Here is a 54,922-nt window from a genome sequence, read left to right as displayed (position 1 = left end):
GCGCGCGTGTAGTTGTTCGCAGCCATCACCGACTTGACCACCTCAACGGGGCTCGCCGTCGGGATTGGATAGTGCTTGCCCTCGTACTGTTCGATCAGAAGGACGAGCGCGTCAAAGTGCGCAGCTTCCTCAGAGCCTTCTTCGGGTTCGTCTTCGAAATATGGCCGAACTTCCTTCAGTGCGGCGTTGTACTCGGCCTCACTCTGAAGCGTCCGAAACCCTTTCAAATCCAACATGTCGACTTCCTTTCACGTCAGAGTTCTTTGACGTCGATCGCATCGTACTGGGCGTGCGTCCCGACAAACAGGACGAAAATCCGCTTGGACCGAAATGCGACCAGTCCCACAATGCGGTACTTGTTGCCGCCGACGTCGAAGATAACCTTGTTGCCGGCCACCAGATCAGCTGAGTTAAATGTCTTCTTTAACTCGCTAAAATTACTCCAGCTCGCCTTCGATGCGGTAGTATACCATTCCGTCATTGCGGCTCGCGCGGCCTCTCGTGGGACGCCTTTCGGCAAGCTATTCCAAAAGCTGACCAGCGCAGATTTAGCGATAACGTTCACTTGAGCCCCTATTTAACGAATTCCCAATTTGGAAACAAGCACAAAGTTTCCAATTTGGGAATTTTGTTGCGAGTCATTCTTTGATAAGATCCAGTCAACGCTGAAAGCAGATCTCGGGCAGCACTGTCTGACATACCTTCGAGCGCGGGTCCAACTTGGAAAACCCGCCATCCCTTTGGCCGCCAGCGATCAAGTTCACTTATGGGGCTTGGTCGCCTTCACCATCTTTGGTACCTTCCGCGAAACCTCTTCAAGCGTCGTCATAACCCGGTTCACCTGCGAGAGCGTGGACGTCAGCTCAGGAGCATATCGGACAATGAGATACTCTTGAGCTGAGGAGAGCGTTGCCACGTGCGCCAGCGTGCGCTTGCGCAAGACAAGTCCTGCGGCCCCCGCTCTTCGGGCCGGCTCGCCAAGGTCATGTTGGAAGTTGTGGATCGGCTCGTCATCGAGGCCTTTCGCCTGAAGAAGAGCATCGAGATAAAGCTCGATGGCATGAAGAGCCAGCAGCCTTTGCGGAAGATGGTTAGGACCGGATGGGTTCTCACCCAGCTTGACGGCGGCGGCTTTGTATTGCGTCGCCAGGTCCAAAACGTCTCGCATGCCCGTTGATTTGCCGAGGTCCATGTTGCTAGATCTCCCCCTCAGAGTGAAACTGCGGGCGGGTTCCGACCGCGTCGGCAGTCGTTCGTGACGGTACTGATCGTCTCGCGCACCGTTGATCCGGATGAGGTCCTTCAACAGGGTTCGCAGCTCTGGCCAGGGGGCTTCCTCGAGTTTGAGGTCCGGGTCATGCGTAACGATCAGGCAGTGAAGCTTTGCGACTTCGATCACCGAGGAGACCGGTGCAATCAACAGCACCCGCCCCACTCCCGATCACGCATTCGCCACCCTCCGCCCGGCCGATGCCGTCGAGATCCCGCCGGCGACAAAGCTCGCTAGGGCCGGATGACGAGCGCTCCTGGATTGTTTTGACGGGAAGTAACCGCTTTGCCCCGCCAGACCCGGACGTCCGGCCGCTCGACACCGATAGCGGCTACCACGGCCCGTTGCCTCCACCCCTATTCGAAGAGGTGAAGCGTCGCTTTGCCGGGCTCGCGCGCAGCCAAAGACATCAGGCGACCCCACGTGGTTCCTAAATGCGATTTGTTCCTGCAAGCAAAATGGCGCATCGCATGGCGTTCCGGAAAATACGGGAACCCATCCGGCAACCATCGGTTCGACCGCGCCTTGCGCCGGAATATTGATGCCGTAGAAATGACCGACTTTCTAGACCGCCGTAGCTAACTTCAATCCTGTAAGGCCCAGTCGGCCACCTCCCAGCGCATCTGGCCACGGTCGGCGACGACACGGCCGAGCCCTGGGAAGGGCATGTGCGTGGCGGCGATGAGTGCGCCCTCCGAAGCGGCGCGAGGGAAAAAGCGGTCGCGCATTGCCTTGGCCGCTGCCCGGTCCTGCTCGAACAGGAAGAACACGTCGGTCGCCCCCGGATGCACGACCGGAAAGATCATGTCCGAGACCATGATGAGGCTCTTTCCGTCATCTTCGACCCGCACGCCGATATGGCCGGGTGTATGGCCGGTCAGGTCGACAATTGAGACGCCGCGCACAATTTCGCGTTCTCCGTCAATCGCCTGGAGTTTCGGGTAGAGGCGCACCACCTCCTCCGCCATCTTAAAGCTGGTTTGCAGATAGTCGGGCGCGCCGCTGCGCTTGGCCGGGTCGGTCCAATGGGTGACGTCGCGACGATCGATGTAGAGCTCCGCCTTTGGGTAGTTGTTCTTGCCTCCGGCGATCAGACCGCCCATGTGGTCCTGATGCATATGCGTTACGATCACCGCGTCGATCTGGTCAAGCTGCAGGCCAAGCGCACCAAGCGCCTGCGGCAGTTTGCCGGTCTGACCAATCGAGCCCGCTGCACCGGCATCGATCAGGATGCGGCGCTCGCCATCATCGATGAGATACTGGTTGAAGAGGAACCGCACCCCGCTCGGCCGGGCGGTGAACTGAGCGACTGCCGCCTCCTCCACCTGGGCCGGCGCGCGTCCCGGAAAATAGTCGAAGGGCATATCGGCGTACCCGTCTGTCAGCGCCGTCACCGTGAAGCGACCGATGCGGATCTGCGCCAGCGGCGTAATGCTGACCGGCGTGTTGGGGGTATTCTGCGCGGCGGCAGGGGCCGGTGCGCCACTGATCAGTCCTCCCCCGAGGAGGCCGAGAGGAAGAGCGCTTGCAAAGGCACGACGTGAAAGTTGAGGCATGACGTCTTTCTCCTGATCATTGGCAATACGGGGAGCCGGCCGGCGTCCGCTGGATCGACGCAAAAGCTAGGATATCCGAAAGCAATAGGGTATCCTGCCAATTCTGGAACTTTCCTCTCAGTTTCCGGAAGGATACGATGGATCGGTTTGAAGCGATGTCGGTGCTGCTGGCGGTGGTGGACGCTGGCAGCCTCTCGGCTGGATCGCGGCGATTGCATGCACCGCTCGCCACGGTCAGCCGCAGGGTCGCGGATCTTGAGAAACACCTTGGCGTGCGCCTGGTCGTGCGCACCCGCCGCGGCCTCTCCTTGACGGATGAGGGGCGCAGCTTCGTCGCCGCGTCACGTCGTATTCTGGAGGAGCTGGACGCGGCGGAGCGGCAGGCCAGCGGCGATGATGGCGCGCTGCGTGGAGGGCTGCACGTGACCGCACCGATTGCCTTCGGCGAGCGCCATCTGCTGCCAATAGCTCTGGAGTTCCTGAAGGAGCAACCCGATATCAACCTGCGTCTGACCCTCGCCGATCGTCAGCTAAGTCTGGCGGACGAGCACGTCGATGTGGCCCTGCGGATCGGACACTTGGCGGACAGCGCGCTTATCGCAACGCGCGTCGGCGCCGTCCGACGGGTGATCTGCGCGAGCCCCGACTATCTTGCCCGCCGAGGCGCTCCGCTTCAGCCGGAAGACCTCAGCCACCATGATGGCATAAGCTTTCAGGGCTTTGCGACCGCGCCGGAATGGCGCTACCGCCGGGACGGCGCGGCCTTTGCCATCGAGCCGCGCCCCAAATTCGCGGTCAATACGACGGAGGCTGCCATTCAGGCTGCAATAGCCGGTATCGGCATTATCCGCGTGCTGTCTTACCAGATCTCCGATCAGTTGCGCTCCGGCGCTCTGCACGAATTGCTGACGGACTTTGCACCGGAACCGCTACCTGTGAACGTTATCCATGGACCAGCCGATCCCCTGCCGCTGAAGGTGCGGTGCTTCCTCGACTGGATCGTCCCAAGCCTACGTGCTCAGCTGGCTTACTAGCGTCCCGCTTCAGGCGCACCCCGTTGATAGCAGTGAGGCGCACCGGTGCGAATGCTGCAAGATGCGGCTGTCCTTCCCTAAGTGCCTAACATGTCTATGCTCCGCAGCGCATCCTCAATATCTCCTTCGGCCTAGGTTAGGCCGCTTGGAAAACGTATGTGAGCGCTGAGAGGGGCCGTCATTTCTTTGGCGAAGACGTCTGGCGTGTGATCGTTCGGTCAAAAGCTCACGCGCGCGCCAATCTTCCCGCCGCCCGAGCGCGAACCATCGCCCTCGACGTTAAACAGCAGTGAGAAGTCGATATTCCAGTTGTCGTGGTTGGAGAGAGTGAGCCCGGCGGAGATCCTCCCGAACAGGCCTTCGCCATCAAGCGAGGCAAAGCCGATATCCGCGCCGATCGACGGTGATAGCGTTAGTCCGTTTTTGAGCCCCAGCGTTCTCTCGACATCGAACCCGACGCTGAAGCGGGCTTGTTCCTCTATGAAGCCCTTGAGATCGATTGTTTCGCCAAGGGAATTGGAGACGGAATAGTCCTCTGTCTGCAAGACACGCTCCGCCGAAGGCGGACGCTCTTTCTGGCGACGCGCCCCGATCCAATCTTCGATTACGGTTTCAAGGCGGCCAGGAGGGCTTTTGCCGTTTCGCCAGATGAGGCGGGATTCTGGCCGGTGATGAGCCGGCCATCGACGACCGTGTGGACGCCCCAGTCTTTAACCTTCGAGAAAACGGCGCCGAGACCGAGCAACTCATCTTCTACCAGGAAGGGCACGACCTCCGTCAAACCGACGGCCGCTTCCTCGGAATTCGTAAAGCCCGTGACCTTTCGCCCATTTACGAAAGGTGTGCCGTCCGGGTTCTTGACGCGGTGCAGAACGCCGGGTGCGTGGCATACAAGGGCAATCGTCTTGCCCGCCACAATGAAGGCTTCGAGCAGCTTGATCGAGTTTCCGTCCTCGGCGAGATCCCACATCGGACCGTGACCGCCGGGATAGAAGACGGTGTCGAAGTCCCCTTGGTTGACGCTGTCGAGGCGAACCGTCTCGGCGAGCTGGGCCTTGGCTTCCCGGTCTGCCTTGAAACGCCGAGTGAGGTCGGTCTCAAACATCGGTTCATCGCTCTTCGGGTCGAGCGGCGGTTGGCCGCCCTTGGGTGATGCAAGGGTGATTTCGGCTCCGGCATCCCTAAAGACGTAATAGGGAGCCGCCAGCTCTTCGAGCCAGAACCCTGTCTTCTTGCCGGTGTTACCGAGGGTGTCGTGCGAAGTGAGGACCATTAGGACTTTCATGGATCATATCCTTTACACTGGAGGCGTAGATTTGAAGTCCGATCAGCCGCGTCGGCTTCTCGATGCACTGATATTGGCATCGCAATGATATTTGGGAGATCTAGGTCTCACAATCCAGCTTTCCATCTCGATGATGGACGAAGGAGCGAGAACTTCAACGCGTTGATGGGCGGCGATAAATCGCCGCCCAGGTGGCCGAAAGGCCGGTGCGCTCTTCAGGTCTGACCGTTGCGGGCGTCGACCGGCAGGTTGGCTGCAGTGCCATCCGCACGCGCCAGGACGAAATTGTCGAAGTTGGCGATCGAGGCGCAGGAATGGTTGGGGAACACGCGCACGCGACTGCCGAGCGGCAGGGGGCGCCCGGAATGGGGGACGAACCCGTGTTCCTCGGACAGTCGCTCGAGCGTCCACAGGCCGGTTTCGCCATCGCCTTCGGCGCTGACGACGGTGCCGAACCCTGCGCCACCCATGCCATGTGCGCCGCGATCGGAGCTCATGGACTTCGAACCAGCGTCGATGATGAAGTGCGCGTCGTTCGACGCGACGACCCGGGCGACGACTGAAAGCGCGAGGTCGTCGGCGGTACAGATGCCAAGCCGAAGGGCGGTGCCGTCCAGAAAGACGTAGTTTCCGGGACGGATGCAATCGACTTCCCGGGGCAGCGGTGCACCGACGCAAGTCGGCGTTGCGCCGACGGAAATGCAATCGACGGCAATTCCGCGTTGCCGAAGCCTCTCGGCGAGACCGAAGAGGGCCTCGGCCTCGTCGTCGGCGATCTTGGCCAGGGCATGGGGCTCCGGAGCCCCGTAGGCATGTCCGGCGTGCGAAAGCAGTCCGGCAAATCGCAAACCAGGGGTGCCGGCGATGCTTGCGCACAGTTCAGGCGCTGCCGGGTCATCGGGTTTGAGGCCGACGCGGCCGAGGCCAACGTCGACCTTGAGGAACACGCCGATCTCGATGCCGTGCCGGCTGGCGGCCTGCGACAACGCATGGACACCTGTTTGGCTCGCCGCAATCGTGCGCAGTTCCACGCTCCGCGCCTTGACCGCAGGCAGAAGGCGATCGAGCGACGCCGCGTGGACGATGGGATAGGCCAGGATGATCGACGCAATCCCGGCTTCGGCAAAGATAAGCGCTTCGCTGGGCTTGGAGGCGGTGATGCCGCGCGCACCTGCGGCAAGCTGCTGCCGGGCGATGTGGAGGCTCTTGTGCGTCTTCACATGCGGAAACATCGCCACGCCGGCTGCATCGGCGCGCTGCTGCATGGCCTTGATATTGCGGGTGAGCCGTTTCTCGTCGACCTCGATATAGGGTGTCGGTCGGTCGGCGGCCGCTGGACGCAGGAACATTGCGGCCGTGGTCCCGCTTGTGCTGTCGCGGATATCTGTCGACGCCATGCCGGCAGCGCTCGCAGCCGGTTGCGTCACTTCGAAAGTGCTCATGTTGGGATACTCTGATCTGGAACGGGGTATAGCGGCTATGTCAGGCGGTTGCGACCTGGCGCACGTAGTGGGTCGATGAGATCTGCCGCATCGGCAGTTCGCGAGGCACGAAGTCCGGCGCACGCACCGCACTCGGAATTTCGTCGGACATCGGCTGGCGCCCTTCCGGACGGCGCGTCGGATCGGCAATCGGCACGGTCGATAGCAGCTTGCGGGTATAGGGGTGCTGCGGATTGCTAAACACCGAGCGGCGATCGCCGATCTCGACGATTTCGCCGAGATACATGACCGCAACGCGGTGAGCGATGCGCTCGACCACCGCCATATCGTGGCTGATGAACAGAAGAGCGATCTGCATCTCGCGCTGCAGGTCCATGAGTAGGTTGATCACCTGCGCCTGGATCGTCACGTCGAGCGAAGCGACTGCTTCGTCGGCGACGATGAGACGCGGGTTGAGCGCAAGCGCCCGGGCGATACAGATGCGCTGGCGCTGCCCGCCGGAAAATGCATGCGGATAGCGCTCGAGATGCTCAGGCGAAAGCTCGACCTTTGCCAGAAGTTCGGCAGCGCGGGCGCGCATGTCCCCGGTCGAACCAAGCTTGTGGACCCGCATCGGATCCATCAGCGATTGCTCGATCGTCATGCGCGGGTTGAGCGAAGAAAACGGATCCTGGAAGACCATCTGCGCTTCGCGCCGAAATCGCGCGAGGACAGGGCGCGGCGCGCCGATCAGTTCGGTTCCATCAAAGCGGATGGAGCCAGAGCGCGGTCGATCGAGCTGCATGAGCGAGCGGGCGACCGTCGACTTGCCGCAGCCGGATTCACCGACCAGCGCCAGGGTCTCACCGGGAAAAATGTCGAAGGAGACGTTCTCCACCGCATGTACCCGGCCGGAGACGTGGCCGAACAGCCCGGCCTTGAGATCGAAGCGCGTCACCAGGTTTCGCACCTCGACGAGTGGGCGAGGGGATTGCGTCATAGGAGCCGGCGCGTTCATTCTGTCGCCTCCGCGGGCTGCCGCTCCGGTTCGAACACCAGCAGCGGAAATTTCTCCGGCGCATCCTTGTCGGCCATGCTGCCGAGGCGCGGCACGGCGGAAATCAGGGCGCGTGTATAGGCATGCTTCGGCTTGGCGAAGATGTCGTAAACCGATCCCGTCTCGACGATTTCACCCTTGAGCATCACACAGACCCGGTCTGCGACTTCCGCGACGACGCCCATGTCGTGGGTAATGAACAGCACCGACATGCCGATTTCGTGCTGCAGGGCGCGAACCAGATCGAGGATCTGCGCCTGAATGGTCACGTCGAGCGCGGTCGTCGGCTCGTCGAGGATCATCAGCGACGGGCGGCAGGCGAGCGCAATAGCGATCATGACGCGCTGGCGCATGCCGCCGGAGAGCTGGTGAGGATACTGGTCGAGCCTGCGTTCCGCATCGGGCACACGTACCAGCTTGAGGGTGTTGAGCGCGATCTGGCGCGCTTCCTTCGGTGTCTTGTTCTGGTGATGGATCACCGCTTCGGCAATCTGGTCGCCGACGGTAAAGACCGGGTTCAGGCTCGACATCGGGTCCTGGAACACGATCGAGATGTCCGCGCCACGAAGGGCTTCGACCCGCTTTTCCGACAATGTCGCGAGGTCGGCGACCTTGCCGTCCTTCAAGCGCATCAGCACCCGCCCGCCGGTAATCGCCGCGCCATCATACTCGGTTAAACGCATGATCGTCATGGCGGTCACCGATTTGCCGGATCCAGACTCGCCGACCAGAGCAACTGTCTCGCCGCGCGCGATGCGGAAGGAGACGCCCCGCACCGCGCGCAGCTGTGAGCGGGTGCCGGCCGCGAAGGAAACCTCAAGGTCTTCCACGGATAGGATGACATCCTCGGGCAGTTCAGGGGGCGCGGATTTAGACAGGAACATCAGCACATGGACCCGATTTCGAGGGGACGTTGCCCTATCAGGTCTCGCAACGGGGTTGCATCCTGTCAATATGCTCGGGTGGCGGAGAACTCCCTGCGAGGCAGGCCGTCAGTGCCCGGGCGGCACGCAACCGGCTTTTGTCCGTGCCGCAAAACCGAGTAAAATCAATGTGTCCCGAATGTGGCAATCGAAACTATGCGCTTTCTGCATCGTGTCGCCTGTCTTCGCATATGGCCTCGGTGGGGCGATTTGGGGTATGACGGTGCCTCAGGCGGCGTCGATGCCGACATCGAATCCGTTCTTGTACTGTGGCAATGCCGCACACTGCTTGAGATGCTGCCACAACCCATCGCTGTCGGCGCTACCAGGGCCGGCGCGCCTGAAGATGCGGATCTCCATGTCGAGCGACATCTGTTGTCCGCCGATCTGGACGAGGCGGCCTTGGCGCAGGGCTTCCGCCACACAGATCTGCGGCAGCCAGGCGACGCCACGCCCGGCGACGGCCATGTGCTTCAGGCCATCGGCGAGGCCCGACTGGTAGACGATGCTGAGATTGAGCGGCCGGCGCCAGCGCGACTGGATCAAGGTCGCCAGCTTGCCGATGTAGCCGTCGCTCCAGGAATAGGCGAGATAGGGGATCTCCGTGCTTTCGGGCCCGTCGATGTCGAACAGCGGTCGGCCGCTCTCGTCGGCTCCCGACACCAGGATCAGCCTGTCCTTGCCGATCTGCAACGATTCGAACGGCCCGCCTTCCAGCACCGGCGGTCCATCGGGATGCACATAGGTGATGGCGAAATCGCATTGGCCCGAACACAGATGGTCGATGCTTTCGAGGAAGTCGGCGGCGTGCATGCTGGTGCGCAGCGGCAGGCGCGAGATCAGCGGCGAGCCGATCCATTTCGGGAAGAAGTACATCGCCAGCGTATGCAGCGAGGTGAAGGTGAGCATGGCCGAGCTTTCGCCGGCGACATTGCGGCAATCGGTGCGCAGCCTGTAGGCTTCGCGCACGAGCCGCTGGCAACCCGGCAGGAACATCGTGCCTGCCCTTGTCAACTGTACCGGATAGGTGCTGCGGTCGATCAGGTCGGCGCCGATCCAGTTCTCGAGCGATTTGATGCGCCGGCTGAAGGCCGGTTGGGAGATGTTGCGCGCCGTCGCTGCCGTCGAGAAATTTCTGGTCGCGGCAATTTCCAGAAAATCTTCAAGCCATTGCAGTTCCATGCCGGCCCTCATGCGTGATTTGCATAGTCTATCCTAATTACACATTGGACAGACCTGCAAGCGCTCTTCTAGCCTCCCCTATAACGAGAAGAAAACTTCCGCCTCCACCAAATGGGAACAACGATGAAACGCACCTTAGCCCTAGCTCTGTGCTTGGGGCTCGGCATCGCGGCTGCGCCCGCTATGGCCGAGACCAAGAACCCCGGCACTTTCGTCTTCATGTGGACCGACGACATCCAGTCGTTCGATCCGGCCTATATCGCCAACACGCCGAGCTCTTACGGCGCTCTCAACATCTACAGTCGGTTGTTGAACTTCAACGGCTCGAAGATCTCCGAGTTCGTGCCGTCGCTCTCGACCGAAGTACCGTCGCTCGAAAACGGCCTCATCAAGCAGGCGGCCGATGGCTCGGTGAGCTATACCTTCCCGATCCGCAAAGGCGTTTCAGCCCACAAGGTCGGGATCAAGGGCGCCGACGGCAAAGTCACCTGGGAATACTACGACAAGCTGACTGACGCCCAGAAGGCGACGATCGAGCCGGGTTACGGCCAGATCACGCCCGAAGACGTACGCTACTCGTTGCTGCGCGCCATTCTTCAAGGCCAGTCGTGGATGTCGAACGCGATCACCGAGGTGATCACAGCCGGCAAATATACCGACATCGCCAAGTGGGTTGAGGCCGAAGGCGAGGTGAAATCCATCAACGACGCCAGCCCCGAGATCCTGCGCAAGGTCTATGACCAACTCGCGTCGCAGATCGTCGTCGATGGCGATAATGTCACGCTCAAGCTGCCCAAGTCGTTTCCGGCCACGCTTGGGGTGATCGCGCTGCCCTTCGGCACTTCGGTCGTCGACAAAGAATGGGTTGCATCGGTCGGCGGCTGGGATGGCTCGGGCGACACCTGGAAGGCCCACTACCGTCCGGAACTCGGCGCCAATCCGCTGTTTGCGGAAGAAAATGGCACCGGGCCGTTCATGCTCGAGGAATGGGACCGAACCGACCGGCGCATCACGTTGAAGCGCTTCGACAATTACTTCATGGGCCCCGCCAAGCTTGAGCGCGTGGTCATGCGCACGGTGCCGGAATGGACGACGCGGCGCCTGCAGCTTCTGTCCGGTGACGCCGATTTCGTCACGGCACCCGTCGAGTTCATCGATGAACTCAGCAAGACTGAAGGCGTCAAGGTCATTGACGGCCTGCAGAAAGTGTTCTCGCGCGGCATCTTCTTCGCCTGGCCGCTCGACGACAACGACAATCCGGCGATCGGCAGCGGCAAGCTCGACGGCGCCGGCATTCCGCCGGACTTCTTCGCCGACATCGACGTGCGCAAGGGTTTCAACTACGCCCAGAACTACGACGCGCTGCTCACCCAGGTGCTGCTCAACAAGACCGTGCAGTCTCGTGGGCCGACGGTTCGCGGCATCATGGGTTACCGCCCGGATTCACCTGTCTACAGCTACGATCCCGCCAAGGCCGAAGAACACTTCAAGAAGGCATTTGACGGCAAGCTCTGGGATACCGGCTTTGCCTTCACCGCCTATGTGACCGAAGGCAACCCGCAGCTGACGGCGGCACTCTCGGCGCTGCAGCAGGGGCTGTCGCGCATCAATCCGAAGTTCAAGATGCAGATCCAGGCTCTGCCGTGGGCGTCCGTTTCGGACAAGCTCAACAACCGCGAAAAGCCGGCAGCACCCTTGACGGTGATGGGTTGGGGTCCTGACTATTCCGATCCGGGTGGTCCGCTCGGTGCCGCCAGCTATTACCTCTCGCCCACGGGTCTCGTCGGCGGCATGGTCGGCCAAGGTTATCGCGACCTGATGGCGGAGAAGTTCAAGCCGCTCCTGGATGAAGCCTGGGCATCGGTCGATCCGGCGGTTCGCGAGCCGATCTACGCCAAGCTGCAGGAGATGTCGTACGAATACGCCACCACCCAGTTCCTCTGGGAAGATTTCGGCTACGTCGTCACCCGCAGCAACATCGACGGCTATGTCGACAACATGATCCTCTACGGCGCCTGGGACTTTTACCCGGTCACCAAGGCCAACGACTGATTGGCGAACGGCATGTCGGGCGGCAAGACCGCCCGGCATGCCTTTTCTCTTTTCCCTGAAATCGGAACGTGTGAACCGTGCTGAATTACGCACTCAGACGACTGATGATGCTGCCGATCGTCCTCTTCGCGCTGTCGTTGATGATCTTCGCGCTGCAGATGTCGCTTTCGCCAACCCAGAGACTGGCGGCCTATGCGCCGTCGCCCGATTATCTCAAGGGTGGTCAGGAGAGCATCCGCCGGATGATCGAGCAGTACGGGCTCAACGATCCCTTCTACATTCAGTACGGCCGCTGGATTGGCGGCGTTCTCAGCGGCAATCTCGGCTGGTCCGAGACCGCGCGCCAGCCGGTGTCGACGGCGCTGATGTCGCTGTTTCCGGCGACGCTGGAGCTGGTCGTGCTGGCCTTCGTGCCCTGTCTGCTACTCGCCGTCTACCTCGGCTCGCGCGCCGGCATCTATCTCAACCGCTGGCCGGACCATGTCATCCGCATCTTCACCATTCTCGGCTGGTCTTTTCCGGTTTACGTCTTCGGCCTCTTGATGCTGCTGATCTTCTATTCGGCGCTTGACTGGTTTCCGCCCGGCCGGCTCAGCCAGTGGGCGCAAACCGTGGTCAGCTCCGGCGATTTCGTGCGCTACACCGGCGCCAATACTATCGACGCGCTGCTCAACGGCAACCTGGCGATCTTCGGCGATGCACTTCGTCACCTTGCGGCGCCCGTCATCACGCTGACCTATGTCAACGTCGCCAGCATGACGCGGGTGATGCGCACCTCGATGCTGGAAACGCTGCGCCAGGACTACGTACGCACCGCCCGCGCCAAGGGCCTGCCGCGCCGCGTCGTCGAATTGCATCACGCCAGGCGCAACGCGCTTCTGCCGCTTGCAACCATCGCCGGCATGGAACTCGCCGTGATGATGGGTGGCGTGGTCATCACCGAGACCATCTTTGACTACGCCGGGCTCGGCCAGTTCGCCGCCAAGACCGCTGCCAATCTCGACTTTCCCGCAGTTCTCGGCTTCGGCCTCTATTTCGCGGTCGTCCTGGTGCTGATGAACCTGGTCGTCGATCTCATCTATCCGTTGCTTGACCCGAGGGTGAAGACGCAATGAAGTTTCTTCGTTACCTCGCACGAAATCCGGTGTCGCTGTTTGGTGTCGTGATCCTCCTCGCCTTCGTGCTGATCGCCGTCTTCGCGCCCGTTCTGGCGCCGCCGCAAAGCTTCCAGCTCTCGCCCTACGACACGCCGCGCGAGGGTTTCCTGGCGACGCCGCAACCGCCTTCGCCGGAGGCGGTGTTTGGCACGACCCAGGGCCAGTACGACATCTTCTATGGCGTCGTCTGGGGTACGCGCACGGCATTCAAGATCGGGCTGGGGGTCGTGGCGATCTCCGTGCTGATCGGCACGGTCGTCGGCGCTGTCGCGGCCTATTACGGCGGCGTCGTCGAGGAAGTGCTGATGCGCATCGTCGACGTGTTCATGGCCGTGCCCTTCCTGATCGCCGCCATGGTGCTGACGGCGTTGCTCGGCAAAGGCATCGTGCCCATTACGATCGCGCTGACGACGTTCGGCTGGATGAGTTATGCCCGTATCGTTCGAAGCGAGATCCTGAGGATCCGCGAGATGGATTACATCCACGCAGCCAGGAGCTACGGCGCCAGCGATCTCAGGCTGATCGTCCTGCATATCCTGCCCAACGCCATGTTTCCGGTGCTGGTTCTCGCGACGATGGCGACCGGTTCCATGGTGCTGTCGGCCTCAGCGCTCAGCTTCCTCGGCGTTGGCACCGAAGAAGGTTATGCCGACTGGGGCCAGTTCATCGCCTATTCGCGCAACTGGATCGTCGGTCAGCCCGGCAATCCCTTCCAGTTCTGGTACACGCTGGCCTTCCCCGGCGCGGCCGTCTTCCTCTTCGTACTGTCGTGGAACCTGGTCGGCGATGCGCTACGCGACATGCTCGACCCACGCCACGCCCATTGAGACCCAATCCCTTACGACCAAGGAGCATTTTCCATGTCCTCTCTGTCTGCTGCTTCCATCGAGCTGTTCGAGGATCTGATCCGGTACGAGGTCGAGGACAAGGCGATCCCGTCGATCTCCTACGCCCTCGTCGACCGAGACGGTGTGCTTGCCGAAGGCCATGTCCAGCGCCATGACCGCCATTTCGACATGGGCAAGGACACGTGCTTCCGTATCGGCTCGATCACCAAGACCTTCACCTCGCTGGCGATCATGCAACTGGTCGAAAAGGGCCTTGTCGATATCGATGTCGACGTCTCGACCTACCTGCCCGGATTTAAGCCGGTGAACCCGTTCGCTGGCGCCGAGGGCGGGCCTCACGGCTCGGTCATCAGCCTGCGCAAGCTGATGACCCATACGGCCGGGCTCGTGCGCGAACCCAAGAGTGGCCACTACCTCGACGCGACCCGTCCTCCGCTGGAAGACACGGTCGACGAGCTCGCCAGCTCGACCTTGAAGCAGGATCCGAGCCTCGGGGTGATGCATTACTCCAACGCCGGCATCGCCGTCGTCGGTCGGGTGATCGAGGTCGTCACCGGGCAGAGCTATTCCGACTATGTCGCTGCCAACATTCTGAAACCGCTCGGCATGGACAGTTCCTCCTGCGGCATGGCGCCGGGCATTCGCGAGCGGCTTGCGCCGGCCGACATGTGGACGCTCGACGGCGATACGCCGGCGCCGGTGTTCAGCCTTGGCGGCTCGCCGGCCGGCAACATCTTTTCCACCACGGGGGATATGGCACGCTACGCCCAGTGCCTGCTGCGCGGCGGCTTTGACGCTGCCGGCAATTCGATCATCTCGCCGGCGTCGCTGCGTGAGATGTGGACACCGTTCGGCAAACGTCCGGCCGGCCACGACAAGACGCTCAACGGGTATGGCCTGTGCTTCGGTGCCGGCGACGTCGACGGCTGGACCTCGGTCGGCCATGGTGGCGCCGTCTATGGTTATGCTTCGCAGATGATGCTGTTGCCTGCCGCCGGCGTAGGCGTGCTGATCTTTGCGACCCTTGATTTCGCCAACCAGATCGCCTCGCGGCTCGGCGTCGACGGCGTGCGCATCGTTCTTGCCGAGCGCAAGATGGGCAAGATGCCCGAGCGGACACAGCGTCCGCCGGAGATCCCCGAAGCGCAGTTCAAGACCCTGCCGGGCTATTACCGCAACGACGCCACGCAGGAGATCGTCGAGGTCAAATCCAAGGACGGCAAGATCTACCTTATGGGCGAGGGCGTTCCGCACCGGATCCGTCCCGTTGCCGGCAACGATTTCGTCATCGACGGTCGCATCTACGGGCGCGGCGCGGACTATGCCCATATGAACCTCTCCTTCCCGGCAGCCGGCAAGCTCGTCTGGCGGGATACAAGCTGGACACGCATTGAGACGCCTGAGGACGAGACCGTGCCCGACGCCATTGCGCCGCATCTCGGCGAATATGGGCCGGACTTCAACATCACCTACCTGACCTACAGCCATGGCGGCCTGAAGTGCCTGATCGAGTACTTCTGCACGCACACATGCGAACCGGTCGAGGAGGGACGCTTCCGCATGCATGGGCGGCTTTACGAAGACGAGATCCTCGAACTTGATGCCGTCGACGACAACGGCAAGCGCGGCATCCGCGTCGGGCCGATGTTCCTGGCGCGACGCAGCCCGTCCCAGGCCGAAGCGGCGTGACCATGACCGCTCCAATCAAGATGGAGTCACCTCTTGGCGCCCGCATGTCCATCGGCGGGCGCGAGGTCGACTATTATTGCGGCACGTCGTACTTCTGCCTGCATGGCCACTCCGAGGTGATCGAGGCAGCCTGCGAAGCGACCAGGCGCTACGGCATGGGGCCGGGGACGCTCGCCCATATGCAGGTCTATGCCGATTTGCAGGAGCGGTTGCGCGACTGGTTCGGCACAGACGAGGTCGTCTACATGATTTCCGGCTACACCAGCCCCATGGTGTTGCTGCAGGGGCTGCGCGACGAATTCGATGTCATCTTCATGGATTACGCAACGCATTACAGCACCCGTGACGCGATCCCGACGCTCGGCAAGCGGGTTCACGAATTTCGGCATGCCGATCCGGAGGATCTTGCTGCGCAACTGTCGTTGCATGTGAAGGCGGGCGAGCGGCCGGCGGTGCTGACCGACGGCGTCTTTCCGTCATCCGGACGGTTGGCGCCACTTGGGGATTACCGGCAGGCCATGGCCCCCTATGATGGTGCGCTGCTCTGCATCGACGATTCCCACGGTGTCGGCGTTCTTGGTGAGACCGGCCGCGGATCGCTGCAGCACGCGGGGCTCGAAGGCGAGGGCAACTATCTCGCCGGCACGATGAGCAAGGCGTTCGGCGCGCTCGGCGGCATCGTTCCCGGTAGTGCGGATCTGGCCGCCAAGATCGCGGGCAATGCCATGATCATGCGTGGTGCCTCGCCGGCGCCACCGGGTCTTGCAGCCGCTGCAGCCGCATCGTTGCGCGTTCTGCAGGCGACACCGGAAAAGCGCGCCAACCTCGTTCGCAACGTCAAGCATATGCGCAGCGGGTTGCGGACCCTCGGGTTCGACGTTGCCGACACGCCGGTACCGATCGTCACCATCAAGGGCGTCACCGACCTCGAACAGCTGCGCGATCGTCTGGCGGAGCGCGACATCATCGTCAGGGTGCAGCAGCCTGGTGGTTATTCCGACGCGTCAGATGTTGCGACCATGCGGCTTGCGGTGTTTTCCGAGCACACGGCCGATCAGATCGAACGGCTCCTGCAGTCGATGGGCGAACTTCTCTAGACCTGCGTGTGGAGTTCTCACCGACGTTGGCGTCGGCGAGAACTCCGCGCTAGCGACCGTGCACGCACGCCTGCTCGTGAGGGAGTTATTCATAACCGATTGAAATCTCGGGAGTTAGGCGATTCTTGCATGGAGTTTTGCCCAAATTGAATTGGCCTGTGGCGGCGAGCTGCACCAATGTTCCGTTAAACGACATGCAAATCGCCGATCACCGGTCAGACGTGCCTCGCCGATGACCAAGTCTGCCAAAGTGGCCGCTGAAGCCCCCGCGGTTGGCGGCGCCCATCGCGTTGGTTGGCCTTCGCGATCCCTGCCTGAAACGACCGCATCTATCCCGCTCTTCCCGATTTGACCGATAGAGGAACCCACCCATGAAAGTTTTCATCTCCGCTGACATCGAAGGCACCGCAGGCATCGCGCAATGGGACGAAGCCGAGCGCACCCATTCCGACTGGACCGAATTTCGCGCCCTGATGACCGCCGAGGTGGTCGCTGCCTGCGAGGGCGCGCGTGCCGCCGGTGCGACGGAAGTCGTGGTGAAAGACGCCCATGACAGCGGTCGCAACCTCATCCTCGACCGCCTGCCGGACTATGTCCGCATTGTGCGCGGCTGGTCCGGCCATCCGGATGCGATGATGTTCGGCCTCGATGCCGGCTTCGCGGCCGCGCTCTATACGGGCTATCACTCCAAAGCGGGCAGCGAGGCAAATCCGCTCGCCCATACCTCCACGATGCGCATCTCGCGCCTGCTTTTGAACGGAGAGGTCGCCTCGGAATTTACCGTCAACTCGCTCTGTGCCGCCGGTTACGGTGTACCGTCGGTCTTCCTTGCCGGCGATGCCGGTATTTGCTCTGAGGCGCGGGCGATGGTGCCGGGGCTGAAGTCCGTGGAAACGCTGGAGGGTAAAGGTCGTTCGACGACGTCGATCTCGCCTGCTTGGTCGCGCCGGCTTATTCGTGAAGGCGTGGCAGAAGCGCTGTCCGGCGATTTCGCTCAGGTGCTGCCGTCCAGGGCCGAGCGCTACGAAGTGGTGATCGAGTTCAACAATCCGACGGATGCCTATCGTGCCGGCTGGTATCCCGGTGCATATGCGCACGGTCCTCGCGCCGTCGCCTTCAAGCATGCGGATTTTGCGGAGATCCTGCGAGCGCTGGTCTTCCTGAAAGCCTGATCAAGGGCGGGCTCACGTGCCTGGACGTCGCGGGATAGAGCCACTGGCCTTGATAAGGTAGCAACGCGCCAAAACGGGCGCTTTCCGACCGTCACGCCGCCCTCGGTGGACGAAGCTGGCTCAACCTTGTTGCCTGGCTAGCAGCGCGTTGCCTCCAACAAAGGTGGACGCACGGCCGGGGTTGACGGGATGACGGTGGGACGTATCCGAAACAGGAGTGAACATCGCTTCCTGGTCGATCTTCAAGCTGATCTGCGCAGTGGTGCATATCGGCCAAGTCCGGCCAGGCGCAAGCTCATTCCAAAGGCCGGGAAACCGGGGCAATTCCGACCCTTGGGCATCCCCACCATCAGAGACCGCGTCGTACAAGGCGCGGCCAGAATCCTTTTGGAGCCGATCTTCGAGGCGCAATTCTGGCATGTCTCTTATGGGTTTCGACCCGGCAGAAACACCCACGGCGCCTTGGAGTACATTCGTCGGGCAGCCTTGCCGCAGAAGCGGGACAAGGACACTCGGCGAAACCGGTTGCCATATCCTTGGGTTATTGAGGGGGACATCAAAGGATGCTTCGACAATATCAATCATCATCAGCTGCTCGAGCGGATGCGCAAGCGCATCGGTGATCGACGAGTGGTGAGATTGGTCGGATTATTCCTCAAGGCCGGTGTTTTGACTGAGGATCAGTTCCTCCGGACGGACGCCGGTATCCCTCAGGGCGGGATCATCTCACCTTTGCTCGCAAACATCGCCCTTAGCGCGATCGAGGTGCGATATGAAAGGTGGACCTATCACCGCAAAAAGACCCAAGCCCGTCGCAAAAGCAACGGCGTGGCGGCAGCGGCGAGCGCCCGGGACAGCGGTCGATTTGATAACTGAGTACAGATCTTCACCAAACACCTGCCGCAGCCGGACCTTCAGGTAGGTGGGATGAGTAGGCGAGTGGTGGTCCGATCGATGCTGGGCGTCAGTCCAAGCGCCTACCAGGACGCCTGCGAGGCGATGGGGCCGGAAAATGTGGCTGCGACAATGGCCTGTATTCTCGAAAGGGCAGGGCACATCAACTCGGCCGGCGGATATCTGCGCAATCTGACGGACAAGGCGCGGCGAGGGGAGTTTTCGCTCGGGCCGGTGTTGATGGCTCTGTTGCGGGCGAATCCAGTGGTTGCTCGAAGCGCCTAGCGAACGGCTCTTTGGGGGTGGCAGTGGCTTGAAACTTCTCGCTACCCCGGCGAATGTCGTAGTCGCTTGCGTTACCGTCAATAGAGTCATATATTTCGCACAATAAATGAGTTGCTGGATATGGCGGAATGATCATGCCTCAGGTTCTGAAATCTTTAGAGCACAGCGGTCCCTTGGTGCTGTCCTATATGGATCGCTCGGGAAAGATCGCTGTGGAACGGGTCGCAACCGGCTTCGGCATGTCTAAGAGCCAGTTGGCCGAGACGGCGGGGCTAGCCCGCGAAACACTGTATAGAAGTGAACGTAGCCTGGGCGCGAAAACGCAGAGCCGTCTTCGGGAAATGCTGGAGATTATCAGTCGTGTCTCAGATTGGGCCGGTGGTAAGGAGCAGGCAATGGCTTGGTACCGGGCCCAACCTCTACCAGCTTTTGGCGGGCGTACGCCCGAGGCTCTCGTAAAAGACGGCAAGGCCGCGGCGGTGCGAGATTACCTCGATCATATGGCCCTAGGGGGCTTCGCTTGAGGTTTGTGGGCAATTGTTACCGTGCGCACGATCCACGCTGGGCTTTCAAACCGGTTTCAGGAGATGGCGCGGCTATAAGAGGCGCGCGGTTCAACCCAAAAGGCGTGCCAGCTCTCTATCTCGCCCTTAGTGTGATGACGGCGGTAAAGGAAGCCAATCAAGGGTTTGCCCATCGCATCGACCCTTGTGTACTTTGTTCCTACGATGTCGACTGTGATGACATTACGGATCTTGCTTCTGAAGTTGGTCGGGCCTCGAATTCCGTTTCGGTGGAGGAAATGGCCTGCAGTTGGGCCACCACGCTTTCCGAAGGAAGGAGACCCCCATCCTGGTCGATATACGATCGACTCAAGGCGAGGGGCACGGCAGGCATCATAGTACCCAGCTTTGCGCCCGGCGCCGAAGAGGGAGATCGAAATCTGGTGCTTTGGAACTGGGGCCCCAACCTGCCGCATAAAGTGCAGGTACACGACCCAAGTGGTCGGCTTCCGAAGGATCAACTGTCCTGGGATTAGGCGCATCGGCGCAATTAACGCGTTCAGGCCCTTTACGACTGCGTCTTGATCTTGCAGCCATATTACGCCCGCTCTACCGTGCTTACAGCAAAGGTAAGCAACCAAGATCCGGAATTTTGGTCCGGTGCGATAGACGCGAGAGCTCGCATGCTTTTCGTTGACGCCGGAACCGTCTACTAATGTGAGCGTACCAGTATCATTCGAGCCTATCGGTCCGACACGACGATGATCAAAGGAGGATACTTTGGCAACCGGTACAGTAAAATGGTTCAACACAACAAAAGGCTTCGGTTTCATCCAGCCGGATGACGGAACTGCCGATGTGTTCGTCCACATTTCCGCGGTAGAGCGAGCTGGTCTACGCGGACTCAACGACGGCCAGAAGGTTACCTATGAGCTGGTGAAAGACCGCAAGTCCGGCAAGATGTCGGCGGACAACCTCCAGGCCTGAGCGCATTGCGATTCTGCAGCTTACTGCATGCAGTGTTTGCTCTGCTCCAGCGGTGCCTCTTGGCCGGAACCCGCCGGTATGACCGGCGCTTTCAGGTGATCAGCCGGGCCGCGCGACCTTGTTTTCGCTCAAATCGGTCGGCGTATGGTCGATCTGGCAGACGTCGAGTGGGTGCGGTGCGTGGATATAGCCTGGTCGCGGTTTTAACCGCAGCAGGTGCTTTGGATTGGCCGACCGCTTTCTGGCGATCTCTTCAGGCGAAAACAGCGCCGGGATGCGCCGGGCAATGGTGACATAGGACGGCAGGGCAAGACCAGCCTCTTCACAGCGCGCACGGGTTTCGGCGACGACCGGTGCGAGAGGAGGCGCCTCGAGCGTCAGCCATTGCTCGCGCAGTGTCTTGCTGATGATTGCCTCGATGCCTTCTGACGCCATCGTCCGCCTCGTCGGCGCGATCCTGCTCGAGCAGAACGACGAATGGGCTGTCCAACGCGCCAGATACATGACGCTGGAAACCATCAGCCAGATGAGCGATGATCCGCTCATCAGCCTGCCAGCCGTGGCGCGCTGATCATCCCGGCCCATGCAAGAACGCGGCGACCAAAGCCGCCACTTACACCACTCCCTGGGACATGATCCCGAACGCAGCACCGACGACCCTTTGTAAGTCCGCAATCCTTGATTTCAGTTATTTCAGCTATAAGGTGGAGGCATTGCCCAAAGGGGATTACAGGCCAATGCTCCCAGAGAAGAAGGACCGTTCGCCTGTTGCGCTGGAACAGCGCGACGTCAGCGCCGACCAGCGCATGTTCTCACCTTCCGCTGCGCGAAATTCGGCGCCGATCCTCGCGGTCCTACAACGTGTCCTTCCAACACGTGGCACCGTTCTGGAGATTGGATGCGGGACCGGCGAGCACGCCGTGTGTTTTGCGGGGGCAATGCCAGACATCACCTGGCAGCCGAGCGATCCGGATGCCGGCGCCCGCGCCAGTACGTCTAGCTGGATCAAATTCTCAAGGCTGAAGAATGTGCTGGCACCGCGGGATATTGATGTGTGCTCAGGACAATGGATCGTCGAACAAACGGGGCATTTTGACGCCATCTTATCAATCAATATGATCCACATCGCGCCATGGACGGCAAGCTCAGGATTGTTCGAAGGAGCTGGCCGTTTGCTTCACGATGGTGGGCTTCTCCTTCTCTACGGTCCCTTTATGCGCGACGGCGTACACAACGCCCCCTCGAATGCTGCTTTCGACGCCGCTCTAAAGGAGCGCAACCCATCCTGGGGTGTGCGTGATATCGCTGACCTTGAACAAATGGGTGAGGCCGCTGGACTTGTTCTCCGCGAGACGATCGAGATGCCTGCCAACAACATGTTGCTGGTCTTCTGCAGAGGTACTGTCTCAACGACAAGCCGGCGCGAAAGAGAGATGTGACCATGCAGTAAGCTGCCGTCCGAGGTCGATGCTCGAAACGTGCGGTATAGGCGAGAATGCGGCCGAAGGCGGAACGCGACAGGCGCACTGCGCGGGGTGTGATCTAACCGGAACCCGCGGGGATGGATACCGAGGTTGTGCTTTTGGAAGGAGAGACGAGAACGATGCCGACACCAGAGCAACCCAGCCTGATAGTTCGACAAAAATCCCCACAGAATACCGAGTTTCCATTTGCGTCGCTCTCCGATTTGCTGATCCCAACCGAGCTGTTCTTCGTGCGAAACCATTTCCCCTCGCCGGACCTCGATGCGCGAGACTGGAGATTGCGCGTTAACGGGGCGGTGGCGCGGCCGCTCGAACTTGACCTCGACAGCATCAAGGCGATGCGGAGCACGAGCTTGACTGCCGTCGTCGAATGCGCCGGGAATGGCCGCGTCTACTATGTGCCACCGAAGGAGGGGTTGCAGTGGCAGAACGGAGCCGTCGGCAATGCTGCGTGGACAGGAGTTCTTCTCAGCGAGATATTGGAAATGGCGGGCGTTAAGCCTAACGCGCGTGAGGTCCTGCTTGTGGGCGCAGACAGCGGCGTCGTCGACACGAACAAAAAAACGGCTTCTCCTGGCCCCATCGCTTTTGCGCGCAGTCTACCGCTTGAGAAGGCCATGGCGCACAGCACGATCCTTGCCCATTCGATGAACGAGGAGCCGTTGACGCGCGATCACGGCTACCCGCTGCGCGCGGTTGTGGGTGGCTGGTTCGGCATGGCTTGGGTCAAGTGGATTACCCATATCACGGTTTTGGAACAACCATTCCTTGGCTACTGGCAAGCGCGTGAGTACTTCCGTTGGGAGCGCAACCTCGGGGAACCGAGCCTAGTCCCCCTCACGGAGATGGAGGTCAAAGCGCAGATCGCGCGACCCGTGCAGGGCGCGCGTCTCATCGCCGGCCAACCCTATCGAATTTTCGGAGCCGCCTGGGGCGGCGAGGCTGCTATCCGGCAGGTTCAGGTCTGCACCGAAGATGGAAGTGGCTGGCGCGAGGCAAGCCTCCTCGAGAAAGAACGTCCTTTTGCATGGCGCTTGTGGGACTACACGTGGACCCCTGAAAAGGTGGGGCAATACAAACTGCGATGTCGCGCGATCGATGCGGCGGGGCGCGTGCAGCCCGACCAGCAGCGTTCCGACTTCGAGAGCTACGCGGCCAATTGGATCGTGCCGGTGGAGGTTACGGTCGTTCCCGAGCCGCAGACCTATGAGGAGGAATTCGTGATCTAATCAACCGCATGGGGAGAAATGGCGGCGAGCGTCACCTGTTAGCGGTTGTTGATCCGCTCGAACACTCTGTCGAGCACTCGCGTCAGCGCTTGGGTTCCGCCCCTTTCGTCGAAGTCCCGGAACACCTGTTCGTTGAGGCCGCTCTTGGTGGCAAACTCGCGGCACCTCTCGACGAAGTCGACATCCTTGCCTTGCGTGAAGTGCCGCTTCGGAACGACCGGCAAACAGGGGCACGAGATAGGCGCGGCCCTTTTCTCCCGGCAGGCTATTTTGGGTGAGCCATTCTGTCGTGCGGTGTATGATGCCGAAATAGGCGGCCATCACGGCGCTGGCTGCGGCGAGAAGGTCATATTCCACCTTGCTCTCGCATTCGACGGCGTTGCCGAGCACGTCGAAGATCGCCGCCGTCGCTTGACAAAAGACCGCGGTTTAAACTATAGGGTAATCGATAACCCAACGGAGTTCAGGAGCATCGTGGCAATCTCGCTTTCTGACATTGCGGAGCGTGCAGGCGTCTCGGTGAAGACGGTCTCCGGCGCATTGCACGGTGGCTCCGCGCGCATGTCGGACGACACGCGCCAGAAGGTGAAGGCGATCGCGGAGGAACTGGGTTACGTGACTAATCTCGCCGCGCGCGGTGTGCGTCAGGGATGGCTGCCGCTGGTCGGCGTCGTTTCTGATGGCCTCATCACTTCGCCGTTCGCCACCGAAATCGTGCGCGGGCTCGATGGTGCTGCGCGCAGTGCAGGCATGGCAGTGTTTGCCGTCAACCACAGCAGCGGACAGTCAATCGGCTCGGTGGTCGACGAGGTGCAGCAGTTCCGGCCGCGTGCCGTTGCCTATGCCGCCATGTACCACAAGGACGTCGATCTGCCGCCGGCACTCGCGGGCTCCGTCGGCGTGATGATCAATTGCCGCGAGGCCTCCGGGCGCGTCACGTCACTGGTCCCCGACGAAGAAGGTGGGGCGCGCGAGATCGTGCGTTACCTGCTCGCCTCTGCCCGCCGCCGCATCGCCTTCATCAACCTGCCGGGTATCCTTGCCGGGGCGCTACGAGAGAAGGGTTTTCGCGCAGCCCTTGAAGAGGACGGCATCGAACCGATTGGTGTGCTTCCGGCCGTCCGCCGCAGCGTTTATAGCGACCGCGCTCCGAGCCTCGTCGCGTCGCATGTCGAGACATTGCTGGCCACCGGTCAGCGGCCGGACGCGATCCTGTGCGGCAACGACCGTGTCGCAATGGAAGTCTATGCGGCCCTTGCGCGCGCCGGCCTTAAAATCCCGGACGACATTGCGGTGGCCAGCTTCGACAACCAGGTCGAGCTCGCCTCGCGGCTGGATCCGCCGTTGACGACGATGGCCCTGCCGCACCGCGCGATGGGCCGCCTGGCCATGGAGATACTGCTCGCCGGGGAACCTCAGCCGCCGCATCTGCGCAAGCTGCCGTTTCATCTCGTGGAGCGGGCATCGGTCTGACAATCAGCATTTTCGTCGAACTGAATAGGAGGAGAAGATCAATGACAACTTATCTGGGTAATCGTTTACTTAGCGTGCTTTTCGCGTCTTCCGCACTCTTATGGACCGCCGGTTTTGCAGAGGCAAAATCCGTCATCCATGTGATGCACCAGGGCGATCCGGGTTGGGTGAAGGCCTATGGCGACGTCGCCAAGCGCTTCGAGGAAGCCAATCCCGACATCGACGTCGAGATGATCTACGCGCCGCACGACGCCTATAACGAGAAGTTCAGCGCCGCCGTCATGGCAAAGCAGTTGCCCGACGTGATGGAACTCGACGCGCCGTTTCTCGCTAACTACGTCTGGTCGGGCTACCTGCAGCCCATCAAGCCACTCGTCGACAAGGATGTCCTCGACGACATGACCGGCTCGAACATCGCTCAGGGAACCTACCCGATCGACAAGGACCTCTATGCAATCGGTCTCACTGACTCCTCGGTCGTTCTCTACGGCAACAAAAAGTATCTCGAAGCCATCGGCGCACGCATTCCGAAATCTGTCGATGATGCCTGGACGCGCGAGGAATTCGAAGGCTATCTCGAAAAGCTCTCCAAACTCGAAGGCGTGAAGTGGCCGATCGACACGTTCCGCGGTTACGGGATCAAGACCGAGTGGATCACCTATGCCTACGGAACGCTGCTCGAAAGTGCGGGCTGCGACCTGATCGATCGCAAGGCTTGGAAGGCGAGCGGCACGCTCGACAGCCAAGCCTGCGTCAAGGCGCTGACGATGATGCAGACCTGGGTGAAAAACGGCTGGGTTGTTCCGACCTCGTCCGGCACCAACCAGTTCTATGCAGAGGGGCAGCCGGCAGCGCTTGCCATGGGTGGGCACTGGTTCTACGCCGAAGCTGCCGCTGCGATGAAGGACAACATCGTCGTCATGCCGCTGCCGAAGATCGGCAAAAAGGGCGTCAGCCCGAACGGCACCTGGATCTGGGGTATCTCGGCGAGCTCCGAAAACCCTGAGGCCGCCGGAAAATTCCTGAGCTTCCTTCTGAAGGACAAGGACTATCGCGACTATGCAAAGACCCAGTCGGCCTATCCGGGCCTGAAGAGCTTTGCCGCAGAATCCCCGCTCTACGCTGAAGGCGGGCCGCTTGCCGTCGCCTTCGAGCAGGCCTCGAAAACCGCCGTCGCCCGTCCGCCGCACCCGGCCTATCCGACGATCACCTCGGCCTTCATGCAGGCGGTCGACAAAATCTTCAATGGCGGTGATGCGCAGGAGGCACTGACGGCTGCGGCCAAGAAGATCGATCAGGACATCGAGGACAACGCCGGCTACCCGCCCTTCGACGAGCAGCAATAGGGCGTATTTTGCAGGGCCGTCCCGCTGGCCGGCCCTGCGCGATTTCGGGAGGATGAGCGATGAGGAGGAGACCATGACCTTGCAACAGACGTCTACGGCCGCGCTGCCACGCCCCGCCAGGCGGCGCGACCGGCAGCGGTTCTGGCAGGAGGTCGCGATGATCGCACCGGCCGTGCTGCTGCTCGCCATCTTCCTGATCACGCCGTTTCTTCTATCCTTCTGGACGGCGATGACCAATCAGCCGCTGGTGCCGCGTCCGACGCCGGTGCGTTTCGTCGGCCTCCTGAATTTCCAGCGGGTCTTCACCGATCCGCTGTTCTGGACGTCGCTCTGGAATGTCACCCGCTTCACCGCTTGGGTGCTGCCGGTTCAGTGCGGTCTTGCTTTCCTGACGGCGCTGCTGCTGCACCAGAAGCTGCCGATGCAGAACCTTCTGCGCGGCATGTTCTTTCTGCCGGCGATTACATCCATGGTGGTCGTCTGCGTGATCTGGGGCACGTTGTTCCAGTATCCGAGCGGTCCGCTCAACCAGATCGTCGGTTTCTTGTCCGGCGGCATGATCCAGCCGATCGACTGGCTCGGCGACCCGAACTGGGCGATGTTCTCGATCGTGCTGCTCTCGGCCTGGCAGGCCTATGGCTTCCAGATGATCATTTACCTCGCCGGCCTGCAGGGCATTCCGGACGAACTTTACGATGCCGCCCGCATCGACGGCGCCAGCGCGTTTCGCCGCTTCTGGCACGTCACCATGCCGGGCCTGCGTCCGACCCACGTCTTCGTGCTGGTCATCACTACGATCCAGGCCTTCAAGCTCTACACGCAGGTTGCGATCCTGACCCAGGGCGGACCGAAGGAAAGCACGGAGACCGTCGTGCACTACATGGTGCGTGCCGGCTTCGAGGAACAGAAGCTCGGATACGCATCCGCCGTCTCCGTCATTCTCTTCGTCATCGTTCTTCTGATCGCGCTTCTCCAGCGCAAACTCCTGAGGCGCTTCGATGTCTGATCTCGTGCTCAGCCAGCCAGCCCCGCTGGCGATCCCCCGCGGCAACAGCAAGACGGGCCTGCGTGTCGTCCAGACCGTCTGCATCTTCATCATCGCTCTGGTGATGATTTCGCCGCTCTTCATGCTGCTGATCGCCAGCCTCAAGGATGACCGTTTCCGCATCCTTGCGGACATGGGCAGCTTCCGCGCCTTCTGGGTCAGCGATCCGACCCTGTCGAACTACCGCGAGATCGCCAATTTCTCCGGCGAACTTGCCTATGGTCGCTACCTCGTCAACTCGCTGGTGATCCTCGTCGTCACCGTCGTGTCCGGGCTGATCATCAATTCCATGGCGGGCTTCGTTCTCGCCTGGGCGTCGCTTCGCGGCAAGGCGATCCTGCTTGCCCTCGTGGTCGCGCTCTACGTCATCCCGCAGGAAAGCATCATCATGCCGCTCGTCGTGATGATGTCGCGGGTGGGCCTGACGGATACGTTTGCCGTGCAGATCCTGCCCTGGGTGGCAAGCCCGCTCTATGTCTTCCTGTTCTACCAGTTCTTCGCCCAGCTACCGAAGGAACTCTACGAAGCTGCGGAGATGGATGGAGCGTCGGCGTTTCGCATCTACCGGTCGATCTACATGCCGCTCAGCCTGCCGGCGCTTGCGACGGTCTCGATCCTGATGGGGATCGAGAGCTGGAACCAGTATCTGTGGCCGACGCTGGTCACCCAGACCGACTATGCCCGGCCGATCTCCGTCGCGATCGCCACCTTCTTCGGACAGGACAGCATTTACTGGGACCGCGCCATGGCCGCGTCCGTGCTGATGATGATCCCTGTCCTCATCCTTTACCTCGCCTTCCAGCGCTGGTTCGTAAGTTCGTTCGTCGGCTCCGCCGTGAAAGGTTGATTATGACTTCGCAGACAAAACCCGCGAGCCCCGTGCTTGAAATCGTCGAGGCCGAACTCCCGGCCGGGACCGTGCTGCATCTCTGGCTGAAGGCGCGCAAAATTGGCGACGAGGCAATACTGTCCGTCACCTTAGACCGCAGTGAGATTGCCGGTCCGTCCACGCGCCGCGCCGGGGAGTTCGAATTCTTCGCGGTGACGCTCGAGACGACTGGCCCCACGGTGCTTGCCTATGATGCGGAAACAACCGCGCTCTCCGTCGCCTATGCGTTCCACCCGCAGACGGTGCTGGAGGAGGGGATCCGCGTCCTCCATTGCGACGTCCGCACGGCGCCGCCCGAGGTTCCCGGCAGCTACCATTTCCGACCGCCCTTCGGCTGGATGAACGACCCGAACGGCTTCGGCCGGTTCGAGGGTCTCGGCCATCTCTTCTACCAGCACTATCCGCATGGCTTGCGTTGGAACACCATGCACTGGGGCCATGCGGTCTCGAAAGATTTGATCCGCTGGACGCACTTGCCGATGTTCCTGTTTCCGGCGGACCACCTGTCGGAAAAGGACGATGGCCGTGGCGGCGCCTTTTCCGGCTCGGCCGTCCCCGTCTCCGGGCCGGACGGGGACGACATCCGGGTCTTCTACACCGAACACGTTCGCGACCGGGAGCCGGAGGAGCAGATCCAGCTCTCGGCCGTCAGCCGAGACGGCATCGTTGCCGGCCCGTCCGAGGTGATCCTGCCTATCCGTCCGGAGGGTCTGAACCTCACGACTGATTTCCGCGATCCCTATGTGTTCAAGGGCCCGGACGGCCGCTGGAAGATGCTGCTTGGCAGTCGCGACCGATCGGGCGGTGTCGTCCTGCTTTACGAGACGGCGGATCTGCAGGGTGCCACGGGCTGGACCTTCCTCGACATCATTCATCGCGAGGACGGTTTCGGCATGACCGCAGCGGAGTGCCCGTGCATGCTGCCGGTCGGCGGCATGGCGGATGATCCGGAGACCCGCTGGGCGCTGATCTTTGGCCTGCTCACAAGCCGTGACCCGGCCACCGGCCGGCGCAACCTCACATCCGTCACCGTCGGCCGCTTCGACGGCCGGGCGTTCACGGCCGAATTCGAACAGGAACTGGATTTCGGCTCCGACGCCTACGCCTTCCAGGCCTTCGTCGACGGCGACGAACCGGTCGGCATCGCCTGGCTTGCCAACTGGACCGACTTTTCCAAGAAGGACGATTTCCCGACGGCGATGACCTTGCCGCGTCGCGTGCTTCTCGATGGGGGTGCCGTGTTGACGCCGCCGGTCGCGGCAGTCGAAAGCCTGCGCCACAGGCTGCTCGATGAAACAGCCCTTGCTGCGGGCGAAACGGTTCCACTCGAAAGCGGTGCGGTCGAGATCGTGCTTGCACTGCCCGAGGCCGGCGCGGCTTTCGAGCTCGTCCTCGATCACCCGGATGTCGCGCTTGGCGTCAGGCTCGATGACGAGGGCCTTGCAATCCTCTTCGATGCCGGTACCGGCAAGCCGCCACCGCGATATCTGGCGTCAGGCGCCAGACCTTCGCAGCTGCGCATCTTCCTCGATGCGGGCTCGATCGAGGTCTTTGCCGACAACGGCCGCTGGACAGGCACCAAGCGCATTCCGGGATTTGCCGCCGCGCGATCGGCAAGGCTGACGGGCGCCGTCACGGGCGCGAAAATCTGGCAACTCAAGCTTTGAGGGAGGAAGAAAAATGGCATCGGTAGCGATCGACCGCGTTCTGAAACAGTATGGCGCAGCCTCCGTCATCCACGGCGTTTCCGTGGACATTCAGGATGGAGAATTCGTCACGCTCGTCGGACCGTCCGGCTGCGGCAAGTCCACGCTCCTGCGCATGCTTGCGGGGCTCGAGGACATCAGCGGCGGCGAAATCCGCATCGATGGCCGCGTCGTCAACGACGTCGCACCCAAGGAGCGCGACATCGCCATGGTGTTCCAGAGCTACGCACTCTATCCGCACATGACGGTCAAGGAGAACATGGGCTTCTCCCTGAAGCTCCAGGGTCGAGACAAGGCGACGATCGATAAGCTGGTGAAGGAGGCCGCCGGAATTCTTGCGCTCGAACCATTGCTCGACCGCCTGCCCAAGCAACTCTCCGGTGGCCAGCGCCAGCGTGTCGCCATGGGCCGCGCCATCGTTCGTCACCCCAAGGTATTCCTCTTCGACGAGCCGCTGTCCAATCTCGATGCTAAGCTGCGCGTGACCATGCGCAGCGAGATCAAGGAATTGCACCAGCGGCTCGGCACGACCATCGTCTACGTTACCCACGACCAGATCGAAGCCATGACCATGGCCGACAAGATCGTCGTCATGCGCGCCGGCCGCGTGGAGCAGATCGGCAAGCCGCTCGACCTCTACGATCGCCCGGGCAATACCTTTGTCGCCACCTTCATCGGCTCGCCGTCGATGAACCTCTTTGAGGGCAACGTCGGTGATGGCGGCTTTTTCATTGACGGCGGTGTTTCCCTGCCGCTGCCGGCGTCGCTGGGTCACGGTGAAGCACGCACCTACGGCATCCGCCCGGAAGATCTGGAGATAGCCGAAACCGGCATACCGGCAACCGTGCTGACCGTCGAGCCAACCGGCGCCGAAACCCACCTTCTGGTGCGCGTGGGCACGCACACGGCGGGGGTCGTGCTGCATCGCCGCGTGGACCTGAAGCCTGAGGAGCAGATTTATCTCCAGCCGAACAACCAGAAGATCCATCTGTTCTGCGCCGAAGGAGCCCGGGTCAACTGATCCTTTGGCCCCCAATTGAGCGTCGACAAACCGTGATTGCTTCGCGTCAGTCTATGCCGCTTCGAGCTTCTTCGCGCAGCGAAGCAGCATGCCGTAGAGGTCACGCGGTTCGTCGGGATCAGCGAGGAGGTCGAGTTCTGTGAACATGGCACCCCCGGCATCAATCGGCCAATCGGCGTGCAGGTCGCTGGTAACTCGAACGGCAACTACGTCGAGCGTCGCGCCCCGTTCGTCGAGGCGAACTCTGTCGGCAACACTTCGGTTGGCTTTGGCTTGAGTGGAGGGAAGCTCACCCTTGCGCCTCGGCCTTTCGAGCCGCGCGCGTCCAAATTCGTCGTCAGCTTTCGACCGCAAGAGCCGGCTGACCGGGATCGCTGGCGGGCGGCGGCACCGACAAATCGGCAATCGGCAAGGAGTCTTTACCTAACACGCCCTTTGCCGACTAACAGATGCCATCCGGCTGCGGATCACTTGCTCGGTTAGAAATGCTAGGGATGTTCGATTGGGCTTCGAAAGATAAGGGGCTCCTGCCTACCAGCGCGCCCGAACGCCACTAGTCGAAGAAAGGCCCAGGTATAGGCCGATGCAAAATCCGATAAGCGCGGCCGTACTGACGATTGTCGTTGCTGTTCCGGGATTTTCCCGCGCGGCCTCTATTGCGCCCTGTCCTTGCTGTCGGACCGTCTGGGCTGCGTTCCTAGCTATTCCAGAGGCGCCTTCAGCCGCAGAATTGATCCCCTCACTCACAGCTTGCTTCACCTCCGCGATCTGCGATCGCAATTCGGCGATTTGATCTTCAATCGATTGCTGGTTCACACCAATCATCTTCCACCTCCTGGTTTGTGAACGCAAAACCGTTGAGCTGCGAGAATGTTCCAGCAACGGGGAGTGGGGTCGCCGCCTGTCCCTGACTCTCTGCTGAAGTGCGGCAACGCACAGTATTCGTCACGCGTTTGCGCAACGCGTATCTTCCGGTTCTGTGCATTTTTGATCCGCATAACGTATCGACGGGAACTGAGCCTCCCATGAGCAGCTTCATCAGGTCGGCAAGTTCGGCGCAATCAGCGTCAACGTTGGGAAATAGGTGCGATAACGGCCGACGTCGCGTGTGAGCAGCGAATATCCGCTAACCGCTGCGTGCGCACCGATGAAGAAATCAGGGAGCACCCCTGTCCGCGTTCCGCCTGCTTTGCGATATCGTGTGAAAACCTTGCTCGCCAGAAAGAGGGCCTCACGCGGTACCGCCGTCAGCTCCAACCCCGCGTGATCAAGCAAGCCGTCAACGTCTTCTATCCGATCGTAGCGGACGGAGAGTTCGGCGTAGACGATGTCGTTGATCCAGATTGCTCCCCCGAGGCTTGCGGCTTCCAGCTGGGCTATCGACCAATCGGCCCAAGTTGGATCATCGGTAACGACGTCGAGAAGGACATTCGTGTCTACGAGTATCACGGTTCGCCACGCGTAAGCGCCATGATCGCGTCAGTGTCGAGGCCCTTGCCCGCATGCCCTCGTAGTTTCGCGAAGCGGCTGGGCGGCTGCTTTTTCGTAGCATGGACGAGGACAACGCTTCCATCTGAAGTGCGTCGGAAGTCTATCTTGCTTCCAGGCACGATACCCAAGAGATCGCGCACAGGCTTGGGAATTGTAATTTGTCCCTTGGATGTAACTGTCGTCGTCATGGCCGGACCTGTGTAAGGAATGATTTATCCAAGGTATTACTTTTTGCCGCGGTTTTCAAGGAATTGGGTAGTAAGTTCGATTCCCTTCAAGGCGCTCAATTGGCCTCTATCAGGCTGCTTGGCGACTGACGCCCAGCGTTCCCCGGCTTGACCGTCGACAAACCGGGGAACGTGATTACTTCGCGTCAGTCTATGCCGCTTCGAGTTTCTTCTCACACCGCAGAAGCATGCCGTAGAGGTCACGTGGCTCGTCGGGATCAGCGAGGAGGTCGAGTTCTGTGAACATACCGTGTTCGGCAATCTGGTCCCGGACGTAGCGGAGGGCGGAGAAGTCCTCGATCGCAAAACCGACACTGTCGAAGAGCGTGATCTGATCCGGGCTCTTGCGGCCCTCTGTCTCGCCGGTCATGACCTGCCAGAGTTCGATGACGGGGTGCTCGGCCGGCAGCTGCTGGATTTCGCCTTCGATGCGTGTCTGCGGCGGATATTCGACGAAGATGTCCGAGCGCAGCAGAATGTCCTTGCTGAGTTCGGTCTTGCCGGGGCAGTCACCGCCCACCGCGTTGATGTGGACACCGGGGCCGACATGGTTGTCCGATAGGATCGTCGCGTACTGCTTGTCGGCGGTGACCGTGGTGATGATGTCTGCGCCTTCGACCGCCTCTTCGACCGAGGTGCATTCTTCAATGGTGAAGCCGAGGCCCGCGAGGTTGCGTGCGCATTTCCGGGTGGCGGAGGCGTCGATATCGTAGAGGCGAAGCTTGTCGATGCCGAGCAGCGACTTGAAGGCGCGAGCCTGGAATTCGCTCTGCGCACCATTGCCGATGATGGCCATGGTCCGGGCATTCGGCCGGGCGAGGTACTTCGCCGCGACCGCGGACGTTGCCGCAGTGCGTAGCGCGGTCAGGATCGTCATTTCGGTGAGCAGCATCGGGTAGCCGTTGCCGACATCCGAGAGCACGCCGAAGGCCGTCACGGTCTGGCGGCCATCGCGCGTGTTCTTCGGGTGACCATTGACGTATTTGAAGCCATAAAGCGTTCCGTCGCTGGTGGGCATCAGCTCGATGACGCCTTCCTGCGAATGGGAAGCGACGCGCGGGGTCTTGTCGAAGACCGGCCAGCGGCGGAAGTCCTCCTCGATCGTGGCCGCCAGGTCCGTCAGGAACCGGTCGATGCCGACCTTCAGAACCAGTTTCATCATGTGGTCGACGCTTACGAACGGAACCACGTTCAGTTTCGGATCAGTATTCATTTTTCCTCCAACCAAAGAACAATCGAAATCAGCCAGTGACAGTCGGGCGATCCATCACCCGCTTGCCCATCAGGCTGGCGACGAGATCGACGAGCAGCCGAGCGGTCTTGCCGCGCTCGTCGAGGAACGGATTGAGTTCGACAATGTCGAGGCTGGTCACCAGCCCGCTGTCATGCAGCATTTCCATGATCAGGTGCGCCTCGCGGAAAGTTGCTCCTCCCGGTACCGTGGTGCCAACGGCCGGCGCGATGTCCGGCTCGAGGAAGTCGACATCGAAGCTGACATGCAGGAGGCCGTTTGCGGCCCGGACCCGTTCGATGAAATTGCGGACGAGGACGGCCACGCCATGCTCATCGATTACGCGCATGTCGTGCACCGTGATGCCGGTGGTGCGAATGGCGGCCTTTTCGGCGGCGTCAACGCTGCGGATGCCGATCATGCAGACGTTTTGTGCGGCAACGGGATGGGCAAGCGCAGGGAAGAAGCCATCGAAACCGGTCTGGCCGGTATAGTAAGCGACGGGCGTGCCGTGCAGGTTGCCGCTGACCGTCGTTTCGAGAGTATGGAAGTCGGTATGGGCGTCCAGCCAGAGCACGAACAGCGGCCGCCCGAGTTCAGCGGCTCGGCGTGCGAGACCCGGAACGGTACCCGCGGAGATGGCGTGGTCGCCGCCGAGGAAGATGGGCATGCCTGCCTTGCTGTGTTCGTAGGCAGCAGCAGACAGCGCTTCGACCCAGGCGACCGTTTCGCCGAGGTGATGGACGGCCTTGTTCGGATGGGGCATCTCGTCGAACGCACGCGGGCTGAGATTGCCATTGTCCTTGACCGAATGGCCCAGTTCTTCCAGTGCCGTACGAAGGCCAGCGATGCGCAGGGCGCTCGGCCCCATCTCGCAGCCAAGCTGCCCTGCCCCGATTTGCAGGGGCGCGCCGATGAGCGTGCAGTCCATAGTGTACTCCCGTTTGTTTTCATGATTATAAAAGTCATCGATGGCGGATTGAACATTGAATTTTGGCATATCGAGATGCTAGTTTGACCAAATTGATAAGAACGGAATCCAAATCGGCATGGATGCTCTCGACCAGAAGATCGTGATGCTGTTGCGCGGCAATGGGCGTCGAAGTGTCTCGGACCTCGCGCTGGAAACGGGCGCCTCGCGGGCGACCGTGCGGGCGCGCATCGAGCGGATGGAGCAGGACGGGACCATCCTCGGCTACACGGTGATGCTGCGTGCCGATGCGCTTGAAGATGTCGTTCGTGGGGTGATGATGGTTGAGATCGAGGGCCATGTGACCGATCGGGTGATCCGCACGCTCGGCGGCTTTCCTGAAATCTCGCAGATTCACACGACGAACGGCCGGTGGGATTTGCTGGTGGAACTCAGCGCATCGAGCCTGGCCAACTTCGATGCCGTGCTGCGCAAGATCCGTCTCGTGCCCGGCATTATGGGCAGCGAGACGAGCCTTCTTTTGTCCACGCCGCGGTCGACGAGGGCGAAGCTCTAACCTGACGAGCGTCGACCCGGAAACTCACTTCGACGGGTGTCGCTGCGGCTGGCGCGCCGCGTTTTCCTGCAATGGGTTGGCGCACCGGCGGCACAAGCGCCGGCGACAATCATCGAGCGCTTTGCCACCTTGAGGATTGCGGCGGCTTTGTTGATAGCGGCGCATCCGGTCGCGGCCGGGCCTCGGCCGACGAATGATCGGCCGGGGTAATTATGACATCGAGCGGGGCTCAACAAGGACGGGCGCGGACGCGCGGAATGGTGCAATGCCTTCGGTCAGTGCAGGATCTGGCTGAGGAAGAGCTTGGTGCGCTCGTGCTGCGGATTGTCGAAGAACTCAGCCGGCGAGTTCTGTTCGACGATCTGGCCCTGGTCCATGAAGATCACGCGGTTGGCGACCTGGCGGGCGAAGCCCATTTCGTGGGTCACGCACAGCATGGTCATGCCTTCTTCNCTTGACCATTTCCGGGTCGAGCGCCGAGGTCGGCTCATCGAAGAGCAGGATCTTCGGCTTCATGCACAGCGAGCGGGCGATCGCCACGCGCTGCTGCTGACCACCGGAGAGCTGGCCCGGATACTTGTTCGCCTGCTCGGGGATCTTGACGCGCTTCAGGAAGTGCATCGCCAGTTCCTCGGCCTGCTTCTTCGGCATCTTGCGCACCCATATCGGCGCAAGCGTGCAGTTTTCGAGGATCGTCAGGTGCGGGAAGAGGTTGAAGTGCTGGAACACCATGCCGACTTCGCGGCGCACTTCATCGATCTTCTTCAGGTCGTTGGTGAGCTCGATGCCGTCGACGACGATCTTGCCCTTCTGGTGCTCTTCGAGCCGATTGATGCAGCGGATCATCGTCGACTTGCCGGAGCCCGACNTCGTTGGTGAGCTCGATGCCGTCGACGACGATCTTGCCCTTCTGGTGCTCTTCGAGCCGATTGATGCAGCGGATCATCGTCGACTTGCCGGAGCCCGACGGGCCGGCAATGACGATGCGTTCACCCTGCTGAACATCTAGATCGATGTCCTTCAAGACGTGGAAAGCGCCGTACCACTTGTTCATGGCGGCGATCTTGACTGCTGACTTTGACATTTTTTCTCCTCCAGAAGTGTGCATTGGCTGCGCCGCGCGGAAGACGTTCTCCGCTTGCAGTTCTCGCGACTGTCGATCGTGTTGGCTTATCGGCTTGGGATGGCGAACCTTGTTTCGAGCCCCTTGAAGACCCGCCCGAAGGCGGCGCCGATCAAGAGATAGATGGCACCCGCGATCAGGAACGTTTCGAATGGTGCATAGGTCTTGGCGACGAATACGCGGGCTGCACCGGTCATTTCCATGACCGTGACCGCGCTGGCGAGGGTCGACCCCTTCATGACGAGGATCAGTTCGTTGCCGATGCTTGGCAACACGGCGCGGTAGATCTGCGGCAGGACGACCTTGATCAACAGGACGTATTTTGCCAACCCGAGGGCTTTCCCGGCTTCCCACTGCCCTTTGGGCACCTGCCGGATTGCACCGGCCAGGACCTCAGCCGAATAGGCGGCCGAGTTGAGGGCGATCGTCAGGACGGCGCAGTAGACCGGGCTGCGGAGGATGGGCCAGAGGACGCTTTCGCGAACGGCCTCGAGCTGTCCTAGGCCGTAGTAGACAATGAAGAGCTGCACGAGAAGCGGGCTGCCACGGATGACGAATGTGTAGGCAGACGCCGGAAGCCGCAAGCACCTTGAGGGAGAGGACAGAGCCAGGGCGACCGGCAGCGCGAGCACCTGTCCCACGAGAAAGCTCGCCAGGGTGATGATCAGTGTCAGAACGAAGCCGTTCTTGATGGTGATGAAAGCAGGAAGAAAGAGATCCAATGACATGGGACTACCGCAGATGAGTGGTCAGGCGCTGGTTGTAGGCATTGATGAAGAGCGTCGAGACGCCGGTCACCAGCACATACAGCGCCGCAGCCGTAAGGTAGAAGGCGAGGGGCTTGTGGGTTGCGCCGGCCGCGACGACGGATTTGCGCATCAATTCCTCGAGTCCGACGATCGAGACCAAGGCGCTCTCCTTCAGGATCACGAGCCACTGATTGCCGAGGCCGGGGCAGGGCTCGGACCATCATCTGCGGCAGGACGATGAGCCGGAACGCTCCGGGCCTGCGAAGGCCGAGAGCGAGTGCCGCCTCCCATTGACCTGACGACACCCCGACCAGTGCGCCGCGGACGATCTCCGTCAGATAGGCGGTCGAGACGACAGTCAGCGCTGCGATGCCGGCGGTGAGAGCATCCACTTCGACATAGACGCCGAAAAGACCGGTCAATAGAACCGTGCCGCCGTAGAAGATCAGGAAGATGACCAGCAGTTCCGGCAGACCCCGAATGAGGCTGACGTAACCGGCGATGACCTTGCGAACCGGGGCGGATCCGTAGACCGCGGCCGGTGCAAGCACGACCGCGAAGATCAGTCCAAGGACAAAGCTTCCGACGGCGACGGAGAGCGTAACGAGGAAGCCCTGCAGGAGCTGGGGAAAATACTGGACAACCGCTTCGATCATGACCCGGTCTCGCGTTGCTGGTAACCAACGTCTGCCGCCGATCCGCACTGGCTGGCGAGCGCGGAGAAGAAGTCTGCGGAGAAGCCGATCATCTGGTGGAACTGGTCGATGAGGATGTTCTCATCGGGAGAGTGCAACATTGCGCCATGGTGCGTGATGCCCGCACCGAAAAGCGTGGCGCCGAGCTGATGCACGAAGGGGTGCGCAAGCCCCGAGGCTGCCGAACTCGGCTGAAGGATGGCAGGCTGGCCGAACCACTTTTCCAGCAACTTCGCCCCGAGCTTGACGGCCCAATGCGACGGATCGCTGCGAACACCCAAGACCTCGGCGTCGTGAACGATCAGCTCGATATCGTCAAAGCCGTTGTCGTCCAGGTGCAGGCGTACCAGGTCAGCGACGGCTTTGGGGTTCTGTCCAGGGACGAGACGAAAATCGAGCTTGGCGGTCGCGGTCGCCGGCAGAACCGTCTTCGTGCCAGCGCCCTCGTATCCGCCATGGATACCGTTGACGTTCAGGCAGGGTTCGAAGTTGAGGTGCTCGTAGAAGTTGGATGGCGTCACGGCGCCAAGAAGCTTTTGCCCCCCGGTTGCCGCCATTAAGTCTTCCAGTGCAAACGGGGGCGAAGCGGCAAGTTCTCTCGTCGCTCGATCGGGCTCGATGCCTTCGTAGAAGCCTTTGATCAGGACACGGCCGGCTGCATCGCGCATGGAAGCGACAGAAGAGGCCAGCCGCCATAGGGGATTATCGAATATGGCGCCGAGGCTGGAATGCAGATCAGCGTGTGCGGTGCGAACGCTCAGCTCGATCGCCAACACGCCCTTGAAGCCCATGAGGACCACCGGTCGGCCGCGTGTATCGACCTCCCCGAATTCCCACCAGCAGAGGTCAGCTTGAAGGCCTGCACAACGTTTCTCAAGGAAGCGTACGAGCGAAGGACTTCCGATTTCCTCTTCGCCCTCGACGATCCAGATCAGGCGGAAGGGTAAGGGGCCGGGGTGTCGTTCCCGGAACAGGCGCCATCCGGCAAGGCGGCTGACGAATTCGCCCTTGTCGTCTGCCGCACCGCGGCCGAAGAGCGCGCCGTGGCGCTCCGTCAGGCGGAAGGGCGGTGCCGTCCAAAGATTGACAGGCTCTTCAGGCTGAACGTCGTAGTGGTTGTAGATCACCAGTGTGAAGGGGCCCTCACCGATTTCTCCGGTTACGAACGGACCGACGTCCCCTGGCTCGATTGCAGTTTGGAAGCCGGCGTCGGCGAGAAGAGCGGCAACCTTATCGGCGCACGCATCGAGGCCTTCAACTCGGGCGCTGACGGAAGGGATCGCGACGAGGTCCGTCAGGTCTCGCATCGCTTCGATCTTGATGTGATCTGGAAGTGTCATCGTCCAATTCCTTTCGCGAGGAGGCGGGCTTGCTCGCCCCCTCGCGTGGTTCACGTGTTCGTCGTTTCTTGGAAATGTCGTAGCCGAACCACTTTTCGGAGATCGTCTTGATCGTGCCGTCGGCGAGCATCTCCGCCACGGCCTTGTCAACCTTGGCGGCGAGTTCCGTGTTGCCTTTGGCGATGGCGACGCCCTGTCCCTTCCCGAATTCGGGGAAGTCCGCGCTGGTCAGGAGCGGGCCGGCATAGACCAGCTTGTCAGCGCCACGATCCTTCACAAGCGGCTCCAGTGCGGATCGCTCCATCAGGCCGGCATCGATGCGTCCGGCGACAACGTCGTCGGCAATCTGGTCCGGGCGGTCATAGACGCGCACGTCCGCATCCGGGAAATGGGCGCGAACCACCTGCTCATGGGTTGTGCCGGTCTGCACGCCGATCGCGACCTTCGCAAGCTTGGCCTGCAGATCCTTGGCGGACTTCGCCTCGGCAACCAGGCTGCCCGCGGCAACGACCATCGCGTTTGGGGCGTCCGCGTAGGCGACGGAAAAGTCGACCTTCTGCGCCCGTTCCTCGTTGATTGATACGCCCGAGATCACCAGGTTGAACTTCCCGACCTGCAGGCCGGGCAGCAGACCGTCATAGGCCTGGTTCTGCCATGTACAATTCGCCTCGATGCGCTTGCAGATTTCGTTACCGACGTCGCGGTCGAAACCGACGACCTCGCCGGCGGCATCGACGGACTCCCACGGCGGATAATCTGCGCTCGTGCCGACCCGCAGATCTTCCGCACTGGCGACACTCGCTGCCAGCGAAATCGTCATCACGGCAAGTAATTTCTTCATGTTCACTCCCCTTTCGTTATGAGACATTGCATCTCCACCGCCCTGATCACGCGGCCGCGGTTTGATAGCCCTTAAGAAATTCGGACATGCGCTTCAGGCCTTCCTGAAGGGTGGTGCCGTTGTTGGTGAAGCCGATCCGGACGTACCCTTCCATGTCCATCGCGCTGCCAGGCGTCAGCATGACGCCGGTACGTTCCAGAAGCCGGATGCAGAACTCTTCCGAGGAAATGGGCAGATCGTACTTGAGGAGTGCCGTGGTGCCGGATTTCGGTTTGATCCACGAGATCAACGGCTCGTTCTCGACCCAGTCGGAAAGCAAGGCGAGGTTGGTGCGCGTGATCGCCTGGCTGCGCGCAAGAATCTTGTCGCGGTTCTCCAGTGCAATGGCTGCGAAATGATCGTCCAGCATGCCGACGCTGATCGTGTTGTAGTCGCGATGGACGGAGACAGCATGGATCAATTCTACGGGAGCGACGATCCATCCAAGGCGCAGGCCGGCAAGCGCGAAAGTCTTGGACATGCTCGCGGTGCTGATGCCTTTCTCATAGAGGTCGGCGATCGACGCCGTCATTCCGTCGCCTTCCTGGTCCGTACCGCGATAGACCTCGTCACACAGGATCCACGCGCCGCAGGCGCGGGCAATCTCGACGACTTTCTCCAGATAGGCGCGATCCATCAGCGAGCCCGTCGGATTGTTCGGATTGTTGATGGCGATGAGTTTCGTGCCCGGTGTTGCAAGGCGCTTCAGCTCTTCCAGGTCTGGCAGGAAGCCAGTCTTTTCCGTGAGCTTGAGGATCTGTACGTCGGCGCCGTAGCTTTCCGGGATGGAATAGTGCTGCTGGTAGGTCGGCAGGACCGAGATCACACGGTCACCCGCTTCGACCAGTGTTGCGTGCACCAGGGCATTCGCACCGATGGCGCCGTGCGTGACCACGACATTTTCTGCACTTTGCTTTTCGTAGAGGCCGGCAACCAGCCTGCGGAGGCGTTCGCTGCCTTCGATGGCACCGTAGGTTAGCTTCATGGGCAGAAGCTCGGAGAGGATCGTGTCGGTCTTGCCGGCCATCTCCAAAAGTTCAGCGACTGTCAGCGACTCGACGCAGGTCTCGGCGATGTTCCAGTCGCACCTGGTTTCATAGCGGTTCATCCAGATCTCGACGCCGAAATTACGAATCTTCATTGCCTATCTCCTGTGCTGTCTTGGAATTGGTTAGCTGCGTGCTGCGGAAAGCAGGGCGCTGGCGGTTGCTATGTCTTCGAGCCCGAGCCCGATCGAACGGAAGAAAGCTGGACGGCCAGTGTCCCGGGCAGTCGCTCGGCCCGACAATAGTTCGGGCAGGTCGCCAACAAGGCGATCTGTGCTCCACTGGCCACGTTCCGCGGCAAGTTTCATTTCGCCGGCCGCAGCCGGCGTGGTGGCCCGATAGTCGCAATAGACATCGAACCGATTGAGCGTGTCGGGGGCGATCTCGTGGGCGTTGGCGACATTGGTGCTGATGGATGTGACGAGTACGCCCGCGCCGAACCTCGACGCGTCGATGACCGGTGTGCCGGACGAGGTGCATAGCATGACCACGTCGGCGCCGGCCGCGGCCGTATCGGTATAGGTGGATGTCGTCACCGGGCAGCCGGATTCGAGCTGCACCGGAAGACCGTGTCGGTTGGCAATATCCGGAGAGCACAGACGAATTTCCTGCCACGGACGGATCGATGCGGCATGCCGAAGATGCGCGAGGCCGATTTCGCCTGTGCCGATGATCGTCAGGATCTTTGCCTCCTTCGAGGCGAGCAGATCGGCGGCAATCGCGGTGGTCGCGGCCGTTCGTTCGGTCGTCAGGCGTTTGGAATCACACAGGAGCAGCGGCTTCCCGGTCTCCATCGACATCAGAAGCGTCCAGGCGGTAACGGTCGCCCCATTCGTGCCGGGGATATAGGGCGACAGCTTCGTGCCAAAGACACCATCGCTTCCAAGAACGCCTGGATAGGTGATGAAGTCTCCGCCGCCGGCCGGGAATAGGCTCAACGTCTGTGGCGGCTGCACAGCCCGTCCATCGGCAAGCGCGATGAACATACGCTCCAGGGCTGCGCGAACATCTGTCCGGGGCAACAATCGAGTGATATCTTCGTCGTTGAGTACGACCAATTTCTGCATTGTGACGATCCCAAAAAGGCGTGCGAAGTCACGCTGCATGGACGCCAAAGCCTTGGCGCCCCATGCAGGGCAAGACGCACAGAAATGTGTTGAGCTGTGAAAGCCGGTAGTCTAGAAGGACCATATGAGCAATATATTGCACAGTCAAGACCGGGCCGATGTGTTGACCCACGTTTCCGGAAACCTCCGCCGTTTAAGGCTCGCCTCGGGCCTGAGCCAAACGGCGCTGGCAGATGCATCCGGTATCAGCCGGCGGATGATCGCGGCGGTCGAGAGCGGCGACGCGAACATCAGCCTTTCCAGCCTCGATAAATTGGCGACCGCGATGGGCGTAGACTTCGTCGAGTTGGTGCGCGATCCATCGAGGGAGACGCGCGCCGAGATCAACGAGGTCACCTGGCGCGGAAGTCAACCGGCGAGCGCCGCGATGCTGCTTTGTTCGGCGCCCGCCTCGCGGGAAACACAGATGTGGCTGTGGACCCTCGGCCCGGGCGACAGCTACGTGGCCGAGCCAGACCCCGAAGGATGGCACGAGATGCTTTTCGTTGTCGAAGGAGCGCTGCGTTTGATCCAATCGGGCGAGGCGCAGGACTATGCCACGGGCGAGTTTGTCACTTACAGCACGGCCCAGCATTATTCGTACTGCAACGTCGGAAAGAAGACCGTCCGCTTCATTCGCAACGTCGTCTCGTAGATCGAAATACCGCCCGGCAGGGAGATAGTGCGCGGCTCCGCACAGGGATTTCTCGGATGGCTTCAGCGAAACAGTTCAACTATCCCGTTTGGACCATGGTCGTTCGAGAAAAGTCCGGTGGGCCGACGTTGCAGGAGCAGCTCTTCATCCAGTTGCGCCGGCTGATCGTCAACGGACAGCTTGCGCGCGGCGCCCGAATGCCGGCCAGCCGGTCGATAGCGACCGATCTCGCGATATCGAGAAACACGGTCAACATGGCCTATGATCGCTTGGCGGCCGAGGGCTATATCAAGCGTCGCCCGAGTTCCGGCTTCTACGTGGAAGAGAGCCTTCCAGAAGACTCGGTGCGGCCTGGAGGAGAAAGAAGCCTGCCGCCTTCGAGTTTACCGGTTGCGCTGTCTGCACGGGGGAGAGAGGCATCGGTACGGCATTGGAGTTGGTCGCGCCAGGACAAGTTCGATCTCAGTCCTGGCATGCCGGCGCTGGATATCTTCCCCTACAAGCAGTTCGGCAAGATCGCCGCCAACTATTGGCGACGCTTCACGGTTTCTGACCTCGGGTATGGCGAAGGCGGCGGCCTGGCGGCGCTTCGCCAACAACTCGCCATCTATCTTAGCGAGGCGCGCGGTATCCGATGCGAGGCTGACCAAATTATCGTCGTGGGAAGCACGCTTCAGGCTGCCAATCTCGTCGCGCATGTTCTTCTCGACGCCGGTGACGTTGTCGGCGTCGAGGACCCGGCCTACGCGACGCTCTTGTCCACTCTGCGTTCGGCTGGGCTTCGGCTCTCACCCGTGCCCGTTTCTCGTGACGGACTGAACGCTGACGACATCGCGCATCGTGCCGCGGATGCCCGGATGATCCTGGTTTCGCCGGTCGGCCAGTTTCCCGCGGGTGCAACCATGTCGGAAGCGGCGATTGAACGGCTTCTCGCCTGGGCCAATACGTCGCAGCGCTGGATATTCGAGGACGACTTTAACAGCGAGATCAGATGGCGCGGTACGCCGCTCATGCCGCTCGCCGCGCGCAAGGGTGGCGAGCGGGTCATCCATGTCAGCTCCTTCAATCGTGTGCTCGCCCCCGGGCTGCGGCTTGCTTATCTCGTCGTGCCGCGCGAGCTGATCACCTCGTTCACGGCAGTGCAAGACAGCCTTTCCTGCTATGCGCCGCTGACGCACCAGCATACGGTCGCCGACTTCATGGCGAGCGGAGAACTCGCATCTCATATCCGGCGCACGCGCGCCCTCTACAGGGATCGTGCCACCGCGATGATCGCGTCCCTGAAAGAAAAGCTGGGCGACGTGTTCGATGTGCCGGAACTGGACGCTGGTCTCCATTTGACGCTTACGGCGCGCGAGCCCTTCGACGACGTCGAGCTTTCACGGCTCCTGCGCGGAGCATGGATCGACACCCCACCGCTCTCTTCCTATTGCATTGAGCGGAAGGATCTTTTTGGTCTCGTAGCGGGATTTGGAAATCTCTCCACCGAGCGGCTGGCCGGGGCGGTTCAGCGGATGGAGCTTGTCACGAGGCGGTTTCTGGAGAAAGCCGGCAAATCTTCCTGAAGCTCGGTCTGGTACCATCAGTTCATGGGAATTGGTACTTTAGCTCGTTCTGCTTCCGCGCCATCCTTTGTTCCAGAAGACAGGTTCTGGAGGGAGGCCAGAATGCAAGTCGGATCCAAAGACATCACCAGATAGTCGCGCTCACCAGCATCGCCGGAGCAGGTACGTGCTGCTGGCTTTGAACACAGGTCGCCGCCAGCGGCACCTCATATGCAGCCGCGCGCTTAAAGCAGCTGCCCTGTTCCCATGCCGAAAAAACGCAGCCTTTTGACAAGGAAGGTCCCATGAAAAAGATCATCGTATTCACCTTCGCCGGCCTTTTGCTCGGCGCGACGTCGTCGCAGGCCGCGACGCTGAAAGTGGCAGCCGACTGCACCTATCCCCCGTTCGGATATCAGGACGCGAACGGAGAAATCAAAGGCTTCGACGTCGATGTCGCGCGTGCCATAGGCAGGCAGATTGGCAGTGAGGTCGAAATCATCTGCCAGTCCTGGGACGGCATGATCCCCGGCCTGCTCGCCGGAAAGTACGACCTGATCTCCGCATCGATGTCCATCACCGAGGAGCGGCTGCAGAGTATCAATTTCTCCGTTCCCTACCGCTCGTCGGCCGCCCGGTTCGTCGGACTAAAGACCTTGGATGCCAAGCCGGTGACGGAGGCAGGCGAGCCGAACCCGGAAGGCGTTGCCGGTAAGACCATCGGCCTCCAGCGCTCGTCGACCTATGCGAAGTACATTGCAGAGAAGTATCCGCAGGCGACCGTGTCCGAGTATGACAAGGTCGACAACATGATCCTCGATCTTCAGGCCGGCCGCGTCGATCTCATTTTTGCTGGCCCCATCAAGCTCGACAACGATTTCCTCAGCAAGCCGGAAGGCAAGGACTACGGTTTCGTCGGTCCGGAAATCGACGACGTATCCTACTTCGGCGCCGGTATCGGTATCGGCATCCGCAAGGCCGACGAAGATCTTCTGAAGAATGTCGATGGTGCGCTGACCGCCATGTTCAAGGATGGCAACTTCAAGGCGATCAACGACAAATACTGGTCGTTCAGCGTCCTTCCGGCCTCCGCAAAATAATCCGCGACGACAACCGGACGGAGCCGATCGACGGCTCCGTCTTTCTTTGGAGACGACCATGGATCTATTGCAGGGATGGGGTGACGAGATCGCCCACGGCACCCTTTTGACCATGAAAGTGGCAGTCCTCTCGCTGCTCGTCGGCCTGTGCTGGGGCATGCTGGGCGCGTTGGCGCAGATGTCACCGAACCGGGCCGTGGCATCCCTTGGCCGTGGCTTCAGCCTGGTGATGCGAGGTACCCCCGAACTGTTGGTCATCCTGATCGTGTACTTCGGCGGCACGGTGGCGCTGACGAAAGCGGTCAACCTCTTCGTCGCGGATTTCGGCTTCGTCGAGGTGCCGCCTCTCCAGGCTGGCGTCTTCGCGCTCAGCCTCGTCTTCGGTGGCTATGCTGCCGAAGTCCTACGCGGTGCGTGGCAATCCGTTCCGAGCGGAGTGATCGAGGCGGGGCACTCGCTTGGCCTCGGGTGGTTCGTCATGTTCGCCAAGATCCGTCTGCCGCTGCTCATGCGCTTTGCATTGCCAGGCCTTGGCAACAACTGGATTTCGCTGATCAAGGATACCTCGCTGATCTCGATCGTCGGTTTGCATGAACTGACGGGCTTGTCGCAGATGGCCACTTCGGTCACCCGCCAGCCCTTCACCTTCTATATGACGGCCGCCCTGATTTACCTGACTCTGACATTGGCAAACACGCGCCTCATCGCCTGGTTCGAAGGACGGTTGATGCGCGGCGAGAGGAGGTCCCCAGTATGAACTGGTCCCTGATGTTGGAGAGCGTTCCGGCGCTGCTCTACGGTGCGCTGGCCACGGTGCAATTGCTCCTTATGACCCTTGTTTGCGGAGCCCTGCTCGCCTTGCCGCTTGGCATCGTCGCAGCCAATGGCCGCCCGATCATCCGGCTCCCGGTGATGGGCTACATCACCTTCTTCCGTGGAACGCCTCTGCTGGTGCAGGTTTTCCTGGTTTATTACGGATTTTCGCAGTTTCAGATCATTCGCAGCAGCATCTTCTGGCCAGTCCTTCGTGAAGCCTGGTTCTGCGCACTGCTGACGCTCGCGCTCCATACCGCAGCCTACACCGCGAACATCCTGCGCGGCGCCATTCTCGCAATCCCGGCCGGTCAGAAGGAGGCGGCCGTCGCCTTGGGCATGCGCCCCTTGTTGATCTACCGGCTCGTTATTCTTCCCCAGGCGTTGCGCATCGGCATGCCGGCCTATGGCAACGAAATGATCAGCATGATGAAGGCGACCTCGCTCGCCAGCACGATCACGATCATGGAGCTCACGGGCACGGCAAATACGATCGTCGCCCGAACTTATGCTCCCTACGAAGTCTTTATCTCCGCTGCGCTCGTCTATCTCTCCGTCGCCTGGATGCTCTCACGCCTGGTGCGGGCGATCGAGGCCCGACTTTCCCGCCACATGCGACCGGCCGGAGAGGCACAAAACACATTGAGGAGGGTACCCGCCCATGCTTGACCAGCCGCTTCAGCTTTTTTCCAGTTTCGCCAGCGAGATCGCCGATGTTGCGCGGCAGATCGTGCGCACTGCTGCGGCCGGCCCGCGCCGCCCCGTTGCGAAATCGGATTCGAGCCCGGTGACGGAAACGGATCGCGCGGTCGAGCAGTCGCTGCGCGAACGCATCGCAGACCGCTTCCCCCGCCATGGGGTACTCGGGGAGGAGTTTGGCGCCGAGGGTTTGGGGGAGGAGTTCGTCTGGGTCATCGATCCTATTGACGGCACTAAGGCTTTCGTCGGCGGACTTGCTGTCTATGGCACGTTGATTTCATTGACGCATGGCGGGACGCCGGTCCTCGGACTGATCGACAATCCTGTCACCGGCGACCGCTGGCTGGGACTGTCAGGGCGCGCGACGACCCTCAACGGTGTCGCCATCCGGACCGCATCGACCGCTCTCCTTTCGGAGGCTTTCATGGCCAACGGCAATCCGGAGCCGTTCCAGCAAAACGAGAAGGATGGCGTTGAACGCCTGCGCCTATCTACGCGGTGGTGCGTCTATGGGGGGAGCTGCATGGCCTATGGCCGCGTCGCGGACGGCAGCATCGACATCAGCATCGATGGAGGGCTCGATCCCTACGACTATTGCGCCCTTGTCCCGGTGGTGACGGGTGCGGGCGGATGTATCACGGACTGGCAGGGTCGGCCGCTCACGCTGACTTCCGGCAATCTGTGCCTCGCGGCCGCCAACGAAGCCTTGCATCGCCAAGTCCTCGAAACGCTGAATTGATGCAGCTCTGATGAGATTAGGGCTACGATCAACCGTCTCCCTGCCCCCGAATGACAGCTCGCCCTCCGATAGGCCACAAGCGTTTCAGCATCCATCAGGTCGCGCTGGTAGAAGAACATGGTGGCCGCATAGCGGGCGCGGCCGGACCACTCGGTTCCGTCCGGCAGCCTGTTCATCTTCCAGTGCCGCTTCGCCTCCTCGTCCATGACGCTGGTCTCAGAAGCGGCCAGGCGGGTTGGCCGAGCGACGGTCGAGCTTGACGAAGGGCCGCGCGACAACGCGCGCCCGCTGGCCACCTGGTGGCGATGATGCGATTCCGAAGACCGTCCAATTCGGATTGCGCGATTTCGGCGCGAAACGGCCTGATTTCATCTCCAACGGAGCTACTGGTCGATCGCACGGACCCTACTGCAAAGCCGTTGGCGAGCATCGGCACAGCGGCCGGTGACACGCCAGCGCCCAAAGCAAACCTCGCCTAGACAGTGACCTGGTGAGGGTATTTGTTTCATGAGTGGATCGCCCCCCCATCGCAGCGAACTTATTTCAGCGGGACAACAAGAGGCGTGTCCTTCGCGACGATGTAAGTCGCAAGCTCCGACGCCACGCCATCGCCAACATTCGTGGCGATGTGCGCAACACCCGCCGGAATGAAAAGGGCTTCACCGGCCTTCAGCGTTACCGGCTTCTGACCCTCGAGCGTGTACTCAAGCGCACCTTTGAGCACATATGCAATTTCTTCGCCGGGATGTTTATGATTGATAGATGCAGCCTTTGGCGGGAAATCTACCCGGACCTGAAGCGCTTCCTTGCCCGGCACGCTGATATCGCTTTGAACCAGACCAGTCCGTTTGAGTTCCTGGGCCTGGGCAACGCCGCCCAGCGCGAAACTGATTGAAGCCGCCGCGGCAGCGATCGCGATGCTATGCATAATTTTCATTTGGAACCCTTTCCAGTGGTGACCAGTTGTCGAAGTTGGAGCGTGCAGCCGAAGATGCAGTCGCGCTTTTGCGGCGGGACCTCAGTCCTCACGAAATCCGTTTCTATTACCGCGTTCAGTTGACGCGCTGCTTGTGTATGGATTGTTTCTCGATGAGCAGGGGTTTGTACCGAATCTGCGCCAATAGATTGGCTGAAACGATTAGTTACAAATTGCGATGATGGTTCGTCGAAACCTGGAGCAACTCGAGCCAGGCTATCCTTGACACTGCCCGCGCTGCGTTCTGGTATCTTTCCAACCCCGAAAGTCAGTCGGTCACCGCGCCGTGGGCTTCTTGGCGGCTAAGCCGGCGGCGCTGAGCATTGAGCACCATCACTTTTCTAAGGACAGCAGAACCGATAGATCAATCCCGTGGCGGCTTTCCTGAAATCTCGCAGATTCACACGACGAACGGCCGGTGGGATCTGCTGGTAGAACTCAGCGCGTCTAGCCTGGGCAACGTTGATGCTGTGCTGCGCAAAATCCGTCTCGTGCCCGGCACGGCATTATAGGCAGCGAAACGATCTTTTCCACACCGTGGTCGACGACGGCGAAGCTCTAACTTAACGAGCGTCGATTTAGGTCACGCCGCGGCGTGGGGCGGCTGCGATGATATCGTTCGCATCTCCGCTGGAAACATGGACGACCATCAGCGGCACGCCGGTCACCCCACACCAGCTGCATTTCGCAACGATCCTGACCATCGCGCCCTCATGGCGCGCAGTTTCCAGGGCGTCGAGCAACTCGCGGTGCCCGTAGCCCAGAATGAAGACAGGACGCTTTGCCAAACGCAGCTTCGCCGAGACATGAAGGCGACGAAGCTTACTTCCGCTAGAAAGCAGACGGCGTCAATGGAACGGCATTGCTGCTGCACCAAGTCAGACACCAGATCCTTACGTGCAAACCGTGTAGACCGGCGACGCTTCAGCAGCGGCATTCGCCTGATGACGTTGTTGGTCGCGAAATCTGGTAATATCCGCCCCAGTTCTGCCTAATGGACCCGCAACGATCTTGGCTTCCGTGCTTGGAGATATAGCGCCATGCCGACCCGGCGACATTTCCTTATCAGCTTCGTCGCCACGCCGATTGTTCTGCCGAGACTCGGCCATGCAGCCGGCGGTTCCGTGGAGTTGCCGCTTACGGCCAATTGCGGTGATGACGACGATCTGACGCCGGCACAGACCGAAGGCCCGTATTTCACACCGGAGAGCCCTGAAAAAAAGGACTTCGCCAGCGATTCACCGGGCGGTGAAAGAATGACACTTGTTGGCTACGTGTTAACCAAGGACTGCCAGCCGGTAGAAAAAGCGTTGATCGAGTTATGGCATGCCGATGAGACCGGCACCTACGACAACAACGGATACAAACTCCGCGGACATCAATTCACGGACGCAGAAGGCAAATGGTGGTTCGAGACGATCGTGCCTGGGCTCTATCCTGGCCGCACCCGGCATTACCACGTGAAAGTCCAAAGGCCGGGCGGGAACGTGCTGACGACGCAGCTGTATTTTGCCGATGAGCCGGACAATAGGCGTGACCGCATATTCAATGCAGACCTGTTGCTCGACATCAAAACCACGAGCGACGGAAAATTCGGCCGCTACGATTTCATAGTGGCGTAACTGGCACTTTTCATCCAGCCCTACCGGCGGCTGCGCCGTGGCAGAGTGTGTCTGAGCATTCTTATAGCAGTTCGGTCATGTTCCAATGGCATGGCTTTCGAGAAATGCCATTGCTGAGGATAGGAAGAGGTCGGGGCGCTTGAGGTTGATTACGGGGCCGCCTAGCAGATCCTGCTGCCTGCAGCATATCGCAACCTCATGATTTCCCTGATGACCGTTCACACACACCGTCCTCCCCGCCTACGCTGTGTGGACCGATCTCCGCGAATGGACCGACACTGAAAGCCGTGCGCATCAAGGCCAAGGACTCTGGTACTTTAGACCGGATCGTTCGCTTTGGCGCTGTCGTAGCCGTTTGCGGCCATTTTTTCTCCCCCTCCCGGCTTTCAGATCGAGCCGGAACCAATCCTGACGTCGTAGGTTTGAAGATCGTCCTGGCTCTCTTACACCAGGATTTTGGCACGTACCTCCTAGGGTCCCGTTATCGGCTTTCGGGGCCCCTTTTTTTCTTCGGTGCTGGAACCTCTGTCAAATGTATGCGGTTCTAGGTCTGCTTAGATCCACCATCCCCCGCGGGATCTAGGCTAGGCTCCATCTAATAGCCCAGCATGGAGCCCATGGCACCTCCGTGCCGAGGCCCCGCTCTCCCCGGACGGGGCCGTCTCTTTTCCAACTGGGAACCACTTTCACACGCGGCAGTTAGAGGATAGGCAATGATCCTTTCCGGGATCACAGCCCGCTTCATGGGGTACTCCCATTCCCCGCGTAGAAGCGCCAACGATACCAACTGGCCCCGACACCCCATCGGGGCCATTCTTCCATTTGCTCCGGAACCGCTCGACCTCACAGTAGTTTCTCGTTTCAAAGCGGGGATGTCATGATTGAGAGCAAGCGCGAAATGAACGCAAATGAGATCCCAAGTTTTGTGGCCGAAGTGATCGCGGCGGGTTGCGATATCAACGCCGTGGGACACGATATGTATGTGCTTGGCGATGTCGATGAGCAGGAAGAAGCCAAGGAGGAACTTAGTCGGATCGGCGAGAGGTATGGCGACCGCGCAGCTCTGAGGTCCGAGATCATCGCCTACCTTCGGTCCATTGGTCGGTTCGTGGACGTGACATGGCCCCAGACCATCCACTAGCGCAGCCTGCGCGACCTTACGGAGCCATCTTTATTCAACGGCAGCAGGAACCTATCCGGGACCTGTTGGTTTGTTCATTGCTGATGATCCCGGATCCCTCCGGATCAAACGTAGAGAGCCCCATCGTCGTGCCGTCGGAGGTGGGGTTCTTCTTTCTGCTTACCAACCTTACCCCGTGATCCCGAAGATGATCCGCCGTATCGCCTCGGCCTGACTTATCGCGAGCGCCCTGGCCGCAATTCCGGTGACTCCAAGCCACCGATGCCTCAGCTTCCATCGCCTCACGTCATCGGTCACCAGCTTCATCTCGGAGACCTCCTCCCCAATCGTTATCGCGGAGGCCTCAAGATGGCCGACGCGGTCGACAAGCTGGTTCATGCGCCAATGAACCACTTGCCGGCTAGTCGTCGCCTTGTCTTGACGGCCAGACCTGGGCCAGGCGCGCGGCCGAGTAATTGAGCTTCTCGATCACCCGCTGCATCGTGCCGCCGGTCTCGTGAAAGACGGTCGCGAGCTGTCGGCGAGCCACCGGTCGTCGATTACCGTGCCGGCCGATTGCGACCGATCCCACTCGTCGCGGATGGCACTCATGGCACCGATCTCGGATGCATCAGGCGGCCGCCAAAAGGCGCGCGCCCCGCATAGGCGAGCGACGTCGTTCTGTTCATCGGGTTTTCCTTTAGTGAGATGAAAAAATGAGATAAAAATCGCCGGCCGAAGTCGGCGCTGGCGCTGTTAAGGGCTAGTCACACCCCGTTTTGAAGACCATATTTTGTCTGATTGCTGGACCATGAAACGGGCTCCAGCGACTGATGGACCATCATCACTTTCGCCTGAAATGGAGGAGGTTATGTTTGATCGACTGCAATCCGGATACATTCTTCCCGAGGGGCTCACCGTCATTTCCACGGTCTTTAATAAGGTCGTGAACGCACGGAATATCCCCCGACAAAGTGAAGAAGGCGAATGGCTGGCTCGCGAGGCGCTCCGTTTGTTCATGAGTGGCGTACGAGACGCCTGGGATCTGGAACGCCGACTTAAGGATGCTCGCCGCCCGCTCGACCATTCACCGCCATCGGGAGGCGTTGGCATGGTTGTGGACCTGCTGCCAGAGCTGACGGCATGGGCGCGGAGCTTGACCGCCTCACAGCGTGCGGCAACCGCGCTCACCGAAAAAACACTCGAATACGCCATCGAAAACATCGATGAATTCGTGGCGACATCAGATGTCAGGAGATGGCTGGTCCGTGTGATGTTGGACCTCCGACTTGGCCGAAGACGAGGCCAACATCGAACGTAGGCCAGCAGGGGAAATCAACGGGATCTACCTCTTTGTTAGGAACGCCAGCCACCATTCACGAACGGCATGAAGCCGGCTGAGGAACAGATCATGGGCTATGACTGGAATGGTGCTCGCGGGCGCCGGATGAAGATCGCGCGAATTGGAACGGCCGTCGCGCTGGCCGCCTTGTTGGTGTCCGTCGCGACGGAGGTTGTGACGCGAGCTATCTAGAGGGTAATAGACGATGGATGCTTTGGGGGCGACGGTGCTGATCGCAGGGGCTGTTCTGGCTGACCAGAAGAACACTAGCTGGGAGCCTCGTACGCAACCTCAACCAGGGTCGAAACCTTCCCATCGAGCAAAATCGCCGCCTGGGACCGACGCCTTGACTGGCTGGGGTCCCTGCCGGCTTGGCCTGGAGCCGCGTTCGTCTTCATCGGCGTCTCCATGATCTCCTGACGCTGAGATTGCACTCGTTCAATCTACCCCCTTAAGCATCGCGAACCCGGCGCCGGCTTTGCGGATCGATCAAAAGCGACTATTTTAGTGATGTCTTTCGTACCATGCAGGAGGCATCCATGGGGCTTGGCAGCACAACGGTCCAGGGCGAATTTCTGGGTTCTTTTTCTATCGCGTCCATTGACCCGCTCCTGGGGGTTTTTGAACTATCAACTTCGGCTGGTACGACGATCGAGGTTCAGCTTGACCGGTACAGCGCGGAGACATTGATGTCGGCACTTGCGCAGTTCCTGGCTCAAGGGCAAGCAGCGGAGTTTGACGACGGGATGTGAAGGGTTTGCTGGGTGAGGCGAGCTCTTTAGGGAGGAAATGAGAGCCTACTTGCGAGTGATCGCGCTGATCGCAGGTGTATTGCGGCTCGATCGAAGAGCCCTGGCGGAGGGGACTATCCGCAATTGCTTGACTGGATCCCCGCGATACCGGCTTGGCCTGGAGCCGCGGTGATCGTCGTCAGGGGGGATTGTGATATTGATGTGAAAAGGCTCCAGATCGAAACGGGTACGATCCAGAGCCTTCGTCTGAGTGTTGCCTTCCGTCTGCGCCTTCGATTTCGACAGACGACGCAATTGAGAGCGCATTCACTCGCAGAATGCAACCAGACGATTTCTGTTGCTTCGTCGGCTGGACCATCGAGGGCGAGTGGTCGTCGCTCTGGCGGCCTGTCCGTCGAGGCATCGCGGACCTGCTCTGCGCGGTGATGGCCCGCCGGTTAGTGACATGCGTGGGGCAGGCAAAGTAGCTAGGCAACTTGCTAATGAAGTCGTGTTCGAGGAGACTGCGTTCAGCCTTACCTTTAGGGGTGTAAAATGGACTTCCAAAAGGTCGGTAGAGCCCGGATGATGATGCGCTTGCCACGACATCGGAAACAAATTGCCGATGCAAACTTCCTTGCGATAACCGATCTGCTCGAAGCTTACGGTAAAGCCGCCATGACCCGTGATGAACTGCGCGAGCAGGCGGGTCCCGCCCCAGCACGGCTGAAAGAACATGAAGACCTGTGCCGGAAGTTGGAGGACGACATCCTGAGAATGCTGAGTGCCGTCAGTCCACGTATGATCCGCTAGCGCACGAGAGCGATGTTGACAGCGATGTCTTTCGACACTTCCGCCGCACCGTCCGGAACGGACGCAATCGTCGCCATTCGGTACAAGCCTCCGCAAACACGTTACGATGTTGTTTCTCGACTGGCAGATGCCGAAAATGGATGGAAGAGAGACTGCAATGGCCGCTCGCTTGGGATGACCGACACGCCGTGTCTCATCATGGTGATGGCCCATGGCCGTGAGGAAGTAGTCAAGGCGGCGGGAAGGGCGGGAATTTCAGATGTGCTGGTCAAGCCTGTTCAGCCATCTGCTGTTCGATGCGGTCATCCGTGCGATGGGGGACGAGCCGCCGACAGGGCCGAGGGAGGTGCATCCTCAAGCGTCGCCTGTCCTAGGTTTTTAGATCAAAGCCGCCTTTCACCCAGCTGAGATAGGCGTCCTCGCCCTGCCTGACCGTCTCAAATCCTGATGGTGTCTCCGCCAAGTGCCGTCCTTGCCCTTGGGCTATCGCTTGCGAGTGCTGCAGTTCCTGCCAGCACCAGGAGGTGCCTTCTGTATAGCCCGGCATGCTGATTAGAGAAGAACCCCATGTTCATGGTCGTTACCTTTCCTCATGATGTCGATACCGGCATTTGGCAGCGATGCGGTACCCTCAGAGCCAGCCGCCGGAAAACCCCGCACGCCTCAGGCCGGTGACCACAGGGGCGCATCGGCGCATGATGTTCCACAGCAGGCCGGTCCTGTAGTTCTCGATCATCAGCACCACGGGGCCTTGGTCGATGCCGAAATGATAGGGGCTGACCCACCAG

57 protein-coding genes and 10 pseudogenes (1 of these 67 cut by a window edge) are annotated in these 54,922 nt (G+C 60.8%); 35 read left to right on the top strand and 32 right to left on the bottom strand.

What is annotated here, in order from left to right; genetic code table 11:
• From ASD01_RS19435 to ASD01_RS36875, 3 genes are all read right to left on the bottom strand, one after another.
• Window positions 1–236: the 5' portion of a helix-turn-helix domain-containing protein gene (locus tag ASD01_RS19435; protein ID WP_029742565.1), read on the bottom strand. Its footprint begins 145 nt before the window's first position; 236 of the gene's 381 nt are visible here — the first part of the coding sequence; the start codon lies at window positions 234–236; its stop codon lies off the left edge, out of view.
• 17 nt (window positions 237–253) lie between these two features.
• Window positions 254–565: a type II toxin-antitoxin system HigB family toxin gene (locus ASD01_RS19430; RefSeq protein ID WP_060517270.1), complete on the bottom strand. Its 312-nt coding sequence runs from the start codon at window positions 563–565 to the stop codon at window positions 254–256.
• Between the two features lie 195 nt (window positions 566–760).
• Complete coding sequence (locus ASD01_RS36875) at window positions 761–1,426, bottom strand: hypothetical protein (protein WP_244495270.1); 666 nt, start codon at window positions 1,424–1,426, stop codon at window positions 761–763.
• Window positions 1,427–1,434: 8 nt separating this feature from the next.
• On the opposite strand from ASD01_RS36875, the pseudogene ASD01_RS37625 reads away from it, so the two are divergent.
• Window positions 1,435–1,704 (top strand): annotated as a pseudogene (locus ASD01_RS37625) (plasmid maintenance toxin (PemK-like)); the annotation flags it as partial.
• Window positions 1,705–1,854: 150 nt separating this feature from the next.
• Here ASD01_RS37625 and ASD01_RS19420 read toward each other — a convergent pair.
• Window positions 1,855–2,826, bottom strand: a complete 972-nt coding sequence (locus ASD01_RS19420; protein ID WP_029742569.1) for an MBL fold metallo-hydrolase — start codon at window positions 2,824–2,826, stop codon at window positions 1,855–1,857.
• A gap of 137 nt (window positions 2,827–2,963) precedes the next feature.
• Between ASD01_RS19420 and ASD01_RS19415 the strand changes: the two genes are divergently transcribed.
• Window positions 2,964–3,860: a LysR family transcriptional regulator gene (locus ASD01_RS19415; RefSeq protein ID WP_029742570.1), complete on the top strand. Its 897-nt coding sequence runs from the start codon at window positions 2,964–2,966 to the stop codon at window positions 3,858–3,860.
• Window positions 3,861–4,078: 218 nt separating this feature from the next.
• Here ASD01_RS19415 and ASD01_RS19410 read toward each other — a convergent pair whose 3' ends face one another.
• The 6 genes from ASD01_RS19410 to ASD01_RS19390 form a co-directional block, all read right to left on the bottom strand.
• Complete coding sequence (locus tag ASD01_RS19410; RefSeq protein ID WP_029742571.1) at window positions 4,079–4,405, bottom strand: hypothetical protein; 327 nt, start codon at window positions 4,403–4,405, stop codon at window positions 4,079–4,081.
• Between the two features lie 59 nt (window positions 4,406–4,464).
• The gene (locus ASD01_RS19405; protein WP_060644282.1) at window positions 4,465–5,145 is read right to left on the bottom strand and encodes a type 1 glutamine amidotransferase domain-containing protein; all 681 of its coding nucleotides are present in this window, start codon (window positions 5,143–5,145) and stop codon (window positions 4,465–4,467) included.
• A 215-nt stretch (window positions 5,146–5,360) separates the two neighbouring features.
• Complete coding sequence (locus ASD01_RS19400; protein ID WP_029742573.1) at window positions 5,361–6,587, bottom strand: alanine racemase; 1,227 nt, start codon at window positions 6,585–6,587, stop codon at window positions 5,361–5,363.
• A 40-nt stretch (window positions 6,588–6,627) separates the two neighbouring features.
• Window positions 6,628–7,584 carry an ABC transporter ATP-binding protein gene (locus ASD01_RS34840; RefSeq protein ID WP_082584655.1) on the bottom strand — a complete coding sequence of 319 codons (957 nt, stop codon included), beginning with the start codon at window positions 7,582–7,584 and terminating at the stop codon, window positions 6,628–6,630.
• Window positions 7,581–8,453, bottom strand: coding sequence for an ABC transporter ATP-binding protein (locus tag ASD01_RS34835; RefSeq protein ID WP_244495269.1), 873 nt, complete (start codon window positions 8,451–8,453; stop codon window positions 7,581–7,583). The genes ASD01_RS34840 and ASD01_RS34835 overlap by 4 nt, the downstream gene beginning before the upstream one ends.
• 321 nt (window positions 8,454–8,774) lie before the next feature.
• Complete coding sequence (locus ASD01_RS19390) at window positions 8,775–9,728, bottom strand: LysR family transcriptional regulator (protein WP_034800668.1); 954 nt, start codon at window positions 9,726–9,728, stop codon at window positions 8,775–8,777.
• A 123-nt stretch (window positions 9,729–9,851) separates the two neighbouring features.
• Here ASD01_RS19390 and ASD01_RS19385 point away from each other — a divergent pair, with 123 nt between their 5' ends.
• The 11 genes and pseudogenes from ASD01_RS19385 to ASD01_RS19340 all read left to right on the top strand — a co-directional run bounded on the left by ASD01_RS19385 (window position 9,852) and on the right by ASD01_RS19340 (window position 20,412).
• Window positions 9,852–11,780, top strand: a complete 1,929-nt coding sequence (locus ASD01_RS19385; protein WP_029742575.1) for an ABC transporter substrate-binding protein — start codon at window positions 9,852–9,854, stop codon at window positions 11,778–11,780.
• Between the two features lie 77 nt (window positions 11,781–11,857).
• Window positions 11,858–12,895 carry an ABC transporter permease gene (locus ASD01_RS19380; RefSeq protein ID WP_029742576.1) on the top strand — a complete coding sequence of 346 codons (1,038 nt, stop codon included), beginning with the start codon at window positions 11,858–11,860 and terminating at the stop codon, window positions 12,893–12,895.
• Entirely contained in the window at window positions 12,892–13,764 is an 873-nt protein-coding gene (locus ASD01_RS19375; RefSeq protein WP_060644281.1) for an ABC transporter permease, read from the top strand. The genes ASD01_RS19380 and ASD01_RS19375 overlap by 4 nt, the downstream gene beginning before the upstream one ends.
• 33 nt (window positions 13,765–13,797) lie before the next feature.
• A complete protein-coding gene (locus ASD01_RS19370) occupies window positions 13,798–15,474 on the top strand; it encodes a serine hydrolase domain-containing protein (protein ID WP_060644280.1) in 1,677 nt (558 codons plus the stop codon).
• 2 nt (window positions 15,475–15,476) lie between these two features.
• Window positions 15,477–16,571 (top strand): aminotransferase class I/II-fold pyridoxal phosphate-dependent enzyme, encoded by a 1,095-nt coding sequence (locus ASD01_RS19365; protein ID WP_060644279.1) that lies wholly within the window; start codon window positions 15,477–15,479, stop codon window positions 16,569–16,571.
• A 371-nt stretch (window positions 16,572–16,942) separates the two neighbouring features.
• Window positions 16,943–17,743 carry a M55 family metallopeptidase gene (locus tag ASD01_RS19360; RefSeq protein WP_060644278.1) on the top strand — a complete coding sequence of 267 codons (801 nt, stop codon included), beginning with the start codon at window positions 16,943–16,945 and terminating at the stop codon, window positions 17,741–17,743.
• A gap of 189 nt (window positions 17,744–17,932) precedes the next feature.
• A complete protein-coding gene (locus ASD01_RS19355; RefSeq protein ID WP_244495268.1) occupies window positions 17,933–18,619 on the top strand; it encodes a reverse transcriptase domain-containing protein in 687 nt (228 codons plus the stop codon).
• 51 nt (window positions 18,620–18,670) lie between these two features.
• Window positions 18,671–18,922 (top strand): annotated as a pseudogene (repC, locus tag ASD01_RS34830) (replication initiation protein RepC); the annotation flags it as partial.
• 134 nt (window positions 18,923–19,056) lie between these two features.
• Window positions 19,057–19,446 carry an antitoxin Xre/MbcA/ParS toxin-binding domain-containing protein gene (locus tag ASD01_RS19350; protein WP_029742583.1) on the top strand — a complete coding sequence of 130 codons (390 nt, stop codon included), beginning with the start codon at window positions 19,057–19,059 and terminating at the stop codon, window positions 19,444–19,446.
• Complete coding sequence (locus ASD01_RS34825; protein ID WP_082584653.1) at window positions 19,443–19,961, top strand: RES family NAD+ phosphorylase; 519 nt, start codon at window positions 19,443–19,445, stop codon at window positions 19,959–19,961. The genes ASD01_RS19350 and ASD01_RS34825 overlap by 4 nt, the downstream gene beginning before the upstream one ends.
• A gap of 244 nt (window positions 19,962–20,205) precedes the next feature.
• Window positions 20,206–20,412, top strand: a complete 207-nt coding sequence (locus ASD01_RS19340) for a cold-shock protein (RefSeq protein ID WP_060517255.1) — start codon at window positions 20,206–20,208, stop codon at window positions 20,410–20,412.
• A 126-nt stretch (window positions 20,413–20,538) separates the two neighbouring features.
• Here ASD01_RS19340 and ASD01_RS34820 read toward each other — a convergent pair.
• A pseudogene (locus ASD01_RS34820) lies at window positions 20,539–20,832 on the bottom strand (Mu transposase C-terminal domain-containing protein); the annotation flags it as partial.
• 7 nt (window positions 20,833–20,839) lie between these two features.
• On the opposite strand from ASD01_RS34820, the pseudogene ASD01_RS35675 reads away from it, so the two are divergent.
• From ASD01_RS35675 to ASD01_RS19325, 3 genes and pseudogenes are all read left to right on the top strand, one after another.
• Window positions 20,840–20,983 (top strand): annotated as a pseudogene (locus ASD01_RS35675) (IS256 family transposase); the annotation flags it as partial.
• 166 nt (window positions 20,984–21,149) lie between these two features.
• Complete coding sequence (locus ASD01_RS19330; protein WP_060644275.1) at window positions 21,150–21,851, top strand: DUF938 domain-containing protein; 702 nt, start codon at window positions 21,150–21,152, stop codon at window positions 21,849–21,851.
• A gap of 122 nt (window positions 21,852–21,973) precedes the next feature.
• Complete coding sequence (locus ASD01_RS19325; protein WP_060644274.1) at window positions 21,974–23,125, top strand: sulfite oxidase; 1,152 nt, start codon at window positions 21,974–21,976, stop codon at window positions 23,123–23,125.
• Between the two features lie 38 nt (window positions 23,126–23,163).
• Here the strand turns inward: ASD01_RS19325 and ASD01_RS37435 are convergent.
• A pseudogene (locus ASD01_RS37435) lies at window positions 23,164–23,533 on the bottom strand (pyrroline-5-carboxylate reductase); the annotation flags it as partial.
• A gap of 66 nt (window positions 23,534–23,599) precedes the next feature.
• On the opposite strand from ASD01_RS37435, the gene ASD01_RS19315 reads away from it, so the two are divergent.
• The 6 genes from ASD01_RS19315 (at window position 23,600) to ASD01_RS19290 (ending at window position 30,605) form a co-directional block, all read left to right on the top strand.
• Window positions 23,600–24,598, top strand: a complete 999-nt coding sequence (locus ASD01_RS19315) for a LacI family DNA-binding transcriptional regulator (RefSeq protein ID WP_060644273.1) — start codon at window positions 23,600–23,602, stop codon at window positions 24,596–24,598.
• 41 nt (window positions 24,599–24,639) lie between these two features.
• Complete coding sequence (locus ASD01_RS19310; protein ID WP_156623667.1) at window positions 24,640–25,944, top strand: ABC transporter substrate-binding protein; 1,305 nt, start codon at window positions 24,640–24,642, stop codon at window positions 25,942–25,944.
• Window positions 25,945–26,017: 73 nt separating this feature from the next.
• A complete protein-coding gene (locus tag ASD01_RS19305) occupies window positions 26,018–26,950 on the top strand; it encodes a carbohydrate ABC transporter permease (protein ID WP_029742590.1) in 933 nt (310 codons plus the stop codon).
• The gene (locus ASD01_RS19300; protein WP_060644272.1) at window positions 26,943–27,836 is read left to right on the top strand and encodes a carbohydrate ABC transporter permease; all 894 of its coding nucleotides are present in this window, start codon (window positions 26,943–26,945) and stop codon (window positions 27,834–27,836) included. The genes ASD01_RS19305 and ASD01_RS19300 overlap by 8 nt, the downstream gene beginning before the upstream one ends.
• Window positions 27,837–27,838: 2 nt before the next feature.
• On the top strand, window positions 27,839–29,545 hold the full coding sequence (locus ASD01_RS19295) for a GH32 C-terminal domain-containing protein (RefSeq protein ID WP_060644271.1): 1,707 nt from the start codon (window positions 27,839–27,841) through the stop codon (window positions 29,543–29,545).
• Window positions 29,546–29,558: 13 nt separating this feature from the next.
• Window positions 29,559–30,605, top strand: coding sequence for an ABC transporter ATP-binding protein (locus ASD01_RS19290; protein ID WP_060644270.1), 1,047 nt, complete (start codon window positions 29,559–29,561; stop codon window positions 30,603–30,605).
• Window positions 30,606–31,136: 531 nt separating this feature from the next.
• Here ASD01_RS19290 and ASD01_RS19285 read toward each other — a convergent pair.
• The 5 genes from ASD01_RS19285 to rocF form a co-directional block, all read right to left on the bottom strand.
• On the bottom strand, window positions 31,137–31,430 hold the full coding sequence (locus tag ASD01_RS19285) for a hypothetical protein (protein WP_060517231.1): 294 nt from the start codon (window positions 31,428–31,430) through the stop codon (window positions 31,137–31,139).
• Between the two features lie 213 nt (window positions 31,431–31,643).
• Window positions 31,644–32,054, bottom strand: coding sequence for a type II toxin-antitoxin system VapC family toxin (locus ASD01_RS19280; RefSeq protein WP_060644269.1), 411 nt, complete (start codon window positions 32,052–32,054; stop codon window positions 31,644–31,646).
• Window positions 32,051–32,284 carry an AbrB/MazE/SpoVT family DNA-binding domain-containing protein gene (locus ASD01_RS19275; RefSeq protein WP_060644268.1) on the bottom strand — a complete coding sequence of 78 codons (234 nt, stop codon included), beginning with the start codon at window positions 32,282–32,284 and terminating at the stop codon, window positions 32,051–32,053. Before ASD01_RS19275 ends, ASD01_RS19280 begins: the two co-directional genes overlap by 4 nt.
• Before the next feature lie 190 nt (window positions 32,285–32,474).
• Window positions 32,475–33,536: an ornithine cyclodeaminase gene (locus tag ASD01_RS19270; protein WP_034800695.1), complete on the bottom strand. Its 1,062-nt coding sequence runs from the start codon at window positions 33,534–33,536 to the stop codon at window positions 32,475–32,477.
• A gap of 28 nt (window positions 33,537–33,564) precedes the next feature.
• Window positions 33,565–34,485: an arginase gene (gene rocF / locus ASD01_RS19265; RefSeq protein ID WP_060517226.1), complete on the bottom strand. Its 921-nt coding sequence runs from the start codon at window positions 34,483–34,485 to the stop codon at window positions 33,565–33,567.
• Between the two features lie 118 nt (window positions 34,486–34,603).
• On the opposite strand from rocF, the gene ASD01_RS19260 reads away from it, so the two are divergent.
• Window positions 34,604–35,041, top strand: coding sequence for an Lrp/AsnC family transcriptional regulator (locus ASD01_RS19260; protein ID WP_060517223.1), 438 nt, complete (start codon window positions 34,604–34,606; stop codon window positions 35,039–35,041).
• Window positions 35,042–35,316: 275 nt separating this feature from the next.
• Here the strand turns inward: ASD01_RS19260 and ASD01_RS36865 are convergent.
• The 10 genes and pseudogenes from ASD01_RS36865 to ASD01_RS19225 form a co-directional block, all read right to left on the bottom strand.
• Window positions 35,317–35,493, bottom strand: a pseudogene (locus tag ASD01_RS36865) (amino acid ABC transporter ATP-binding protein); the annotation flags it as partial.
• A 1-nt stretch (window position 35,494) separates the two neighbouring features.
• A pseudogene (locus tag ASD01_RS36860) lies at window positions 35,495–35,909 on the bottom strand (amino acid ABC transporter ATP-binding protein); the annotation flags it as partial.
• A 99-nt stretch (window positions 35,910–36,008) separates the two neighbouring features.
• Window positions 36,009–36,149, bottom strand: a pseudogene (locus ASD01_RS37620) (amino acid ABC transporter ATP-binding protein); the annotation flags it as partial.
• 62 nt (window positions 36,150–36,211) lie between these two features.
• Window positions 36,212–36,892 carry an ABC transporter permease gene (locus tag ASD01_RS19250; protein WP_060644267.1) on the bottom strand — a complete coding sequence of 227 codons (681 nt, stop codon included), beginning with the start codon at window positions 36,890–36,892 and terminating at the stop codon, window positions 36,212–36,214.
• 4 nt (window positions 36,893–36,896) lie between these two features.
• Window positions 36,897–37,073, bottom strand: coding sequence for an ABC transporter permease (locus ASD01_RS36850; RefSeq protein ID WP_244495265.1), 177 nt, complete (start codon window positions 37,071–37,073; stop codon window positions 36,897–36,899).
• A gap of 109 nt (window positions 37,074–37,182) precedes the next feature.
• Window positions 37,183–37,569 (bottom strand): annotated as a pseudogene (locus ASD01_RS37615) (ABC transporter permease subunit); the annotation flags it as partial.
• Window positions 37,566–38,948: a M20/M25/M40 family metallo-hydrolase gene (locus ASD01_RS19240; protein WP_060644266.1), complete on the bottom strand. Its 1,383-nt coding sequence runs from the start codon at window positions 38,946–38,948 to the stop codon at window positions 37,566–37,568. The gene ASD01_RS19240 and the pseudogene ASD01_RS37615, both read right to left, overlap by 4 nt.
• Window positions 38,863–39,789 carry a transporter substrate-binding domain-containing protein gene (locus ASD01_RS19235; protein WP_082584652.1) on the bottom strand — a complete coding sequence of 309 codons (927 nt, stop codon included), beginning with the start codon at window positions 39,787–39,789 and terminating at the stop codon, window positions 38,863–38,865. The genes ASD01_RS19240 and ASD01_RS19235 overlap by 86 nt, the downstream gene beginning before the upstream one ends.
• A gap of 46 nt (window positions 39,790–39,835) precedes the next feature.
• Complete coding sequence (locus ASD01_RS19230; protein ID WP_034803210.1) at window positions 39,836–40,969, bottom strand: aminotransferase; 1,134 nt, start codon at window positions 40,967–40,969, stop codon at window positions 39,836–39,838.
• A 30-nt stretch (window positions 40,970–40,999) separates the two neighbouring features.
• Entirely contained in the window at window positions 41,000–41,941 is a 942-nt protein-coding gene (locus tag ASD01_RS19225; RefSeq protein ID WP_060517428.1) for an ornithine cyclodeaminase family protein, read from the bottom strand.
• A 124-nt stretch (window positions 41,942–42,065) separates the two neighbouring features.
• Here ASD01_RS19225 and ASD01_RS19220 point away from each other — a divergent pair, with 124 nt between their 5' ends.
• The 6 genes from ASD01_RS19220 to hisN all read left to right on the top strand — a co-directional run bounded on the left by ASD01_RS19220 (window position 42,066) and on the right by hisN (window position 47,530).
• Entirely contained in the window at window positions 42,066–42,635 is a 570-nt protein-coding gene (locus ASD01_RS19220; RefSeq protein ID WP_060644265.1) for a helix-turn-helix domain-containing protein, read from the top strand.
• Window positions 42,636–42,763: 128 nt separating this feature from the next.
• Window positions 42,764–44,200: a MocR-like pyridoxine biosynthesis transcription factor PdxR gene (pdxR, locus tag ASD01_RS19215; protein WP_162251019.1), complete on the top strand. Its 1,437-nt coding sequence runs from the start codon at window positions 42,764–42,766 to the stop codon at window positions 44,198–44,200.
• 284 nt (window positions 44,201–44,484) lie between these two features.
• A complete protein-coding gene (locus tag ASD01_RS19210) occupies window positions 44,485–45,279 on the top strand; it encodes a transporter substrate-binding domain-containing protein (protein WP_060644263.1) in 795 nt (264 codons plus the stop codon).
• A gap of 58 nt (window positions 45,280–45,337) precedes the next feature.
• Window positions 45,338–46,036, top strand: coding sequence for an ABC transporter permease (locus ASD01_RS19205; protein WP_060644262.1), 699 nt, complete (start codon window positions 45,338–45,340; stop codon window positions 46,034–46,036).
• Window positions 46,033–46,761: an ABC transporter permease gene (locus ASD01_RS19200; RefSeq protein ID WP_060644261.1), complete on the top strand. Its 729-nt coding sequence runs from the start codon at window positions 46,033–46,035 to the stop codon at window positions 46,759–46,761. The genes ASD01_RS19205 and ASD01_RS19200 overlap by 4 nt, the downstream gene beginning before the upstream one ends.
• On the top strand, window positions 46,754–47,530 hold the full coding sequence (gene hisN, locus ASD01_RS19195; protein ID WP_060644260.1) for a histidinol-phosphatase: 777 nt from the start codon (window positions 46,754–46,756) through the stop codon (window positions 47,528–47,530). Before ASD01_RS19200 ends, hisN begins: the two co-directional genes overlap by 8 nt.
• Window positions 47,531–48,068: 538 nt before the next feature.
• On the opposite strand, the gene ASD01_RS19190 is transcribed toward hisN, so the two are convergent.
• Window positions 48,069–48,467: a cupin domain-containing protein gene (locus ASD01_RS19190; protein ID WP_060644259.1), complete on the bottom strand. Its 399-nt coding sequence runs from the start codon at window positions 48,465–48,467 to the stop codon at window positions 48,069–48,071.
• A 413-nt stretch (window positions 48,468–48,880) separates the two neighbouring features.
• On the opposite strand from ASD01_RS19190, the pseudogene ASD01_RS35670 reads away from it, so the two are divergent.
• Window positions 48,881–49,068 (top strand): annotated as a pseudogene (locus ASD01_RS35670) (Lrp/AsnC ligand binding domain-containing protein); the annotation flags it as partial.
• Window positions 49,069–49,084: 16 nt separating this feature from the next.
• Here ASD01_RS35670 and ASD01_RS19185 read toward each other — a convergent pair.
• A complete protein-coding gene (locus ASD01_RS19185; RefSeq protein WP_060644258.1) occupies window positions 49,085–49,294 on the bottom strand; it encodes a hypothetical protein in 210 nt (69 codons plus the stop codon).
• 252 nt (window positions 49,295–49,546) lie between these two features.
• Between ASD01_RS19185 and ASD01_RS19180 the strand changes: the two genes are divergently transcribed.
• Both ASD01_RS19180 and ASD01_RS19175 read left to right on the top strand, forming a co-directional pair.
• On the top strand, window positions 49,547–50,128 hold the full coding sequence (locus tag ASD01_RS19180) for a dioxygenase family protein (RefSeq protein WP_034803225.1): 582 nt from the start codon (window positions 49,547–49,549) through the stop codon (window positions 50,126–50,128).
• Window positions 50,129–51,005: 877 nt separating this feature from the next.
• Complete coding sequence (locus tag ASD01_RS19175) at window positions 51,006–51,269, top strand: hypothetical protein (protein ID WP_034803228.1); 264 nt, start codon at window positions 51,006–51,008, stop codon at window positions 51,267–51,269.
• Between the two features lie 168 nt (window positions 51,270–51,437).
• On the opposite strand, the gene ASD01_RS19170 is transcribed toward ASD01_RS19175, so the two are convergent.
• Together ASD01_RS19170 and ASD01_RS37295 are read right to left on the bottom strand one after the other, a co-directional pair.
• The gene (locus ASD01_RS19170) at window positions 51,438–51,647 is read right to left on the bottom strand and encodes a DUF1515 family protein (RefSeq protein ID WP_051659639.1); all 210 of its coding nucleotides are present in this window, start codon (window positions 51,645–51,647) and stop codon (window positions 51,438–51,440) included.
• 22 nt (window positions 51,648–51,669) lie between these two features.
• A complete protein-coding gene (locus tag ASD01_RS37295) occupies window positions 51,670–51,798 on the bottom strand; it encodes a hypothetical protein (RefSeq protein WP_256385327.1) in 129 nt (42 codons plus the stop codon).
• Between the two features lie 321 nt (window positions 51,799–52,119).
• Between ASD01_RS37295 and ASD01_RS19165 the strand changes: the two genes are divergently transcribed.
• From ASD01_RS19165 to ASD01_RS19155, 3 genes are all read left to right on the top strand, one after another.
• Window positions 52,120–52,569: a hypothetical protein gene (locus ASD01_RS19165; protein WP_051659640.1), complete on the top strand. Its 450-nt coding sequence runs from the start codon at window positions 52,120–52,122 to the stop codon at window positions 52,567–52,569.
• A gap of 560 nt (window positions 52,570–53,129) precedes the next feature.
• Window positions 53,130–53,342, top strand: a complete 213-nt coding sequence (locus ASD01_RS19160; RefSeq protein WP_089045299.1) for a hypothetical protein — start codon at window positions 53,130–53,132, stop codon at window positions 53,340–53,342.
• Between the two features lie 534 nt (window positions 53,343–53,876).
• A complete protein-coding gene (locus ASD01_RS19155; protein WP_060644255.1) occupies window positions 53,877–54,134 on the top strand; it encodes a hypothetical protein in 258 nt (85 codons plus the stop codon).
• 631 nt (window positions 54,135–54,765) lie between these two features.
• Here the strand turns inward: ASD01_RS19155 and ASD01_RS34815 are convergent.
• On the bottom strand, window positions 54,766–54,922 hold a 157-nt coding region (locus ASD01_RS34815; RefSeq protein WP_280138784.1), incomplete at its 5' end, for a glucoamylase family protein.

Origin of the sequence: Ensifer sp. Root423, assembly GCF_001426275.1 — a bacterium.
GTDB lineage: Bacteria > Pseudomonadota > Alphaproteobacteria > Rhizobiales > Rhizobiaceae > Ensifer > Ensifer adhaerens.
The sequence above is the reverse complement of the archived record's forward strand: the minus strand, read 5'-3'. Positions and strand labels throughout refer to the sequence as shown.

What these genes read in the sequence shown, in the direction of transcription:
- ASD01_RS19420 (WP_029742569.1), bottom strand. Translation starts at nt 2,826, where the DNA reads ATGCCTCAACTTTCACGTCGTGCCTTTGCAAGCGCTCTTCCTCTCGGC.
- ASD01_RS19415 (WP_029742570.1), top strand. Translation starts at nt 2,964, where the DNA reads ATGGATCGGTTTGAAGCGATGTCGGTGCTGCTGGCGGTGGTGGACGCT.
- ASD01_RS19405 (WP_060644282.1), bottom strand. Translation starts at nt 5,145, where the DNA reads ATGAAAGTCCTAATGGTCCTCACTTCGCACGACACCCTCGGTAACACC.
- ASD01_RS19400 (WP_029742573.1), bottom strand. Translation starts at nt 6,587, where the DNA reads ATGAGCACTTTCGAAGTGACGCAACCGGCTGCGAGCGCTGCCGGCATG.
- ASD01_RS34840 (WP_082584655.1), bottom strand. Translation starts at nt 7,584, where the DNA reads ATGAACGCGCCGGCTCCTATGACGCAATCCCCTCGCCCACTCGTCGAG.
- ASD01_RS19390 (WP_034800668.1), bottom strand. Translation starts at nt 9,728, where the DNA reads ATGGAACTGCAATGGCTTGAAGATTTTCTGGAAATTGCCGCGACCAGA.
- ASD01_RS19385 (WP_029742575.1), top strand. Translation starts at nt 9,852, where the DNA reads ATGAAACGCACCTTAGCCCTAGCTCTGTGCTTGGGGCTCGGCATCGCG.
- ASD01_RS19375 (WP_060644281.1), top strand. Translation starts at nt 12,892, where the DNA reads ATGAAGTTTCTTCGTTACCTCGCACGAAATCCGGTGTCGCTGTTTGGT.
- ASD01_RS19370 (WP_060644280.1), top strand. Translation starts at nt 13,798, where the DNA reads ATGTCCTCTCTGTCTGCTGCTTCCATCGAGCTGTTCGAGGATCTGATC.
- ASD01_RS19365 (WP_060644279.1), top strand. Translation starts at nt 15,477, where the DNA reads ATGACCGCTCCAATCAAGATGGAGTCACCTCTTGGCGCCCGCATGTCC.
- ASD01_RS19360 (WP_060644278.1), top strand. Translation starts at nt 16,943, where the DNA reads ATGAAAGTTTTCATCTCCGCTGACATCGAAGGCACCGCAGGCATCGCG.
- ASD01_RS19355 (WP_244495268.1), top strand. Translation starts at nt 17,933, where the DNA reads ATGACGGTGGGACGTATCCGAAACAGGAGTGAACATCGCTTCCTGGTC.
- ASD01_RS19350 (WP_029742583.1), top strand. Translation starts at nt 19,057, where the DNA reads ATGCCTCAGGTTCTGAAATCTTTAGAGCACAGCGGTCCCTTGGTGCTG.
- ASD01_RS19330 (WP_060644275.1), top strand. Translation starts at nt 21,150, where the DNA reads ATGCTCCCAGAGAAGAAGGACCGTTCGCCTGTTGCGCTGGAACAGCGC.
- ASD01_RS19325 (WP_060644274.1), top strand. Translation starts at nt 21,974, where the DNA reads ATGGATACCGAGGTTGTGCTTTTGGAAGGAGAGACGAGAACGATGCCG.
- ASD01_RS19310 (WP_156623667.1), top strand. Translation starts at nt 24,640, where the DNA reads ATGACAACTTATCTGGGTAATCGTTTACTTAGCGTGCTTTTCGCGTCT.
- ASD01_RS19305 (WP_029742590.1), top strand. Translation starts at nt 26,018, where the DNA reads ATGACCTTGCAACAGACGTCTACGGCCGCGCTGCCACGCCCCGCCAGG.
- ASD01_RS19300 (WP_060644272.1), top strand. Translation starts at nt 26,943, where the DNA reads ATGTCTGATCTCGTGCTCAGCCAGCCAGCCCCGCTGGCGATCCCCCGC.
- ASD01_RS19295 (WP_060644271.1), top strand. Translation starts at nt 27,839, where the DNA reads ATGACTTCGCAGACAAAACCCGCGAGCCCCGTGCTTGAAATCGTCGAG.
- ASD01_RS19290 (WP_060644270.1), top strand. Translation starts at nt 29,559, where the DNA reads ATGGCATCGGTAGCGATCGACCGCGTTCTGAAACAGTATGGCGCAGCC.
- ASD01_RS19285 (WP_060517231.1), bottom strand. Translation starts at nt 31,430, where the DNA reads ATGATTGGTGTGAACCAGCAATCGATTGAAGATCAAATCGCCGAATTG.
- ASD01_RS19275 (WP_060644268.1), bottom strand. Translation starts at nt 32,284, where the DNA reads ATGACGACGACAGTTACATCCAAGGGACAAATTACAATTCCCAAGCCT.
- ASD01_RS19270 (WP_034800695.1), bottom strand. Translation starts at nt 33,536, where the DNA reads ATGAATACTGATCCGAAACTGAACGTGGTTCCGTTCGTAAGCGTCGAC.
- rocF (WP_060517226.1), bottom strand. Translation starts at nt 34,485, where the DNA reads ATGGACTGCACGCTCATCGGCGCGCCCCTGCAAATCGGGGCAGGGCAG.
- ASD01_RS19260 (WP_060517223.1), top strand. Translation starts at nt 34,604, where the DNA reads ATGGATGCTCTCGACCAGAAGATCGTGATGCTGTTGCGCGGCAATGGG.
- ASD01_RS19250 (WP_060644267.1), bottom strand. Translation starts at nt 36,892, where the DNA reads ATGTCATTGGATCTCTTTCTTCCTGCTTTCATCACCATCAAGAACGGC.
- ASD01_RS19240 (WP_060644266.1), bottom strand. Translation starts at nt 38,948, where the DNA reads ATGACACTTCCAGATCACATCAAGATCGAAGCGATGCGAGACCTGACG.
- ASD01_RS19235 (WP_082584652.1), bottom strand. Translation starts at nt 39,789, where the DNA reads ATGAAGAAATTACTTGCCGTGATGACGATTTCGCTGGCAGCGAGTGTC.
- ASD01_RS19230 (WP_034803210.1), bottom strand. Translation starts at nt 40,969, where the DNA reads ATGAAGATTCGTAATTTCGGCGTCGAGATCTGGATGAACCGCTATGAA.
- ASD01_RS19225 (WP_060517428.1), bottom strand. Translation starts at nt 41,941, where the DNA reads ATGCAGAAATTGGTCGTACTCAACGACGAAGATATCACTCGATTGTTG.
- ASD01_RS19220 (WP_060644265.1), top strand. Translation starts at nt 42,066, where the DNA reads ATGAGCAATATATTGCACAGTCAAGACCGGGCCGATGTGTTGACCCAC.
- ASD01_RS19210 (WP_060644263.1), top strand. Translation starts at nt 44,485, where the DNA reads ATGAAAAAGATCATCGTATTCACCTTCGCCGGCCTTTTGCTCGGCGCG.
- ASD01_RS19205 (WP_060644262.1), top strand. Translation starts at nt 45,338, where the DNA reads ATGGATCTATTGCAGGGATGGGGTGACGAGATCGCCCACGGCACCCTT.
- ASD01_RS19200 (WP_060644261.1), top strand. Translation starts at nt 46,033, where the DNA reads ATGAACTGGTCCCTGATGTTGGAGAGCGTTCCGGCGCTGCTCTACGGT.
- hisN (WP_060644260.1), top strand. Translation starts at nt 46,754, where the DNA reads ATGCTTGACCAGCCGCTTCAGCTTTTTTCCAGTTTCGCCAGCGAGATC.
- ASD01_RS19190 (WP_060644259.1), bottom strand. Translation starts at nt 48,467, where the DNA reads ATGAAAATTATGCATAGCATCGCGATCGCTGCCGCGGCGGCTTCAATC.
- ASD01_RS19180 (WP_034803225.1), top strand. Translation starts at nt 49,547, where the DNA reads ATGCCGACCCGGCGACATTTCCTTATCAGCTTCGTCGCCACGCCGATT.
- ASD01_RS19175 (WP_034803228.1), top strand. Translation starts at nt 51,006, where the DNA reads ATGATTGAGAGCAAGCGCGAAATGAACGCAAATGAGATCCCAAGTTTT.
- ASD01_RS19170 (WP_051659639.1), bottom strand. Translation starts at nt 51,647, where the DNA reads ATGAACCAGCTTGTCGACCGCGTCGGCCATCTTGAGGCCTCCGCGATA.
- ASD01_RS19165 (WP_051659640.1), top strand. Translation starts at nt 52,120, where the DNA reads ATGTTTGATCGACTGCAATCCGGATACATTCTTCCCGAGGGGCTCACC.
- ASD01_RS19160 (WP_089045299.1), top strand. Translation starts at nt 53,130, where the DNA reads ATGGGGCTTGGCAGCACAACGGTCCAGGGCGAATTTCTGGGTTCTTTT.
- ASD01_RS19155 (WP_060644255.1), top strand. Translation starts at nt 53,877, where the DNA reads ATGGACTTCCAAAAGGTCGGTAGAGCCCGGATGATGATGCGCTTGCCA.